This is a genomic window from Cupriavidus sp. FW305-26 (assembly GCF_058787975.1).
Genome location: NZ_JBYTAH010000033.1, coordinates 1 through 54,816 on the forward strand (window position 1 = coordinate 1; position 54,816 = coordinate 54,816).

The 54,816-nt window shown below is 66.9% G+C and carries 52 protein-coding genes and 1 pseudogene (1 of these 53 only partly in view); 26 read left to right on the forward strand and 27 right to left on the reverse strand.

Going from position 1 to position 54,816, the window contains the following annotated elements:
• The 5 genes and pseudogenes from AC3WQZ_RS18430 to AC3WQZ_RS18450 form a co-directional block, all read left to right on the forward strand.
• Positions 1 to 213: pseudogene (locus tag AC3WQZ_RS18430) on the forward strand (NAD(P)(+) transhydrogenase (Re/Si-specific) subunit alpha); the annotation flags it as partial.
• Between the two features lie 57 nt (positions 214 to 270).
• Positions 271 to 633 carry an aspartate 1-decarboxylase gene (panD, locus tag AC3WQZ_RS18435; RefSeq protein WP_010815077.1) on the forward strand — a complete coding sequence of 121 codons (363 nt, stop codon included), beginning with the start codon at positions 271 to 273 and terminating at the stop codon, positions 631 to 633.
• A 242-nt stretch (positions 634 to 875) separates the two neighbouring features.
• Complete coding sequence (locus AC3WQZ_RS18440; RefSeq protein ID WP_010813224.1) at positions 876 to 1,217, forward strand: NAD(P) transhydrogenase subunit alpha part 2; 342 nt, start codon at positions 876 to 878, stop codon at positions 1,215 to 1,217.
• Complete coding sequence (locus tag AC3WQZ_RS18445) at positions 1,217 to 2,689, forward strand: NAD(P)(+) transhydrogenase (Re/Si-specific) subunit beta (protein WP_010813223.1); 1,473 nt, start codon at positions 1,217 to 1,219, stop codon at positions 2,687 to 2,689. The genes AC3WQZ_RS18440 and AC3WQZ_RS18445 overlap by 1 nt, the downstream gene beginning before the upstream one ends.
• 196 nt (positions 2,690 to 2,885) lie before the next feature.
• Entirely contained in the window at positions 2,886 to 3,932 is a 1,047-nt protein-coding gene (locus AC3WQZ_RS18450; RefSeq protein ID WP_010813222.1) for a response regulator, read from the forward strand.
• Positions 3,933 to 3,950: 18 nt separating this feature from the next.
• Here the strand turns inward: AC3WQZ_RS18450 and AC3WQZ_RS18455 are convergent, their stop codons facing one another.
• From AC3WQZ_RS18455 to AC3WQZ_RS18495, 9 genes are all read right to left on the reverse strand, one after another.
• Positions 3,951 to 5,204, reverse strand: a complete 1,254-nt coding sequence (locus tag AC3WQZ_RS18455) for a THUMP domain-containing class I SAM-dependent RNA methyltransferase (RefSeq protein ID WP_010813221.1) — start codon at positions 5,202 to 5,204, stop codon at positions 3,951 to 3,953.
• A gap of 64 nt (positions 5,205 to 5,268) precedes the next feature.
• Positions 5,269 to 5,874, reverse strand: coding sequence for a 2-hydroxychromene-2-carboxylate isomerase (locus AC3WQZ_RS18460; RefSeq protein WP_010813220.1), 606 nt, complete (start codon positions 5,872 to 5,874; stop codon positions 5,269 to 5,271).
• Positions 5,875 to 5,919: 45 nt separating this feature from the next.
• Entirely contained in the window at positions 5,920 to 6,342 is a 423-nt protein-coding gene (locus AC3WQZ_RS18465) for a CopD family protein (RefSeq protein ID WP_010813219.1), read from the reverse strand.
• 50 nt (positions 6,343 to 6,392) lie between these two features.
• Positions 6,393 to 7,673, reverse strand: a complete 1,281-nt coding sequence (locus tag AC3WQZ_RS18470; protein WP_454749658.1) for a glutamate-5-semialdehyde dehydrogenase — start codon at positions 7,671 to 7,673, stop codon at positions 6,393 to 6,395.
• A gap of 88 nt (positions 7,674 to 7,761) precedes the next feature.
• Complete coding sequence (holA, locus tag AC3WQZ_RS18475; protein WP_011616007.1) at positions 7,762 to 8,820, reverse strand: DNA polymerase III subunit delta; 1,059 nt, start codon at positions 8,818 to 8,820, stop codon at positions 7,762 to 7,764.
• A gap of 7 nt (positions 8,821 to 8,827) precedes the next feature.
• Positions 8,828 to 9,343, reverse strand: a complete 516-nt coding sequence (locus AC3WQZ_RS18480; protein WP_010813216.1) for an LPS-assembly lipoprotein LptE — start codon at positions 9,341 to 9,343, stop codon at positions 8,828 to 8,830.
• Positions 9,344 to 9,377: 34 nt separating this feature from the next.
• Complete coding sequence (gene leuS / locus AC3WQZ_RS18485; protein ID WP_010813215.1) at positions 9,378 to 11,999, reverse strand: leucine--tRNA ligase; 2,622 nt, start codon at positions 11,997 to 11,999, stop codon at positions 9,378 to 9,380.
• A gap of 182 nt (positions 12,000 to 12,181) precedes the next feature.
• Positions 12,182 to 12,979 (reverse strand): 4-hydroxy-tetrahydrodipicolinate reductase, encoded by a 798-nt coding sequence (dapB, locus tag AC3WQZ_RS18490; protein WP_011616009.1) that lies wholly within the window; start codon positions 12,977 to 12,979, stop codon positions 12,182 to 12,184.
• 111 nt (positions 12,980 to 13,090) lie between these two features.
• Entirely contained in the window at positions 13,091 to 13,714 is a 624-nt protein-coding gene (locus AC3WQZ_RS18495) for an outer membrane protein assembly factor BamE (protein WP_011616010.1), read from the reverse strand.
• Between the two features lie 245 nt (positions 13,715 to 13,959).
• On the opposite strand from AC3WQZ_RS18495, the gene fur reads away from it, so the two are divergent.
• Complete coding sequence (gene fur / locus AC3WQZ_RS18500; protein ID WP_010813212.1) at positions 13,960 to 14,391, forward strand: ferric iron uptake transcriptional regulator; 432 nt, start codon at positions 13,960 to 13,962, stop codon at positions 14,389 to 14,391.
• Between the two features lie 93 nt (positions 14,392 to 14,484).
• On the opposite strand, the gene AC3WQZ_RS18505 is transcribed toward fur, so the two are convergent.
• The gene (locus AC3WQZ_RS18505; protein WP_011616011.1) at positions 14,485 to 15,480 is read right to left on the reverse strand and encodes a LysR family transcriptional regulator; all 996 of its coding nucleotides are present in this window, start codon (positions 15,478 to 15,480) and stop codon (positions 14,485 to 14,487) included.
• A 296-nt stretch (positions 15,481 to 15,776) separates the two neighbouring features.
• On the opposite strand from AC3WQZ_RS18505, the gene AC3WQZ_RS18510 reads away from it, so the two are divergent.
• Positions 15,777 to 16,388 (forward strand): flavin reductase family protein, encoded by a 612-nt coding sequence (locus AC3WQZ_RS18510; protein ID WP_011616012.1) that lies wholly within the window; start codon positions 15,777 to 15,779, stop codon positions 16,386 to 16,388.
• 69 nt (positions 16,389 to 16,457) lie between these two features.
• Here the strand turns inward: AC3WQZ_RS18510 and gap are convergent, their stop codons facing one another.
• Positions 16,458 to 17,456: a type I glyceraldehyde-3-phosphate dehydrogenase gene (gene gap, locus AC3WQZ_RS18515; protein ID WP_078197839.1), complete on the reverse strand. Its 999-nt coding sequence runs from the start codon at positions 17,454 to 17,456 to the stop codon at positions 16,458 to 16,460.
• Between the two features lie 84 nt (positions 17,457 to 17,540).
• Positions 17,541 to 19,574, reverse strand: coding sequence for a transketolase (tkt, locus tag AC3WQZ_RS18520; RefSeq protein ID WP_011616013.1), 2,034 nt, complete (start codon positions 19,572 to 19,574; stop codon positions 17,541 to 17,543).
• Between the two features lie 320 nt (positions 19,575 to 19,894).
• On the opposite strand from tkt, the gene AC3WQZ_RS18525 reads away from it, so the two are divergent.
• Genes AC3WQZ_RS18525 through AC3WQZ_RS18535 form a run of 3 tightly spaced genes read left to right on the forward strand, consistent with a single transcriptional unit; the run spans position 19,895 to position 21,743 of the window.
• Positions 19,895 to 20,323 carry a VOC family protein gene (locus AC3WQZ_RS18525; protein WP_010813207.1) on the forward strand — a complete coding sequence of 143 codons (429 nt, stop codon included), beginning with the start codon at positions 19,895 to 19,897 and terminating at the stop codon, positions 20,321 to 20,323.
• Positions 20,323 to 21,075, forward strand: coding sequence for a 16S rRNA (uracil(1498)-N(3))-methyltransferase (locus AC3WQZ_RS18530; RefSeq protein WP_058698820.1), 753 nt, complete (start codon positions 20,323 to 20,325; stop codon positions 21,073 to 21,075). The genes AC3WQZ_RS18525 and AC3WQZ_RS18530 overlap by 1 nt, the downstream gene beginning before the upstream one ends.
• Before the next feature lie 59 nt (positions 21,076 to 21,134).
• Positions 21,135 to 21,743, forward strand: a complete 609-nt coding sequence (locus AC3WQZ_RS18535; protein WP_492301011.1) for a YidB family protein — start codon at positions 21,135 to 21,137, stop codon at positions 21,741 to 21,743.
• An 83-nt stretch (positions 21,744 to 21,826) separates the two neighbouring features.
• On the opposite strand, the gene AC3WQZ_RS18540 is transcribed toward AC3WQZ_RS18535, so the two are convergent.
• The 3 genes from AC3WQZ_RS18540 to AC3WQZ_RS18550 form a co-directional block, all read right to left on the reverse strand.
• Complete coding sequence (locus AC3WQZ_RS18540; protein WP_010813204.1) at positions 21,827 to 22,444, reverse strand: barstar family protein; 618 nt, start codon at positions 22,442 to 22,444, stop codon at positions 21,827 to 21,829.
• Positions 22,441 to 22,812: a guanyl-specific ribonuclease gene (locus tag AC3WQZ_RS18545; RefSeq protein ID WP_011616017.1), complete on the reverse strand. Its 372-nt coding sequence runs from the start codon at positions 22,810 to 22,812 to the stop codon at positions 22,441 to 22,443. The genes AC3WQZ_RS18540 and AC3WQZ_RS18545 overlap by 4 nt, the downstream gene beginning before the upstream one ends.
• Positions 22,813 to 23,189: 377 nt before the next feature.
• The gene (locus AC3WQZ_RS18550) at positions 23,190 to 25,514 is read right to left on the reverse strand and encodes an NADP-dependent malic enzyme (protein WP_010813202.1); all 2,325 of its coding nucleotides are present in this window, start codon (positions 25,512 to 25,514) and stop codon (positions 23,190 to 23,192) included.
• 399 nt (positions 25,515 to 25,913) lie between these two features.
• Between AC3WQZ_RS18550 and thiL the strand changes: the two genes are divergently transcribed.
• The 3 genes from thiL to AC3WQZ_RS18565 all read left to right on the forward strand — a co-directional run bounded on the left by thiL (position 25,914) and on the right by AC3WQZ_RS18565 (position 28,139).
• The gene (gene thiL, locus AC3WQZ_RS18555; protein ID WP_492301012.1) at positions 25,914 to 26,894 is read left to right on the forward strand and encodes a thiamine-phosphate kinase; all 981 of its coding nucleotides are present in this window, start codon (positions 25,914 to 25,916) and stop codon (positions 26,892 to 26,894) included.
• 125 nt (positions 26,895 to 27,019) lie between these two features.
• Positions 27,020 to 27,586 carry a phosphatidylglycerophosphatase A family protein gene (locus AC3WQZ_RS18560; protein ID WP_492301014.1) on the forward strand — a complete coding sequence of 189 codons (567 nt, stop codon included), beginning with the start codon at positions 27,020 to 27,022 and terminating at the stop codon, positions 27,584 to 27,586.
• 55 nt (positions 27,587 to 27,641) lie between these two features.
• Complete coding sequence (locus AC3WQZ_RS18565) at positions 27,642 to 28,139, forward strand: CinA family protein (protein WP_010813199.1); 498 nt, start codon at positions 27,642 to 27,644, stop codon at positions 28,137 to 28,139.
• Positions 28,140 to 28,216: 77 nt separating this feature from the next.
• Here the strand turns inward: AC3WQZ_RS18565 and pyrF are convergent, their stop codons facing one another.
• On the reverse strand, positions 28,217 to 29,035 hold the full coding sequence (gene pyrF, locus AC3WQZ_RS18570) for an orotidine-5'-phosphate decarboxylase (RefSeq protein WP_010813198.1): 819 nt from the start codon (positions 29,033 to 29,035) through the stop codon (positions 28,217 to 28,219).
• 186 nt (positions 29,036 to 29,221) lie between these two features.
• On the opposite strand from pyrF, the gene AC3WQZ_RS18575 reads away from it, so the two are divergent.
• Positions 29,222 to 30,121 (forward strand): DMT family transporter, encoded by a 900-nt coding sequence (locus tag AC3WQZ_RS18575; protein ID WP_011616020.1) that lies wholly within the window; start codon positions 29,222 to 29,224, stop codon positions 30,119 to 30,121.
• Positions 30,122 to 30,695: 574 nt separating this feature from the next.
• Positions 30,696 to 31,661: a magnesium/cobalt transporter CorA gene (corA, locus tag AC3WQZ_RS18580; RefSeq protein WP_010813196.1), complete on the forward strand. Its 966-nt coding sequence runs from the start codon at positions 30,696 to 30,698 to the stop codon at positions 31,659 to 31,661.
• Positions 31,662 to 31,722: 61 nt separating this feature from the next.
• Here corA and mtgA read toward each other — a convergent pair whose 3' ends face one another.
• The 8 genes from mtgA to mpl form a co-directional block, all read right to left on the reverse strand.
• On the reverse strand, positions 31,723 to 32,373 hold the full coding sequence (mtgA, locus tag AC3WQZ_RS18585; protein ID WP_051398538.1) for a monofunctional biosynthetic peptidoglycan transglycosylase: 651 nt from the start codon (positions 32,371 to 32,373) through the stop codon (positions 31,723 to 31,725).
• Between the two features lie 137 nt (positions 32,374 to 32,510).
• Positions 32,511 to 33,398 (reverse strand): shikimate dehydrogenase, encoded by an 888-nt coding sequence (gene aroE, locus AC3WQZ_RS18590; RefSeq protein ID WP_010813194.1) that lies wholly within the window; start codon positions 33,396 to 33,398, stop codon positions 32,511 to 32,513.
• Positions 33,398 to 34,330, reverse strand: a complete 933-nt coding sequence (locus AC3WQZ_RS18595) for an energy transducer TonB family protein (RefSeq protein ID WP_010813193.1) — start codon at positions 34,328 to 34,330, stop codon at positions 33,398 to 33,400. The genes aroE and AC3WQZ_RS18595 overlap by 1 nt, the downstream gene beginning before the upstream one ends.
• A 130-nt stretch (positions 34,331 to 34,460) precedes the next feature.
• Positions 34,461 to 36,563 carry a ribonuclease catalytic domain-containing protein gene (locus tag AC3WQZ_RS18600; RefSeq protein WP_010813192.1) on the reverse strand — a complete coding sequence of 701 codons (2,103 nt, stop codon included), beginning with the start codon at positions 36,561 to 36,563 and terminating at the stop codon, positions 34,461 to 34,463.
• Between the two features lie 252 nt (positions 36,564 to 36,815).
• Positions 36,816 to 37,556: a 3-oxoacyl-ACP reductase FabG gene (gene fabG, locus AC3WQZ_RS18605; RefSeq protein WP_010813191.1), complete on the reverse strand. Its 741-nt coding sequence runs from the start codon at positions 37,554 to 37,556 to the stop codon at positions 36,816 to 36,818.
• Positions 37,553 to 38,215 (reverse strand): chorismate--pyruvate lyase family protein, encoded by a 663-nt coding sequence (locus AC3WQZ_RS18610; protein ID WP_010813190.1) that lies wholly within the window; start codon positions 38,213 to 38,215, stop codon positions 37,553 to 37,555. The genes fabG and AC3WQZ_RS18610 overlap by 4 nt, the downstream gene beginning before the upstream one ends.
• Positions 38,212 to 38,823 carry a YqiA/YcfP family alpha/beta fold hydrolase gene (locus AC3WQZ_RS18615; protein WP_010813189.1) on the reverse strand — a complete coding sequence of 204 codons (612 nt, stop codon included), beginning with the start codon at positions 38,821 to 38,823 and terminating at the stop codon, positions 38,212 to 38,214. The genes AC3WQZ_RS18610 and AC3WQZ_RS18615 overlap by 4 nt, the downstream gene beginning before the upstream one ends.
• Before the next feature lie 18 nt (positions 38,824 to 38,841).
• A complete protein-coding gene (gene mpl / locus AC3WQZ_RS18620) occupies positions 38,842 to 40,227 on the reverse strand; it encodes a UDP-N-acetylmuramate:L-alanyl-gamma-D-glutamyl-meso-diaminopimelate ligase (protein ID WP_010813188.1) in 1,386 nt (461 codons plus the stop codon).
• 202 nt (positions 40,228 to 40,429) lie between these two features.
• Between mpl and AC3WQZ_RS18625 the strand changes: the two genes are divergently transcribed.
• The 10 genes from AC3WQZ_RS18625 (at position 40,430) to AC3WQZ_RS18670 (ending at position 49,277) form a co-directional block, all read left to right on the forward strand.
• On the forward strand, positions 40,430 to 41,119 hold the full coding sequence (locus AC3WQZ_RS18625) for a hypothetical protein (RefSeq protein ID WP_011616023.1): 690 nt from the start codon (positions 40,430 to 40,432) through the stop codon (positions 41,117 to 41,119).
• 34 nt (positions 41,120 to 41,153) lie between these two features.
• Entirely contained in the window at positions 41,154 to 41,702 is a 549-nt protein-coding gene (locus AC3WQZ_RS18630) for a TlpA family protein disulfide reductase (RefSeq protein ID WP_010813186.1), read from the forward strand.
• A 196-nt stretch (positions 41,703 to 41,898) separates the two neighbouring features.
• A complete protein-coding gene (aroQ, locus tag AC3WQZ_RS18635) occupies positions 41,899 to 42,396 on the forward strand; it encodes a type II 3-dehydroquinate dehydratase (protein WP_011616025.1) in 498 nt (165 codons plus the stop codon).
• Between the two features lie 167 nt (positions 42,397 to 42,563).
• Positions 42,564 to 43,031, forward strand: coding sequence for an acetyl-CoA carboxylase biotin carboxyl carrier protein (gene accB, locus AC3WQZ_RS18640; protein WP_010813184.1), 468 nt, complete (start codon positions 42,564 to 42,566; stop codon positions 43,029 to 43,031).
• Between the two features lie 246 nt (positions 43,032 to 43,277).
• Positions 43,278 to 44,630 (forward strand): acetyl-CoA carboxylase biotin carboxylase subunit, encoded by a 1,353-nt coding sequence (accC, locus tag AC3WQZ_RS18645; protein WP_058698818.1) that lies wholly within the window; start codon positions 43,278 to 43,280, stop codon positions 44,628 to 44,630.
• 48 nt (positions 44,631 to 44,678) lie between these two features.
• Positions 44,679 to 45,581: a 50S ribosomal protein L11 methyltransferase gene (gene prmA / locus AC3WQZ_RS18650; RefSeq protein ID WP_010813182.1), complete on the forward strand. Its 903-nt coding sequence runs from the start codon at positions 44,679 to 44,681 to the stop codon at positions 45,579 to 45,581.
• 9 nt (positions 45,582 to 45,590) lie between these two features.
• Positions 45,591 to 47,081 (forward strand): DUF3426 domain-containing protein, encoded by a 1,491-nt coding sequence (locus tag AC3WQZ_RS18655; RefSeq protein WP_058698817.1) that lies wholly within the window; start codon positions 45,591 to 45,593, stop codon positions 47,079 to 47,081.
• 99 nt (positions 47,082 to 47,180) lie between these two features.
• Positions 47,181 to 47,681: a thiol peroxidase gene (gene tpx, locus AC3WQZ_RS18660; RefSeq protein ID WP_010813180.1), complete on the forward strand. Its 501-nt coding sequence runs from the start codon at positions 47,181 to 47,183 to the stop codon at positions 47,679 to 47,681.
• Positions 47,682 to 47,824: 143 nt separating this feature from the next.
• On the forward strand, positions 47,825 to 48,772 hold the full coding sequence (locus AC3WQZ_RS18665) for a carbohydrate kinase family protein (protein ID WP_010813179.1): 948 nt from the start codon (positions 47,825 to 47,827) through the stop codon (positions 48,770 to 48,772).
• Between the two features lie 37 nt (positions 48,773 to 48,809).
• Positions 48,810 to 49,277: an outer membrane lipoprotein gene (locus tag AC3WQZ_RS18670; protein WP_492301017.1), complete on the forward strand. Its 468-nt coding sequence runs from the start codon at positions 48,810 to 48,812 to the stop codon at positions 49,275 to 49,277.
• A 284-nt stretch (positions 49,278 to 49,561) separates the two neighbouring features.
• On the opposite strand, the gene AC3WQZ_RS18675 is transcribed toward AC3WQZ_RS18670, so the two are convergent.
• On the reverse strand, positions 49,562 to 50,131 hold the full coding sequence (locus tag AC3WQZ_RS18675; RefSeq protein WP_454749664.1) for a histone H1-like DNA-binding protein: 570 nt from the start codon (positions 50,129 to 50,131) through the stop codon (positions 49,562 to 49,564).
• A 1,527-nt stretch (positions 50,132 to 51,658) separates the two neighbouring features.
• Between AC3WQZ_RS18675 and AC3WQZ_RS18680 the strand changes: the two genes are divergently transcribed.
• A complete protein-coding gene (locus AC3WQZ_RS18680; RefSeq protein ID WP_010813175.1) occupies positions 51,659 to 52,123 on the forward strand; it encodes a DUF2147 domain-containing protein in 465 nt (154 codons plus the stop codon).
• A gap of 135 nt (positions 52,124 to 52,258) precedes the next feature.
• Here the strand turns inward: AC3WQZ_RS18680 and AC3WQZ_RS18685 are convergent, their stop codons facing one another.
• Together AC3WQZ_RS18685 and AC3WQZ_RS18690 are read right to left on the reverse strand one after the other, a co-directional pair.
• Positions 52,259 to 54,382: a TonB-dependent receptor gene (locus AC3WQZ_RS18685; RefSeq protein WP_492298215.1), complete on the reverse strand. Its 2,124-nt coding sequence runs from the start codon at positions 54,380 to 54,382 to the stop codon at positions 52,259 to 52,261.
• Between the two features lie 192 nt (positions 54,383 to 54,574).
• Positions 54,575 to 54,816 carry the end of a LysR family transcriptional regulator gene (locus AC3WQZ_RS18690; protein WP_010813173.1) on the reverse strand. 631 nt of this gene lie beyond the right edge of the window, so the window shows 242 of its 873 coding nt (coding positions 632-873); its start codon lies beyond the right edge, outside the window — the gene reads right to left on this strand; its stop codon occupies positions 54,575 to 54,577.

The following is a 54,816-nucleotide window of genomic DNA, read 5'->3' on the forward strand; positions in this document are numbered from 1 at the left end:
GTGGTCAACCACAACGGCGTCATCATCATCGGCCACACCAACCTGGCCAGCATGGTCGCGGCCGACGCCTCGGCGCTCTATGCCCGCAACGTGCTGGACTTCCTCAAGCTGGTCGTCGACAAGGACGGCCAGTTCACGCTGAACCTTGAAGACGACATCGTCTCGGCCTGCCTGATGTGCAGGGACGGCAAGGTCGTGCGAGAGGCGGCGTAATTTCCACGGGCGCCATGCGCCCACTGCTTTTGCATCAAATATAAGGACGTATCACCCATGCAACGCATCATGCTCCGCGCCAAGCTCCACCGCGTCACCGTGACGCAGGCGGACCTCAACTACGAGGGTTCGTGCGGCATCGACCAGGACCTGCTGGACGCTGCCGACATGAAGGAGTTCGAGAAGATCGAGCTGTACAACGTGAACAACGGCGAGCGCTTCTCCACCTACATCATCAAGGGCGAGCGCGGCAGCGGCGAGATCTCGCTGAACGGCGCCGCGGCCCGCCGCGCGCACCTGGGCGACCAGCTGATCATCTGCACCTACGCGCCGATGAGCGACGAGGAAATCGCCGCCTACAAGCCCAAGGTCATCCTGGTGAACGAGAAGAACGGCATCAAGGAAATCAAGAAGTTCTGAGGGTTTGCTCCCCTCTCCCGCCTGCGGGAGAGGGGCAGGGGGAGAGGGCAGGCGCTGGCATACCGCCGGCCTGACTTCGTGGGCAAGCCCGCCCTCTCCCCAACCCTCTCCCGCAAGCGGGAGAGGGGGCACGCAATGGGTCGATCTGAGCCACTGGACCTTGACGTGCCCTGACCGCAATGCAGCAATAAGAATTCAGTAAAACGCCGCATCCCGGATTCAAAGCAACGGAGGAGAAGTCGATGGAGATGGTGAACCACACGGTGATCAACCTGATCATCTTCGTGCTGGCGATCTACGTGGGTTACCACGTGGTCTGGACGGTAACGCCAGCCCTGCATACGCCCCTGATGGCGGTGACCAATGCGATCTCGGCGATCATCATCGTCGGCGCCATGCTCGCCGCGGGCCTGACCGAAGGCGGGGTCGGGCGCGTGATGGGCACGCTGGCGGTGGCGTTGGCCGCGGTCAATGTGTTCGGCGGCTTCCTGGTCACCCAGCGCATGCTGGAGATGTTCAAGAAGAAGGAACCGAAGGCCAAGGCGCCTGAGTCCAAGCCGGCGCTGGCCAGGGAGGGTGCGTGATGACCGGTCTTGTCAGCATGAACCTTGTCACCCTGCTCTACCTGGTGGCCTCGGTCTGCTTTATCCAGGCGCTCAAGGGCCTGTCGCACCCGGCCTCGGCGCGCAAGGGCAATGCCTTCGGCATGATCGGCATGGCCATTGCCGTGGTGACCACGCTGGTCCTGATCATCAAGCTGAAGAATGAATTCCTCGCGGCGGGCACGGCCCAGTCGTCGGTGGGCACGGGCCTGGCGCTGATCTTCGCCGCGCTCGTGGTCGGCGGCGGCATCGGCGCCTACGTGGCGAAGAAGGTGCAGATGACCAAGATGCCCGAGCTGGTCGCGGCGATGCACTCGCTGATCGGCCTGGCCGCGGTCTTCATCGCCGTGGCGGCGGTGGCCGAGCCGGCGGCGTTCGGCATCAGCCCGGCAGGCTCGCACCTGATCCCGCTGGGCAACCGTATCGAGCTCTTCATCGGCTGCTTCGTCGGCGCGATTACGTTCTCCGGCTCGGTGATCGCCTTCGGCAAGCTGGCCGGGCGCTACAAGTTCCGCCTGTTCCAGGGCGCGCCGGTGGTGTTTGCCGGCCAGCACTGGCTGAACCTGCTGCTGGCGGTGGCAATGGTGGGCTTCGGCGTCATCTTCTTCCTGTCGCAGGACTGGCTGCCGTTCCTGATCATGCTGGCGATCGCCTTCGTGCTGGGCGTGCTGATCATCATCCCGATCGGCGGCGCCGACATGCCGGTGGTGGTGTCGATGCTGAACTCGTACTCGGGCTGGGCAGCGGCGGGCATCGGCTTCTCGCTGAACAACCCGATGCTGATCATCGCGGGCTCGCTGGTGGGCTCCTCCGGTGCGATCCTGTCGTACATCATGTGCAAGGCGATGAACCGGTCGTTCTTCAACGTGCTGCTGGGCGGTTTCGGCGGCGCGACCGCGGCGGCGGCAACCGGCGACCAGCAGCAGCGCCCGGTCAAGTCGGGTTCCGCCGACGATGCCGCGTTCCTGATGGGCAACGCCGAGACCGTGATCATCGTGCCGGGCTATGGCCTGGCCGTGGCGCGCGCCCAACACGCGCTCAAGGAACTGACCGAGAAGCTGGCCGAAAAGGGCGTGACCGTGAAGTACGCGATCCACCCGGTGGCAGGCCGCATGCCGGGCCATATGAACGTGCTGCTGGCCGAGGCCGAGGTGCCGTACGACCAGGTCTTCGAGATGGAAGACATCAACAGCGAGTTCGGCCAGGCCGACGTGGTGCTGGTGCTGGGCGCCAACGACGTGGTCAACCCGGCGGCCAAGAACGACCCCCAGTCGCCGATTGCCGGGATGCCGATCCTGGAGGCCTACAAGGCCAAGACCATCATCGTCAACAAGCGCTCCATGGCCGCCGGCTACGCCGGGCTGGACAACGAGCTGTTCTACATGGACAAGACCATGATGGTGTTCGGCGACGCCAAGAAGGTGGTCGAGGATATGTTCAAGGCGGTCGACTAAGGCCGTCCGCGCGCCGCGCGCAGGCCCGGGCCATCCCGGCCCTGCCGCGGGCGCCTCCCGCCGCCGGCCCTGGCTGCAAGGCGTGCCTTGCAAGGCAGCCGTGGCGCGCTATACTGGCCTGCGAATGCGCACACTGGCTTGCCGCTTGCGCCACGCCCGTGCCGAACCACTGCGCCGAACCCCTGCCCGCCGCTCCATGACCTTCAACCCGCACGACAGGAACCTGTCGGTCTTCCATCACCCGGTCCTGACCGTCCTGGTCGATGACAGCAAGTCGTTCATCGACAGCCTGGCGTTCCAGATGGATGCCTCGCGCGCGGTGATCACCTTCACCGACCCGCGTGAAGCGCTGCAATGGATCCGCGAGGCCTATGCCACCCGCTTCCCGGGCTTCCTGCCGGTGCGCGTGACGCACGACGACCTCACCTTCCTGACCGAGCGGCGCACCGTGCAGCTCGACATCGACCGCATCTACCGCCAGATCCACGATTTCAAGCGCTTCCTGCAGCCGGGCGTGGTGGTGGTCGACTATTCGATGCCGCAGATGGACGGGCTGGAATTCTGCCAGGCGCTGCAGGACCTGCCCTGCAAGACCATCCTGCTGACCGGCACCGCCGACGAGAGCATCGCCGTGCAGGGCTTCAACCACGGGCTGATCGACCGCTACGTGAAGAAGCATGAAAGCAATATGGTCGAGCGGCTGGACCAGGAAATCGAGGCCATGCAGCAGGCGTACTTTGCCACGCTGTCGCGCACGCTGCGCGAGCTGCTGACGCGGCATTCCTTTTCGTTCCTGTCCGATCCGGCCATCACCGAGCGCGTGCGCCAGCTGATCGCGCGCTATGGCTTTGTCGAGTACTACCTGTACCCCAACCCGGCCGGCATCCTGCTGCTGACCGCGCAGGGCCACGCCACGCTGATGGTGATCGAGACCCGCGCCGGGCTGATGAGCCAGGTGGAATCGGCCGAGGCCTACGATGCCCCGGCGGCACTGATCGAAGGCCTGCGCGAAGGCCGGCTGGTGCCGTTCTTCTGGCCCGGCAACGGCATGTACACGCCGGCGTGCGTGGACTGGGAACAATACTGCCTGCCGGCCGAGCGCTGCGAAGGCAATGAAGAATTCATTTACGCGCTGTTCGACCTGCCGCGCCACCTGCTGCAGGAGCCGGTGGTCAGCCTGCAGGGCTTCCTGGCGGACTTCAGCCGCAATCCCGACGCACTGACGGGGCGCAAGCGCCCCTGACCCGGCGGCCCGGCGCCGTCAGTCAGCCTGCGGCGCCCGGTTGGCGCCGCGCACCATGTCGAAGCGGAACAGCCGGCATTCGATATTGCCGTTGTAGAGCGGCGTGCGGCGCGACTCCTTGAGCCGCAGCCGGCGCGGGAAGCCCATGTCGCCGGTAAACACCCACGCCTGCCAGCCCGCGAAATGCTGCTTGAGCGTGGTGGCGAAGGCACTGGCGAACTGGTTGGCGGCGGCCTCCTCCACCTCGTCGCGCGGCATCTCTTCCTCTGGCAGGCGGCGCTGGCCGCGCACCGCGATGCGCTCGCCGTACGGGGGATTCATCAACAGCAAACCCGGCTCATCAAAAGGCGGCTGCACGAAGCGCGCATCCACCTGCTTGGTGCGCGCCTCGCCCGGCAGGCCGGCACGCTCCCAGTTGGCGCGCGTGATCGCCAGCATGTCGGTGGAGATGTCCGAACCCACCACCTGCAGCTCATCGGCCGAGGCCAGCATGCGGGCGCGCTGCGCGTCCGACTTCAGCTTCTGCCAGGCCTTGGTGTCCATGCCCTTGAGCCATTCGAAGGCAAAGCTGCGGCTGCCGCCCGGCGCGATACCCAGCGCCACCTGCGCGGCCTCGATCAGGAAGGTGCCGCTGCCGCACATCGGGTCGTAGAAGGGCCGGAAGGTCTGGCCCGGCACCCAGCCCGCCAGGCGCAGGATGCCGGCGGCCAGGTTTTCCTTCAGCGGCGCCTCGCCCTTCTCGGTGCGCCAGCCGCGCTTGAACAGGGGCTCGCCGGTGGTGTCGAGGTACAGCGTGCAGTCACGCTCGGTCAGGTGGGCATAGATGCGCACATCCGGGCTGGCGGTATCGACGCTCGGGCGCGCGCCCACACGCTCGCGCAGGGCATCGCAGACCCCGTCCTTGACCCGCAGCGCGGTGAAATTCAGGCTGCGCAGCGGCGACTTGTGCGAGGTGATGTCCACGCGCAGCGATTCATCGGGCGAAAACCACTGCTCCCAGCGCACGCCGCGTGCCAGCGTATAGATGTCGTCTTCATGCCGGTAGCCGCGCGCGGCCACGCGCATCAGCACCCGGCTGGCAATGCGCGAATGCAGGTTGACCGCATAGGCGGCGGCCATCTCGCCCGAGAAATTGACGCCGCCCGGCACCTCCTGGTGCACCGTGAACGGCGCCAGCGCGGCCATGCCCGGCATCGCGGCGATCTCGCGCAGTTCTTCGGCGAGCGCGCTCTCCAGGCCGCGCGGGCAAGGGGCAAAGAAGGCTTGGGTCATGTGTTGGGTTTCCTGCAAACAAAAACGTCCGCCGTAGCGGACGGGGATCTATCCGAAGCTTAGCTCAAGCCGCCGCCAGGGCGCGCTCAAGGAAATCCAGCCGGTCCTGGCCCCAGAAGGGCTGGCCGTCATGGACGTACCACGGCGCGCCGAACACGCCGGCCGAAATCGCGTCCTGGGTGTTCTGCGCATAGGCCGCCTGCACCGACTGCGCCTCGCTGGCCCTGAGCAGGCTGGCGCCGTCCAGGCCGGCCTCGTCGGCAATCTGCGCCAGCGTGGCGGCATCGGCGATATTGCGCTGCTGCGCCCACACTGCCGCGCCGATGGCGCCGGTCAGCTGCATCGCGCGGGCGGTGCCGTGCGCCAGCTGCGCCGCGATGATCAGCTTGCTGGCCGCGTCGCCCGATACCGGGAAGAACGTCGGCTGCAGATGCAGCGGCAGGCCCAGGAAGTCGCTCCAGCGCGCCAGCTCCACCAGGCGGTAGGCCTGGCGCTGGGGCGGGCGCTGCGACAGCGGCAGCCCGCCGGAGACGGAAAACACCTTGCCCAGGTCGCACGGCTTCAGGTTCACCTGCGCGCCATGGCGCTCGGCGATGGCGGCAAAGCGCGCATGGCCCAGGTAGACGTACGGCGACTGCGGCGTCAGGTAATAGTCAACCAGCTTGCTCATTTCGGTTCCGCTACAGGATTGGCAACAACAGACCGGGCGCCAGGCTCAGAACGGCTTGACGACCACCAGGATCACCACCGCCAGCAGCACCAGCACCGGCAGCTCATTGAACCAGCGATAAAACTTGTGCGAGCGCGTATTGCGCCCCGCCTCGAACTTGCGCAGCAACACGCCGCAGCCATGGTGGTAGCCGATCAGCACCAGCACCAGCGCCAGCTTGGCGTGCATCCAGCCCTGCCCCGCGCCGCGGCCGATGCCGTAGCCCAGGTACAGCCACAGACCGAACACCACCGCCGGCACCGCCAGCATGGTCATAAAGCGGAACAGCTTGCGCGCCATCAGCAACAGGCGCTGCGTGCTGGCGGCGTCGGTTTCCAGCGCCAGGTTGACGAAGATGCGCGGCAGGTAGAACAGGCCGGCGAACCACGAGACCACGAAGACGATATGCAGCGCTTTGACCCAGAGCATCGGCAGAGAGACGTTCGAGAACGATTGTTATTGTTGTTGGCGCGCGAGCGTCAGGTGCGGATCTCGCCGTGCCCGAATACCACGTACTTCAGCGAGGTCAGCCCTTCCAGCCCGACCGGGCCGCGTGCATGCAGCTTGTCGTTGGAGATGCCGATCTCCGCGCCCAGGCCATACTCGAAGCCATCGGCAAAGCGGGTCGAGGCATTGATCATCACGCTGGCCGAATCGACCTCGCGGATAAAGCGCATGCCCGCCGAGTAGTTCTCGGTGATGATCGAATCGGTATGGTGCGAACCGTATTCGTTGATATGGGCGATGGCGTCGTCGAGTCCGGCCACGGTCTTGATGGCGAGGATCGGCGCCAGGTATTCCAGGCGCCAGTCTTCCTCGGCGGCATCGACCAGGCCGGTAAAGCCGGCGGCTTCCAGCGTGGCGCGGGTGGCCGGACACACGCGCAGCTCGACGCCCTTCTCCTGGTAGATGCGGCACAGCGGCGGCAGCGCGGCGGCGGCGATGTCCTGCGACACCAGCAGCGTCTCCATGGTGTTGCACGGCGCATAGCGCTGCGTCTTGGCGTTGTCGCAGACGCGCACAGCCTTGTCCAGGTCGGCATCGGCGTCGATATAGACGTGGCAGATGCCGTCCAGGTGCTTGATCATCGGCACGCGCGCTTCTTCCATCAGCCGCGCGATCAGGCTCTTGCCGCCGCGCGGCACGATCACGTCGACGTATTCGGTCATGGTGATCAGCCGGCCCACGGCGGCGCGGTCAGTGGTCTCGATCACCTGCACCGCCTCGGACGGCAGGCCGGCCGCGGACAGGCCCTCGGCCACCAGCGCCGCCAGCGCGGTGTTGGATTCGATTGCTTCGGAGCCGCCGCGCAGGATGGTGGCGTTGCCCGACTTCAGGCACAGCGCCGCGGCGTCGATGGTCACGTTCGGGCGCGACTCGTAGATGATGCCGATCACGCCCAGCGGCACGCGCATCTGGCCGACCTGGATGCCGGTCGGGCGGAACTTCATGTTCGAGATCTCGCCGATCGGGTCGGCCAGCGCGGCGATCTGCTCCAGGCCCGCGGCCATGGTGGCGATGGCCTTGTCCGACAGCGTCAGGCGGTCGATGAAGGCGGCGTCCTGGCCGTTGGCGCGGGCGCGTTCAACGTCACGCGCGTTGACCGCCTTGAGCTTGTCGGCATCGCGGCGGATGGCCGCGGCGATGGTCAGCAGCGCGCGGTTCTTGTCGGCCGTGGAGGCACGCGCCATGGCGCGCGACGCGGCGCGGGCCTGGCGGCCGACGCGGTCCATGTATTGGTTGAGGTCGAGCTCGTTCATGTCAGTGGCCCTGGGGTGGTGGCCGTCAGTGTGTTTTCCGTCCCCCCGCCGCACGCGGCGGGGGAAGCAAACCTGTGGAGTTGCGCGTTCAGCGCGCGATCATCAGGGCAAGCTGCTGCAGCCCGTCCCATGGTTCCGCCGGCAGCGGGCTGCCGCCCGGTGGCGGCAGGTCCGACAGGCCCTTGACCTGGCGGTCCAGCCGCGCCGCCAGCGCCAGCGCCGCTTCCAGCCTTGGCTGCGCCAGGCGCTGCGCGGCCTGCGGCACCAGCCGCTCGCGCGGGCCCCAGACGCGCAGCTCGCGCATCAGCACACCCGCCGGCTTGCCGGCCGCCAGCCCTTGCCGGACCTTGGATAATACGCGAATTTCCTCGGTCAGCGCCCACAGCACCAGCACCGTGGCCTCGCCCTCGCCGCGCAGCCCTTCGAGCATGCGCACCAGCCGCGGCACGTCGCCAGAGAGCATCGATTCAGACAGCTTGAACACGTCATAGCGGGCCACATTCAGCACCGCATCGTGCACCTGGTCGAAGGTGAGCTCGCCGGGCGGGTACAGCAGCCCCAGCTTCTGGATTTCCTGGTGCGCCGCCAGCAGGTTGCCCTCGACCTTGTCGGCGATGAACTGCAGCGCACGCCGGCCCGGCTCGCCGCCCTCGACACGCTGCTGCTGCAGCGACAGCCGCTCGCCGACCCAGGCCGGCAGCCGGGTGCGGTCCACGGAGTCGACCTTGATCGACACGCCGGCGCCTTCCAGCGCCTGGAACCAGGCCGACTTGGACGCGGCAAAATCCAGCCGCGGCAGCGTCACCAGCAGCACCACGTCGGGCGACGGCTGGGCGGCCACGGCGCGCAGCGCCTCGCCGCCGTCCTTGCCGGGCTTGCCCGACGGGATGCGGAGTTCAACGATCTTGCGGTCGCCAAAGAGCGACATCGACTGCTGCGCCTCGACCAGCTGGCCCCAGTGGAAGCCGCGCTCGGCCACCAGCACGTCGCGCTCGGAGAAGCCGGCTTCGCGCGCCGCGGCGCGCAGGCGGTCGACGGCTTCCAGCACCAGCAGGTGTTCGTCGCCATGTACCACGTACAGCGGTGCCAGGCCCTTGGCCTTGGCCTGCCTCAGGTGCGCGTCGAGCCCGTCGAGCTTGAGCTGCATGCCGTGATCAGATGGCCTTGACGGCGGCCAGCCGGCGCATCAGCTGCTGCACGATATCGCGCTGCATGTCGCGGTACAGCTGCTGCTCTTCGTAGTCCTTGGCCAGCGTGTTGGCTTCGTTGTAGGTCAGGTCGCGGGTCAGCACCAGCTGCGACGGCGCGATCAGTTCATTGCCGGCGGGGTCGCGCAGGCGGAAGGTGAAACGCTGCGTCAGGCGGTATTCACGCACCACGCCCTCGGTCGTGATCGACAGGATCGACTTGGTGCGGGTGTCCTGCAGCACGTCCAGCAGGGCGTCGGCCTCTTTCTGGTCGGCTACCACCTGGGTGTCGGAACCGCCGCGGATGGCGCGGCGCAGGTCCGCGCCCATCAGCGAATTGGCCGGAATCCCGATATAGAGCCGCTTGAAGGCGAAATCCGCGTTGCCGCGCATGTGGAAGCCGCAACCGGCCAGCAGGCCCGTTGCCGGCACTGCCAGCATTGCCGCGAGCACCTTGCGGCGCCCCATGTTCAGTCGCTTCATTCTTGGCGATTCCTTGTCAGGTTCCGGGGCCAGCTTACAACACCACGTTGACCAGGCGGCCGGGTACCACCACGATCTTCTTCGGCGCCTTGCCCTCGGCAAACTTGGCCACGGTCTCGCTGGCGGCGGCGGTTGCCTCGATCGCGGCGCGGTCGGCTTCGGCGGGCACGGTGATGCTGCCGCGCACCTTGCCGTTGATCTGCAGCACCAGTTCGATCTCGCTGCGCACCAGCGCGGCTTCATCGACCTGCGGCCACGGCGCGTCGAGCAGGTCGCCGGCTTCGGCGGCGTAGCCCAGCTGGTCCCACAGGCCGTGGGTGACGTGCGGCACCACCGGGTACAGCACGCGCAGCAGGATGCCGAAGCACTCGCGGCGCGCGGCCGGCGAAGCGGTCTTGGCGTCGTCCAGCGCGTTCAGCATCTTCATCGTGGCGGACACCACGGTGTTGTACTGGATGCGCTGGTAGTCGTAGTTGGCCTGCTTGAGCACGCCGTGGATCTCGCGGCGCAGGTCGGCGTCATCGGCAGTCGGCTTGCCGCCGGCGCCGTCGCGGATGGCCGCGGCATTGGCATAGCCGTAGTTCCACACGCGGCGCAGGAAGCGCGAGGCGCCCTCGACGCCCGAGCCGCTCCACTCAAGCTGCTGCTCCGGCGGCGCGGCGAACATCACGAACAGGCGCGCGGTGTCGGCGCCGTACTGGTCGATCAGCGCCTGCGGATCGATGCCGTTGTTCTTGGACTTCGACATCTTCTCGACGCCGCCGATCACCACCGGCTGGCCGTCGGCGATCAGCGTGGCGCCTACCGGACGGCCGCGCTCGTCGGTGCGCAGGTCGACCTCGGCCGGGTTGTACCAGTGCTTCTTGCCCGACGCGTCTTCACGGTAGTAGGTCTCGTTGAGCACCATGCCCTGCGTCAGCAGGTTGGTGAAGGGCTCGTCGAACTTGACCAGGCCCAGGTCGCGCATGACCTTGGTCCAGAAGCGTGCGTACAGCAGGTGCAGGATCGCGTGCTCGATGCCGCCGATGTACTGGTCCATCGGCATCCAGTAATCGTTGCGCGCATCGACCATGGTGGCCGCATCCGGGCAGGTATAGCGCATGTAGTACCAGCACGAGTCGATGAAGGTATCCATCGTGTCGGTCTCGCGGCGCGCCGGCTTGCCGCACGACGGGCAGGTGCACTGCAGGAAGCGCGCATCCTTGGCCAGCGGGTTGCCGGTGCCGTCCGGCACCAGGTCTTCGGGCAGCACCACCGGCAGGTCTTTCTCAGGGACCGGCACCACGCCGCAGCTGTCGCAGTGGATCAGCGGGATCGGCGTGCCCCAGTAGCGCTGGCGCGAGATGCCCCAGTCGCGCAGGCGCCAGGTCACCTTCTTCTCACCCAGGCCCTTGGCGCCCAGGTCGGCGGCAATGGCTTCGACCGCGGCCTGGTAGCCGAGGCCATCGTACTTGCCGCTGTGGATGCAGGTGCCCTGCTCCTTGTCGCCGTACCATTCCTGCCAGGCTTCGGTCGAGTACGGCTGGCCCTTCACGTCAATGACTTGCCTGATCGGCAGCTTGTACTTGAGCGCGAAGGCGAAGTCGCGCTCGTCGTGCGCGGGCACGCCCATCACGGCGCCGTCGCCGTAGCTCATCAGCACGTAGTTGCCGACCCACACGTCGACCTTCTCGCCGGTCAGCGGGTGCACCACTTGCAGGCCGGTCGGCATGCCCTTCTTCTCCATGGTCGCCATGTCGGCTTCCATGACCGAGCCGTGCTTGCATTCGTCGATAAAGGCAGCCAGTTCGGGGTTGTTCAGCGCGGCATGGGTGGCCAGCGGGTGCTCGGCGGCGACCGCGCAGAAGGTCACGCCCATGATGGTGTCGGCGCGCGTGGTGAACACGTACAGCTTGCCGTCATTGATCGGCTTGCCGTCCTCGCCGGGGATGTCGTGCGGGAACGCAAAGCGCACGCCCACGCTCTTGCCGATCCAGTTCTGCTGCATCACCTTGACGCGCTCGGGCCAGCCCAGCTGGTCCAGGTCGCCCAGCAGTTCCTCCGCATACTCGGTGATGCGCAGGTAGTACATCGGGATCTCGCGCTTTTCCACCACCGCGCCGGAGCGCCAGCCGCGGCCGTCGATGACCTGCTCGTTGGCCAGCACGGTCTGGTCGACCGGATCCCAGTTGACAGTGCCGGTCTTGCGGTAGGCGATGCCCTTTTCCAGCATCTTCAGGAACAGCCACTGGTTCCAGCGGTAGTAGTCCGGGCTGCAGGTGGCGACCTCGCGCGACCAGTCGATCGCCAGGCCCATCGACTGCATCTGCTTCTTCATGTAAGCGATGTTGTCGTAGGTCCAGGCCGCCGGCGCCACGCCGTTGTTCAGCGCGGCGTTCTCGGCCGGCATGCCGAAGGCGTCCCAGCCCATCGGCATCAGCACGTTGTTGCCGTTCATGCGCAGGTAGCGCGCCATCACGTCGTTGATGGTGTAGTTCCGCACGTGGCCCATGTGCAGCTTGCCCGACGGATACGGCAGCATCGAGCAGGCGTAGAACTTGGGCTTTTCCTTGCCGTCGGCCCCGGCCGCATGCTCCGACACGCGATAGGCGTCGATGGCTTGCCAGTGCTGCTGGGCGGCTTGTTCAACGGCGGAAGGAAGGTATTTGTCTTGCATGGTCGGGACAGCAGTCAGGACAACGTTTGCGCGGCAACTGGCCTGCCGGCATCCGGGGGAATCGTTGGAATGAGAGCAGCGGGCGCGCCGCTTGCGCGGCGCCCGCCGGGCGTGCAATGCGAAAGAAGATGATTATAACCGTGGCGGCAGGCCAGTTTCGGCCCTGCGCGCCCCGCGGCGCCTTACTTCAGGCCCAGCACGTCCTGCATGTCGAACAGGCCGTTGGGCTTGTCGGCGAGGAAACGGGCGGCGCGCACGGCACCGTCGGCATACGACTGGCGGCTGGAAGACTTGTGGCTGATCTCGATGCGCTCGCCGATGCCGGCGAACATCACGGTGTGGTCGCCGACGATATCGCCGCCGCGCACGGTGGCAAAACCGATCGAGTTGGGATTGCGCTCGCCGGTGTGGCCTTCGCGGGCATAGACGGCACAGGTCTTGAGGTCGCGGCCAAGCGCATCGGCAATCACTTCACCCATCTTCAGCGCGGTGCCCGACGGGGCATCGACCTTAAAGCGGTGATGCGCCTCGATCACTTCGATATCATAGCCAGTCGACAGCAGCCTGGCGGCCACTTCCAGCAGCTTGAAGGTGGCGTTGACACCGACGCTGAAGTTGGCGGCGAAGACGATCCCGATCGACCTGGCGGCCTCGGCCAACGCGGCCTTGCCGGCCTCGTCGAAGCCAGTGGTGCCGATCACCATCTTCACGCCCAGCTTCTTCGCCGCGGCCACGTGGGCCAGCGTGCCTTCGGGACGGGTGAAATCGATCAGGCAGTCCGCGCCGGCCAGCACCGCTTCCACATCGGAACTGATCGCCACACCGGTCTGCCGGCCCAGCAGCAGGCCCGCATCCTGGCCCAGCGCCGGCGAGCCCGGCACGTCGAGCGCGCCCGCGAGGCTCACGCCCTCGGTGTTCAGCACTTGTTCGATCAGCATGCGGCCCATGCGGCCCGATGCGCCTGCAATGGCGATGTTCATGGTGTCTGGCTCAGCGGAATATGCGCAATGCGCGGAAAGTGATCGAGCCGGCCATGCCTGACCGGCCCGGAAAACTGGTGGCGCGCCGCTGCCGGCGCGCCGTGCGGCCGATCAGTTGGCGGCCGGTTTGGGGGCCTGGGCCGGCGCCGCTGCCTCGGTGGGAGCGGCCGGCGATGCCGCAGGGGCGGGTGCCGCCTCCGGCTGCTGCGCCTGCCGCGGCACAAAGTTCTCCACCGTGGTCTGCGCTTCGGCCGGGGCGGCCGCGGCGGCTGTCGCGCCGGTGGAGATCTTGCCCGGCGTCTGGTCCTTCAGCGCCTTTTTCATGCCGTCGATCTCGGCAATCAGCTCATACTCGGACGGCAGTTCATCGCCACTGAACTTGACCAGCCGGTCGCCTTCGAAAAACACCGTGAAGCGGCGCTGCTGCACCACCGGGGTATTGCCGCGGCGGAACGAGAACACATAGTCCCAGCGGTTGGCGTGGAACACGTCATTCAGCAGCGGCGTGCCGAGCAGGAACTTGACCTGGTCGCGCGTCATGCCTTCGCGCAGTTGCGATACGGCCTCGCGCGAGACGAAATTGCCCTGCACGATGTTGATCCGGTACGGCGTGATGGCGTTGGCTACCTTGCGCGAGGTGGAATCGTAGGCTGAGCAGGCGCCGGCCAGCAGGGCCGCGGCCAGCAGGGGGACAACCAGCGTCGGGCGCATGGCGGACGAACGGATAGAACGCATGTATCTCGCTTCCGGGAGGGAAAGAAAAGTACCGCGGCACGGTACCGCAAAGCGGGCACAAAAACGGCGCAATATGCGCCGATTGCACCACACACGCCTGTTGCGCCTGCCGCGACAACCACATGGGACGGCAACCGTGCCGGGCGCGTGACGTCGACCTGGGACATCACTACCGCGAGCGACTTTTGCTGCCAAAACCCTTATGATTCAACTATCCAGTCATTGTACTCTAGGGAGTCACCCACATGCCGAGTCCGGCGGACCTCAAGAACATCGGCCTGAAGGCGACCGTGCCCAGGCTGAAGATTCTTGAAATTTTTCAGACCAGTGAGCAGCGGCACCTGAGCGCGGAAGACGTCTACCGTATCCTGCTGAACGAGCATATGGACATCGGCCTGGCCACCGTCTACCGCGTGCTGACCCAGTTCGAGCAGGCGGGCCTGCTCTCGCGCAACAACTTTGAATCCGGCAAGGCGATTTTCGAACTCAACGAAGGCAAGCACCATGACCACCTGGTGTGCCTCGACTGCGGCCGCGTCGAGGAGTTCTTCGACTCTGAAATCGAGCACCGCCAGCAAAGCATCGCGCGCGAGCGCGGCTTTACGCTGCAGGAACATGCACTGTCGCTGTACGGCAATTGCACCAAAACAGACTGTCCCCACAGACCCAAACGATAAGCCTGCACGCTCCACCGCGGAGCGCAGACGGGCAACAAAAAACCGGCGCCAGGCGCCGGTTTTTTGTTTGGGCTGCTCGCCGCAGGATGCTGCTCAGGGTGCCTGCAGGTCTTGCAGGTCCTGTTCGGTGACCACCCGTGCCGGGCGTGCCGGCGGCAGTCCGACAAACTCGCCCACCACCTGGCGGAACAGGTTGCGCGCCCACACCAGCATCGGATGGGTGTTGCGGCTGCGGTGCCAGAACATGTTCAGGCCGAGCATGGTGTTCAGTTCCGACGGCAGCGGGAAGGCCTTCAGGCCATAGGTCTCGCAGGCCATGTCCTTGGTCAGCGCATTGACGGTGAAGATCATGTCGGTCTGCGAGGCCAGTTCGGCCTGGGCACGCCATGAATGTACCGTCAGCGTCGCATTGCGCTTGAGCCCGCGCTGCTGCAGCGCGTAGTCGAGCGGAATCAGCGACGGCGCCGGGCGGCCGGAGCCGCCGGAATGCGCCATGAAGATATGGCCGCAATCCAGGTATTGCTCCAGCGAGCAGTGGTTCTTGAGCACCGGATGGCTCTTGCGCGCGCAAACCCACAGGTTCAGCGACGTCACCATTTCCTCGACGATTTCCGGGTGGCGTGTCGGGAACGGCGAAAAGGCCAGGTCAAGTTCATTGGCGCGCATCGAGGCGACGTCCGTTTCCCACGAATGGGATTCGACCAGCTTGATATGCAGGTCCGGCGCCAGCTGCTTGATACGCAGCACAAAACGGTTGAATACCGTGTCGCCCAGTTCAGCAGCGAAGCCGATGCTCAGCGTGCCGGTGGCAATGGCCGGATCAAAATTGTCGGCATCGCCCTCGTTGATCGACGACCACAAGTCCAGCATGTCGCGGATCTTCGGGCCCAGTTCCAGCGCACGCGGCGTTGGCGTCAGGCCATGCGGGACGCGGATGAAGAGCGGATCGTCAAAGATTTCACGCAGCCTGCCCAGCGAGTGCGATACGGCCGGTGCGGTCATATGCATCTTTTCCGCTACATAAGTGGCATTTCGCTTGCTCAGTAGTTCGGTGAAGATCACTAAAAGCTTCGTGTCTACGTTCACCATGATCAGGCCTCGGTCAGATTATTCTTAGCTAGATGGCCCCACCACTTGCACTGGCTGCACATCAGATTTCAACGGCGTCTTAATAGTGTAAGAGGAAAAAACAAGCTCGGAAAGCAAATTCGGCATTTCTGAAATGGCCGTCTACGCCATATTTCTGAAAAATTGCGCTCTTTTTCCACAATTGACCGCATATGTGAACATTTCCCGCGCCGCAACATGCACTCGTACATCCGGGTATAGTGGGTCCGCCGTTCCCATTTTTATCATTCTTTTCTGACGGCTCGATCCCGGCCATCATGCCTGAACATTTCCGCCTGCCCGTATCACTCCCGAAAGCCTACCGCTTGCTGAACCACGGCCCCACTGTGCTGGTCAGCGCCGCCGCCGGCGGCAAGCGCAATATCATGGCCGCCGCCTGGGCCATGCCGCTCGACTTCGCCCCGCCCAAGGTGGCAGTGGTGCTGGACAAGAGCACCTGGACCCGGCACCTGCTGGAAGACAGCGGCGAGTTCGTGTTGCAGGTCCCCACCGTCAGCCAGGTCGACCTGACCGAGGCACTGGGCTCCAGCTCGGGCCTGGCGCTGATGGAGCAGGAAGGCACCGACAAGTTCGACGCCTACGGCCTTGGCACCTTTGCCGGCACGGCGGTGGGCGCGCCGCTGCTGGAGGGCTGCGCGGCCTGGCTGGAATGCCGGCTGCTGCCGGAGCCGGCCACGCAGCAGACCTACGACCTGTTCCTTGGCGAAGTCGTGGCCGCTCATGCGGACTCGCGCGTGTTCAGCAACGGGCGCTGGCATTTCGACGGCCATGATGCGCTGCGCACCATCCACCATGTGGCTGGCGGCCATTTCCTGGTGGACGGCGACGCAATCGACGCGCGCCCACTGGCGCCCCGCCCGGCTGGCTGAATATCACAGCGCCGGAAAATGAAAAACGCGCCCGAAGGCGCGTTTTCCTTTACTGCGGAAGCTGCCGGATTACTTGGCCGCGACGCGGACCATTTCCAGCACCTTGTTCGAGTAGCCCCACTCGTTGTCGTACCAGCTCACGACCTTGATGAAGGTGCCGTCCAGCGCGATGCCGGCTTCGGCGTCGAAGATCGAGGTGCGGGCATCGCCGCGGAAGTCGGTGGCGACGACCTTGTCTTCGGTGTAGCCCAGCACACCCTTGAGCGCGCCCTGGCTCTGGGCCTTCATCTCGGCGCAGATTTCTTCGTACGTCGCCGACTTTTCCAGCTCGACGGTCAGGTCGACCACGGACACGTCCGAGGTCGGCACGCGGAACGACATGCCGGTCAGCTTCTTGTTCAGCTGCGGAATCACCACGCCCACGGCCTTGGCGGCGCCGGTCGACGACGGGATGATGTTTTCCAGGATGCCGCGGCCGCCGCGCCAGTCCTTGTTGGACGGGCCGTCAACGGTCTTCTGGGTGGCGGTGGCAGCGTGCACGGTGGTCATCAGGCCGCGCTTGATGCCCCACTTGTCGTTCAGCACCTTGGCCACCGGTGCCAGGCAGTTGGTGGTGCAGCTGGCGTTGGAGATGATCGCCTCGCCCTTGTACGACTCGTGGTTCACGCCGTACACGAACATCGGGGTGTCGTCCTTGGACGGGGCCGACATGATCACCTTCCTGGCGCCCGCGTCGAGGTGCTTCTGCGCGCCTTCCTTGGTCAGGAAGATGCCGGTCGATTCGACCACCACATCGGCGCCGATCTCGCCCCACTTCAGTTCGGCCGGATCCTTGACCGCGGTCAGGCGAATCTTCTTGCCGTTGACGACCAGGGTGTTGCCGTCGACCGACACTTCGCCGTCGAAGCGGCCATGCACCGAGTCGTACTTCAGCATGTATGCCAGGTAGTCGGGCTCCAGCAGGTCGTTGATGCCAACGACTTCGATGTCCTTGAAGTTGGCGACTGCGGCGCGGAACACCATGCGTCCGATGCGGCCGAAGCCGTTGATGCCGATCTTGATGGTCATGACTGTCTCTCCTGAGGATCGATTGAAACCGGTGGGCGCCGCACGGGCCGCGCGGCGCACCACGCGGCTCCAGCGCCCGGATGCTTAGATAAGGGTGTCCTTTACCGTTCGGACAACGTTGTCGACGGTAAAGCCGAAGTGCTTGAACAGCACGCCGGCCGGGGCCGACTCACCGAAGGTGTCAATGCCCACCACCGCCTGGACCTGGTACTTCCACCAGAAGTCCGTCACGCCCGCCTCGACCGCCACGCGCGGCACGCCGGCCGGCAGCACGCTGGCCTTGTAGGCGGTGTCCTGCTTGTCGAACACGGTGGTCGCGGGAATCGACACCACGCGCACGTGCACGCCTTCGGCGGCCAGTGCATCGGCGGCGCCGACGGCCAGGCCGACTTCCGAGCCGGTAGCCAGAATCACGGCGTCCGGACGGTTGGTCTTCGGGTTCACGCTGTCGCGCAGCACGTAGCCGCCGCGCGCGATATTGGCGCGCGTGACGTCGTCGCGGCGCTGGAACGGCAGGTTCTGGCGGCTGAAGATCAGGCAGCTCGGGCCGTTCTCGCGGCGGATCGCCTCGGCCCAGGCCACGGCGGTCTCGGTGGTGTCGGCGGTGCGCCAGACATCCATGTTCGGGATCAGGCGCAGGCTGGCAACGTGCTCGATCGACTGGTGGGTCGGGCCGTCTTCGCCCAGGCCGATCGAGTCATGGGTGAACACGAACAGCGAGCGGATCTTCATCAGCGCCGCCATGCGCAGCGCATTGCGGCTGTAGTCCGAGAAGGTCAGGAAGGTGGCGCCGTAGGGGATGTAGCCGCCGTGCAGCGTGATGCCGTTCATGACGGCGCTCATGCCGAACTCGCGCACGCCGTAGTTGATATGGTTGCCCCAGGCATCCACGCGCACGGCCTGGCTGCCCGACCAGTTGGTCAGGTTCGAGCCGGTCAGGTCGGCCGAACCGCCGAGGAACTCGGGCAGCACCGGGCCGAAGGCCTCGATGGTGTTCTGGCTGGCCTTGCGGGTGGCGATGGTCTCGGCCTTTTCCTCGCACTTGGCGATAAAGGCCTCAACTGCGGCGTCGAACGAACCCGGCAGTTCGCCCTTCATGCGGCGGCGGAACTCTCCGGCCTCATACGGGTGGCGCTCGGCGTAGGCATCGAACAGCGCGTTCCAGGCACGCTCCAGCGCCTGGCCGTTGGCCTTGGCGTCCCAGGCGTCGTAAACCTCGGCCGGCACTTCGAACGGGGCGTGGGCCCAGCCCAGCGCCTCGCGCGTGGCCAGCACTTCGGCGCCGCCCAGCGGGGCGCCGTGCACGTCGTGGCCGCCTTCCTTGTTCGGGGCGCCCTTGCCGATCTTGGTGCGGCAGCAGATCAGGGTCGGCTTGTCGCTGGCCTTGGCCTGCGAGATCGCCATGTCGACGGCGGTAACGTCATGGCCGTCGATGCCGCGGATCACGTTCCAGCCGTAGGCCTCGAACCGCTTCGGGGTATCGTCATTGAACCAGTGCACCACGTCGCCGTCGATCGAGATGCCGTTGTCGTCCCACAGTGCGATCAGCTTGTTCAGCTTCAGCGTGCCGGCCAGCGAGCAGGCCTCGTGGCTGATGCCTTCCATCAGGCAGCCGTCGCCCAGGAACACATAGGTGTGGTGGTTGACGATGTCGTAGCCGGGGCGGTTGAATTCTTCACCCAGCAGGCGTTCGGCCAGCGCCATGCCGACTGCGTTGGTGATGCCCTGGCCGAGCGGGCCGGTGGTGGTTTCCACGCCCGGGGTGATGCCGTATTCCGGGTGGCCGGCGGTCTTGCTGTGCAGCTGGCGGAAATTCTTCAGCTCTTCCACCGGCAGTTCATAGCCGGTCAGGTGCAAGAGCGAATAGATCAGCATCGAGCCGTGGCCGTTGGACAGCACGAAGCGGTCGCGGTCGGCCCACTGGGGGTTGCCCGGGTTGTGCTTCAGGTGCCGGCCCCACAGCGCCACGGCGATGTCTGCCATGCCCATCGGTGCACCGGGGTGGCCGGAATTGGCCTGCTGGACGGCGTCCATGGCAAGCACGCGGATGGCGTCGGCCATCAGCTTGGCGGGCTGGGAAGCAAAAGGGCTTGTGGCGGGATGGGCAAGGGCGGACATGCGGGCGGTCTTGGACGTGAGCGGGCGTGAGCCTGACGGTGACGGCAGGAAAACCGCAATTTTAGCAGAAGCTAGGGGGTTTTCCGGACTCCCGGACAGCCCCCGCGGCGCAGTCCGCGCGATCACCGCAGGCCGCCTGGCACGGCCCCGCCCCCGGCACCGGAACTATCCGGCCCCTCACATGCCTGATGCTTCACCCCGACAGCGCCAGCTTCACCGCTGCGCCGCACTTCGACAGCGTAGCGCGGCACGCGTAAGATGCACTCTCGCACCGCGCGGCACGCCAGCCGCGCCGGGTTTCCCGCACTCAGGAGACGATCATGACCAGACCGGCCAACACCCCCTGGCTCACCCCCTACCTGACCGTCGCCAACGGGCGCGCCGCACTGGACTTCTACAGCCGCGCCTTCGGCTTCACGGCCGGCAACGTGGTCGACGAAAACGGCGTGCCGACCCACGCCGAGATGCACTACCAGGGCCAACTGGTGGTGATGTTCGCGCCCGAGGGCGCCTGGGGCAGCACCGCGCGCACGCCGCGCTCGCTGGGCGTCGAGTGCCCGCAGACCTTCTATGTCTATTGCGACGATGTCGACGCCATGCACCAGCGCGCGGTCGACGCCGGCGCGGTCAGCCTGATGGCGCCGGCCGACCAGTTCTGGGGCGACCGCTACTGCATGGTTGAAGATCCCGACGGCTACCGCTGGGGCTTCGGCAAGCCGCTGGAACAGGCAGCAGGCCAGGCAAGCTGATGGCACCACGCTTCTTCGTCGGCGGCACGGACACCGTCCTGGCCGCCGAATCCGATTTTCCGCTGCCTGAGCCGGTGGTGCGCCACGTGCAGGTGCTGCGCCTGGTGCCGGGCGACGCCATGACGCTGTTCGACGGCCGCGGCGGCAGCCACGCGGCCACGCTGGTCGAGCTGGGCAAGCGCCACGCGCTGGCGCGCATCGGCGCGCATGACGCGGCCGAAGCCGAGCCGCCCTTCCGTGTCACGCTGGCCCAGGGCCTGGCCGGCGGCGACAAGATGGACTGGCTGATCGAAAAGGCGGTCGAACTGGGCGTCACGGCAATCCAGCCGCTGCAGGCCAGCCGCTCGGTGGTGCGCCTGTCGGGCGAGCGCGCGCACAAGCGCCACGCGCACTGGCAGGCGCTGGTGCAGGCCGCCTGCGAGCAATGCGGCCGCAATCGCTTGCCGGAGGTTGCGCCGGTCGCTAACTTTGAGACATGGCTGGCGCAGTCCGCGGCTGGCGGTGCCAGGCTGCTGGTATCGCCGCGCGCCACGCATTCGCTGCCAGCGTTCATCGCCGAACAGCGCGAAAGCTTGCTGGCCGGCGGCGTTACGCTGCTGATCGGCCCCGAAGGCGGCCTGGCGCCCGACGAAGAGCAGGCGGCAAGACAGGCGGGTTTCACCGGCGTGTCGCTCGGCCCCCGCATCCTGCGCACTGAAACCGCCGGGCTGGCATGCCTGGCAACCCTTAACGCCTTGCTTGGCGGATTCTGACGGCGGCGGCCATCCGGTCATCGCGTCAACCTTGCAACCCTGACTGAAAGGAGTCGACCATGGGACTACTCGATAGCGTGCTGGGCGGTGTGCTCGGACAACTCGGCGGCGCGCGTGGCGAGGCAGGCAGTACCGGAGGGCTCGACCCCAAGCTGATGATGGCGCTTGGCCTGCTGGCAACGCTGGCCATGCGTAGCCGCGGACAAGCAGACGATGCGGCGCCTGTCGATGACGGCCTGGGCGGACTGGGCAGCCTCGGCGGGCTGCTGGGCGGCATGCTCGGCGGCGGCGGTGCCGGCGCAGCGCCCGGCGGCGCCACCGGCGGCCTGGACCTTGGCTCGCTGCTGGGCGGACTGCTTGGCGGCCAGGGTGGCGCCCCGGCCAACAGCCAGGCACTGGGCGCGGCCGCCGGCGGCATCGGCGCGCTGCAGCAGATCCTGGCGCAGGCCGGGCTGGGCGAACAGGTGAACTCGTGGATCGGCAGCGGCGCCAACCAGCCGGTCACGCCATCGGCGCTGAGCAGCGCGCTGGGCGACACCGGCACGCTCGAATCGCTGGCACAGACCACCGGCATGTCGCAGGATGACGTGGCCGCGCAACTGAGCGAAGGATTGCCGGAACTGATCGACCGCCTCACGCCGCATGGGCATCTGCCGGCGCAGGAATAGGACCAGCACCTCGCCGGAAAGCAAAAAGCCCGCAATTGCGGGCTTTTTGCTTGATTCGCCTTGCAAGGGCTCAGGCAGTGCTCTCAGGCGAACGAATAAAACACCCGGAACTGCACCTTGCGCTCGCCCCAGAACTCGGCGGCGTCGCGGAATACGTCGAGCAGCACCTCGCGCCCTTCCTTGTCGAACTTCTGCGCGATCGGCAAGCCTTCCAGCACGATCACAAAGCCCGGCTGCGGGCCTGCCTTGTAGATCATGTCGGTCAGGCAGTCAGCCAGCGCGTCGAAGTTCTTGCCGAAGTGCTTCGGGAAGGTGAACGACGTGGCGATGGTTTCCAGGACCTCAGCCTTGCTCGCGCAATGGGCGCAATTGGCATAGAGGAAATGCTGCCCGAGATCGGCGGCCGCCTGGGCCAGCTCAGGCACGCGGAAGGCGCGGATCGACTGGACGATGTTCGGACGCACCGTCTTGAACAGGTTCATGGCCCCCTCGCTGGTGCCGTCGTTCCAACCGGGACCGGCGGGCATGGCCACGGGCGCGGTCGCGGGCGGGAGTTTTTGCATGAGCTCCTGGCTCGGCATCATCAGCACGTTGTCGTATAGGTTCTGGGCCTGCTGCTGAGCCCGCTGCCAGCCATCTCCGGCGCCGCGCTCTTCGCGGGCGGCAAGGGCGTCGCCCAATCCGAAAATGTCAGTCATCATTTGAGTATCCGTTTGAAGCTGTTGTAGTGATCTTCCGTGTAGTAACAATCGTTGGCAGCGCGTTGTTCTCCGCCGCAGACGATCCGCTTGGCTCCCCGGTTCCGGCTCCTGGCGCTCTTGACCGTGTATTCGCGGTAATACCCGCGTTCACGTTGAGGCAGGATGCGTTCGTAGTTGCCGAATCTCGATCCGTCCTTGTCATACAGGAACGGGCCGCCGGCTTCGATGCGCTCCAGGGTCTGCCGTGCATCGTTGGGCAACTGCTGCACTGCAATGGTTCCCATCCCTTCGGTCTGCACCTGCCGCGCCAGCGTCGGCTGCGCCAGGGCCAGCACCAGCGCCGCGCCGGTCATGGACCGGGCCAGCATGCGCGATGCGTGCCGCATCAGAGAAACTTGGAAACCCACGTTGCTTGTCTTGGTTGAACCGGAAATCGAGCCTGCCGCTGGTTGGGTAGACGATCTGTCCGGGCCACCCTGGCCAGCGCCCTGCGCCACCCGTAGAGGAGCGCGATGGATGCCGGCCGCACCGGGGCGCTCATGGCGAGCGCCTGTATCAAAGGCGTAAGGTTACGCGCATGCACGCAATTAATCAATCCCGGCCCGGCGGCAGCGGTAATTCTTCAATTGTTTCAATATGTTAAGCGTATGTGTGCGCATACTAACCATGCACATATGGACGTAAAAAAAGCCGGGCGAACCCGGCTTTTCGTCACATTGGCCGGCTACCGGCCATACCAAGCGGTTTAGCGCTTGGCAGAGGCATCCACCACGACCAGCGAGGTCATGTTGACGATGCGGCGCACCGTGGCCGACGGCGTCAGGATGTGCACCGGCGCCTTCACGCCCAGCAGGATCGGCCCGATCGCGACGTTGTTGCCCGCGGCAACCTTGAGCAGGTTGTACGAGATATTGGCCGCGTCGATGTTCGGGCACACCAGCAGGTTGGCTTCGCCCTTGAGCGCGCCATCCGGCACCAGCTGGTCGCGCAGCTTCTGGTCGAGCGCGCTGTCGCCGTGCATTTCGCCGTCGATCTCCAGGTCCGGGGCGCGATCGCGCAGGATGGCGAGGGTTTCGCGCATCTTGCGGGCCGAAGGCGCTTCGGACGAACCGAAGTTCGAGTGCGACAGCAGCGCGACCTTGGGCTCGATGCCGAAGCGCTTCAGTTCCTCGGCGGCCATCAGCGTGATCTGGGCCAGCTCTTCGGCGCTCGGGTCGACGTTGACGTGCGTATCCACCAGGAAGATCTGGCGGCCCGGCAGCACCAGGCCATTCATCGCCGCGTAGACCTTGTTGGTGCCGCCCAGCACCTGGTCGATATAGCGCAGGTGCGCCGCGGTGTTGCTGACGGTGCCGCAGATCATGCCGTCGGCCTCGCCCTTGCTCACCAGCATCGCGCCGATCAGCGTGGTGCGGCGGCGCATTTCCAGCTTGGCGTACTCGGGCGTGATGCCCTCGCGCGCCATCATGCGGTAATAGGCGTCGGAATAGTCGCGGAAACGCTCATCGTGCTCGGGGTTGACCACGGTGAAGTCCACGCCGGCGCGCAGGCGCAGGCCGAAGCGCTCGATGCGGTGCTGCAGCACGGCCGGGCGGCCGATCAGGATCGGGTTGGCCAGCTTTTCGTCGACGATCACCTGCACCGCGCGCAGCACGCGCTCTTGCTCGCCTTCGGCGAAGACGATGCGCTTCTTATCCATCTCGACCTTGCGCGCGGCGGCGTAGATCGGCTTCATCAGCGTGCCCGAGTGGTACACGAACTGCTGCAGCTGCAGGCGGTAGGCGTCCATGTCCTCGATCGGACGGGCGGCCACGCCGGACTTCATCGCGGCCTCGGCCACGGCCGGCGCCACCTTGACGATCAGGCGCGGGTCGAACGGCTTCGGAATCAGGTACTCGGGGCCGAACGACAGGTCCTGGATGCCATAGGCAGTGGCGACGATGTCGCTCTGCTCCTGGCGCGCCAGTTCGGCCAGGGCATTGGCCGCGGCGATTTCCATCTCGCGCGTGATGGTGGTGGCGCCGCAATCCAGCGCCCCGCGGAAGATGAACGGGAAGCACAGGACGTTGTTGACCTGGTTCGGGTAGTCGGTGCGTCCGGTGGCCATCACGGCGTCAGGGCGCACTTCCTTGACCAGCTCCGGCGCGATTTCCGGGTTGGGGTTGGCCAGTGCCAGCACCAGCGGCTTGTCGGCCATGCGCTGGACCATGTCCTGCTTGAGCACGCCCGCGGCGGACAGGCCCAGGAAGATGTCGGCACCGTCGATCACTTCGGCCAGCTTGCGCTTGTCGGTCTTTTGCGAGAAGCGCGCCTTTTCCGGGTCCATCAGCTCGGTACGACCCTCATAGACCACGCCGGCCAGGTCCGTCACCCAGATGTTCTCGATCGGCAGGCCGATGTCGACCAGCAGGTCCAGGCAGGCCAGCGCGGCCGCGCCGGCGCCCGAGGCCACCAGCTTGACCTTCTTGATGTCCTTGCCGACCACCTTCAGGCCGTTGATGATGGCCGCGGACACCACGATGGCGGTGCCGTGCTGGTCATCGTGGAAGACGGGGATCTTCATCTTCTCGCGCAGCTTGCGCTCGACGTAGAAGCACTCCGGTGCCTTGATGTCTTCGAGGTTGATGCCGCCGAAGGTGGGCTCCAGCGCGGCGATGATCTGGACCAGCTTTTCCGGGTCCTTCTCATCGACTTCGATATCGAACACGTCGATACCGGCAAACTTCTTGAACAGGCCAGCCTTGCCTTCCATCACCGGCTTGGAAGCCGCGGCGCCAATGTCGCCCAGGCCCAGCACGGCGGTGCCGTTGGTGATCACCGCGACAAGGTTGCCGCGGGCGGTGTAGCGGAAGGAATTGGCCGGATCGGAAACGATCTCTTCACAAGCGGCGGCCACGCCCGGCGAATAGGCCAGGGCCAGGTCGCGCTGGTTCGACAGCGGCTTGGTCGGCGTGACCGAGATCTTGCCGGGGGTGGGAAACTCGTGGTACTCGAGCGCCGCTTTGCGCAGCGCCTCACGCTGCTGCTGTTTCAGATCGTCTTGGGACGGGGACTGCTGAGGGCTGGTCATCGGCGCATCTTCCAATCGGTGGAGCCGTCATTGACGAGGCGGGGGATGATCGGCGGACCGGCTCCACGTGTCCGCCCTTCTCTTCCTTTGGAACCCAGCATTTTATATAGTGAAATACTATTTCACAATAAGCCTTTTACTTGGGGCACCTTTGCGATTCGGTACAATATGCCCCATCCCCCCGGGCAATACCAGCAAGCGTAGCGCCTGCCGGCAGAAGCGGCGTACCGCGCGATGGTCATGGCTGTCGTGCGCGGCAGTATCTTGCTGAAATGCCGGACGCGCCCCATCCTGACGCGCTGCGCACGCGCCGCGGGATTGCCCCGGATCGCCATTCATCTTCGCGCAACGCGCAGCCCCCGATCCGTCCCACCCGGCGGGCGAATCTTCCTGACGACGATGTCCCACGCCCAGCCAGCCCCGCTTTCCGAGTTCGACCTGATCCGCCGCTTTTTCACGCGGCCGGTGCGCAAGGCCGCGCTCGGCGTGGGCGATGACTGCGCGCTGATCGAGGGCCACCCCGGCCACCACCTGGCCATCAGCACCGACATGCTGGTGAGCGGCCGGCATTTCTTCCCGGACGTGGCGCCGCGCTCACTCGGCCACAAGGCCCTGGCCGTGAACCTGTCCGACCTGGCCGCCATGGGCGCCGAGCCGCGCGCCTTCACCCTGGCACTGGCCCTGCCCGAGGCCGACCCCGCCTGGCTGGCCGAACTGGCCGACGGCATGCTGGCGCTGGCCGACGCCCACGGCTGCGAACTGGTCGGCGGTGACACCACGCGCGGCCCGCTGACGCTTTCGCTGACGGTATTCGGCGACGTGCCGCTGCGTGCCGCGCTGCGCCGCGACGCCGCCCGGCCCGGCGACGATATCTGGATTTCCGGCACGCTTGGCGACGCCCGCCTGGCGCTGGGCGACTGCCGCGGCGAATGGCTGCTGCCTGAGCCCGAGTTCAGCCAGGTGCGCCCGCGCATGGACACGCCCACACCGCGCGTGGCGCTGGGCATGGCTCTGCGCGGCGTGGCGCATGCCGCACTCGACATTTCCGACGGCCTGGTCGGCGACCTCGGCCATATCCTGGAACGCTCGCAGGTCGGCGCGCTGGTCGACGTCGATGCGCTGCCGCGCTCGGCAGTGCTGGCCAGCCAGCCCGATGCCATCCAGCGCGAATGCGTGCTGGCCGGTGGCGACGACTACGAATTGTGCTTCACCGCGCCCGCCGGCAGCCGCGACGCCATTGCGGCGATTAGCGAACGCCTGGCGCTGCCGCTCGCACGTGTCGGCGCGATCACGCCCGAGCCCGGCCTGCGGCTGGTCGACAGTACCGGCAACCCGACCCGGTACCAAGGCGCCAGCTTCGACCACTTCGCTGCCCCCTGACACCGGGTCGCGGGCATGTCATGATGCCGGCATCGGCGCGCTGCGCGGGCACGGGAGTCCCGCAAGCATGGCAGCGCAAGCCGGCCATAACCATAAGCAGTATCTGCACACACGAGCCAATTTTGATGTCCACCTTGCCTCCCGGGGCCGCGCCGCGCGACCCCGCCCTGACCCTGGAAGCCGGCCAGACCGTCAAGGTCACGCGCCCGAGCGCGCGCTTCATGCTGGCCCATCCGGCCCACCTGATCGCCTTCGGCTTCGGCTCGGGCCTGTCGCCCGTTGCGCCGGGCACGGTCGGCACGCTCTACGCGTGGCTGTCCTTCGTAGTGATTTCGCTGTGGATCGAGCCCACCACCTGGCTGCGGATCATCGCCGGCGGCTTCCTGGTCGGCCTGTGGGCGTGCGCGCGCACCGCGCGCGACATGGGCGTGCACGACCATGGCAGCATGGTCTGGGACGAGATCGTCGCCTTCTGGCTGGTACTGGCCTTTGTCATGCCGACCGGCTTCTGGGGGCAGTTCGCCGCCTTCCTGTGGTTCCGGCTGTTCGATATCACCAAGCCGGCGCCGATCGGCCACTATGACCGCACGCTCAAGGGCCCGGGCCTGCGCGGCGGCTTTGGCGTGATGTTCGACGACATCTTCGCGGCCTTCTACACGCTGCTGGTGTTTGCGCTGTGGCGCTCGTTCTGAGCCCGTATCGCCAGCCATTGCAAGCTGATTCCCCTCAAAACTACCTGTATCCACCATGTCTGTCAGCCGCCTGCTCGACCAGCTCGCCATCCAGGCCGGCGTCGCCCTTGCCGACAAATCCCTGATGCTGGCCACTGCCGAATCCTGCACCGGCGGGCTGGTGGCTGCCGCCATTACCGATGTATCCGGCTCGTCCGGCTGGTTCGAGCGCGGCTTCGTCACCTATTCCAATGAGGCCAAGTCCACCATGCTGGGCGTGCCGGCCAAGCTGATCCGCGACCACGGCGCGGTCAGCGAGGAAGTGGCGCGCGCCATGGCCGAAGGCGCGCTGCTGAACAGCCGCGCCCAGGTGGCGCTGTCGATCACCGGCGTGGCCGGGCCCAACGGCGGCACCCCGGAAAAGCCGGTGGGCATGGTCTGCTTCGGCTGGAGCAACCGCATCACCACCCATACCGAGACCCAGCGCTTTCGCGGCGACCGCGGCCAGATCCGCCGGCAGGCGGCCGAGCATGCCATGCGGGGACTGCTGGAGCTGATCCGGAACGAGGCCTGAGGCCGGCGCCCGGCAACCTCCGCCCAATAAAAAACCGCGCCGTTTCTGGCGCGGTTTTTTATTGTCTACGCCCGGTTTCAGCCGTGGCGATAGCGATTGATGGTCTCCCGCGTCTGCAGCGCGACATTGCGCGCCGCCGCCGCAAAATCCTTCTCGCGGCTGGCGTAGAGGATGGCGCGCGACGAGTTGATCATCATGCCGGTGCCGTCCGCGGTGCGCCCCGCCTTGACCGTGGCCTCGATGTCGCCACCCTGGGCGCCGATGCCCGGGATCAGCAGCGGCATGTCGCCGACGATCTGGCGCACCCGCGCGATCTCGTTGGGGAAGGTTGCGCCGACCACCAGGCCCATCTGGCCGGTGGTGTTCCAGCGCTCGCGCGCGGCCTCGGCCACCAGCTGGTACAGCGGCTTGCCGTCAACCTGCAGGAACTGCACGTCCGAGCCGCCCGGGTTGGAGGTGCGGCACAACACGATCACGCCGCGATCCGGATAGGCCAGGTACGGCTGCATCGAATCGAAGCCCATGTACGGGCTGACCGTGACCGCGTCGGCATGGTAGCGCTCGAAGGCCTCCAGCGCGTAGTGCTCGGCGGTCGAGCCGATGTCGCCGCGCTTGGCGTCCAGGATCACCGGGATACCGGGGTGGGCATCGTGGATATAGTGGATCAGCTGCTCGAGCTGGTCTTCGGCGCGCTGCGAGTGGAAGTACGCAATCTGCGGCTTGAAGGCGCAGACCAGGTCGGCGGTGGCGTCAACGATCTCGCGGCAGAACGAAAAGATGGCGCCGCCCGCCCCGGTCAGGGACAGCGGCAGCTTCTGCGGGTCAGGATCGAGCCCGACGCACAGGAGGGAATCGTTGCGCTGCCAGGCGGCAGCAAGCTGCTCGGTGAAAGTCATGGGTACTCGGAATATCCTGGTGGCGCCGGCGCCCCATTGGCCCGGCCGGCGCGGTTGGCCACAGCGGCGTGAAAACCTTTCATCCCTGCAGCATATGTCGCTTCCGGCAATTTTACCCGCTACGTGCTATGGTTTTGCGCTTCCTCTCAAAACAAAGCGCGGCATGACGCACAGCCGCGTCCCGTCATGTCTCTCGATCGCCGCGGTATCTTCCTGCTTGTCGTGCTCACGCTTGCCTGGGGCATCAACTGGCCCATCATGAAGGTAGGCGTAGCGCACTTTCCGGCACTGGGCTTCCGCCTGCTGTGCATGGCGGGCGGGCTGGTGGCGCTGGGGCTGGCGTTGCGGCTGCGCGGCGATTCCCTGGCCCTGCCGCGGCGCGAATGGGGCACGGTGGTCCGCCTGGCCATTCCCAACATGGTGGTCTGGCACCTGTTTGCGATCTGCGCGGTCAAGATGCTGTCCTCGGGCCGGGCCGCCATCCTGGGCTACACCATGCCGATCTGGGCAGTGGTCTGGGGCCTGGTGTTCTTCCGCGAGCGCATCGGCGCCTGGGCCTGGCTGGGCATCGGCTGCGCGCTGGCCGGCACGGTGCTGCTGCTTTCCGGCGAGCTCGCCGCGCTGACCGGCAGCCCGGCCGGCACGCTGCTGATGCTGCTGGCCGCGGCCGGCTGGGGCTTCGGCACCCAATTGATAAAACGCACCCCGACCGACGTGCCCATCGGCGCCATGACGTTCTGGATGCTGGCCGTGACCCTGCCCTTCCTGGCGGTCGGCTCGCTGCTGCTGGAAGACGGCTGGCGCATGCCCACCGCCGTCGAATGGGGCGCCATCGCCTACAACGCGGTGGTGGTCTTCGCCTTCTGCCACCTGGTCTGGTTCGGGCTGGCGCGCAGCCTGCCGCCGGTGGTGTCGAGCCTGTCGATCATGTTCATTCCGGTGGTCGGCGTGTTCTCGGGCATGTGGATGCTGGGCGAGCAGCCGCACTGGCAGGACTACGCCGCGATCGTGCTGATGTTCCTGGCGCTGTCCTCGGTGATGCTGGCGCCGCTGCTTTGGCGCCGGTTGCAGGGCGCGCCGGGCTGATCGCCGGGTGGGCGCGCCGCCGGTCGTGAGCGGGCAACAGCGGGCCGCGTGCGCGGAGATTTCACTTAACAAGCCACCCTACGTTGGGCTACACTCGCGGCCATCACAATCCCGGAGAAATTACGTGGGCAGTAGCATCGGGTGTTCGAGTTGCCGCAGCAGCGCTGCGACCTCTGCGAATGCCATGTCACTGCGGGCTGCGTAACGACGACCCGCCCGGAGCACCCGGCTCCGCGCCTCGTCGGCCTCGCCCGCAGCAGAACACTGCGGGCGAGTGTCTTTCCGTGCCACCGGCGGCGCCATCCATGCGCGCCGCATCGCGTGCGGATCTTCCCTCTCCCGGCTAGCCAGCCAACCCAGGCAAACGCCATCGCCTTGTACCGCCGTGCCGAACGGCAGCCGCGGTACAGCGCGATCACGCTTGCCCGTGGCCCGGCCCTGGCAGGGCGCCTTCCGGCGTCTCGCCAGGCCATGCAGGGCATGACGGACTACCTGGGAATGCGGCGAGCCGCCTGCGCTTGTCTTCGCGCTTGTCTTTGTTTTTCGTCGCAATCAGCAATAAGGAATCCCGGGGATGATCAACCTGTTCGTCCTGCAGAAAGGCCGGCTTGCCCAGGAGCAGGTCGACGAGCGCAATGAGCTGCTGCAGCACAAGCCGATCTGGATCGATGTCGTCAATCCCGACGACGAGGAACTGAACTGGATCAAGGAAGCCTATGGCGTCGCCCTTCCCGAACTGGAAGACCTGGGCGACCTGGAAGCGTCCGCGCGATATTTCGAGGGCGAGGACGAGAATATCCATATCCGCACCGACTTCCTGCTGGACGAGGAAGAGGCCTTGTCGCGCAACGTGCGCGTGGCTTTCGTGCTGACGCGCGACGTGCTGTTCTCCATCCACGACGAAGACCTGCCGGTGTTCCGGCTGGTGCGGCTGCGCGCACGCATGCGCCCGGGCTCGGTGCGCAATGCCAAGGACGTGCTGATGGACCTGTACGCGACCGACGCCGAGTATTCCGCCGACTCGATCGAGGAAATCTACGAGCGGCTCGAAGAAGCGAGCCGCCGCGTGCTGGCCGAGAACGTGACCGATGCCGCCGCGGCCGACGTGCTGGAAACCATCGCCCGCGAGGAAGACTTGAACGGGCGCATCCGCCGCAACGTGATGGACACGCGCCGCGCGGTGTCCTTCCTGATGCGCAGCCAGCTGCTGTCGGCCGAGCAGCAGGACGAGGCCCGCCAGATCCTGCGCGACATCGACTCGATCGAGAACCACACCGCGTTCCTGTTCGACAAGATCAACTTCCTGATGGACGCGACCGTCGGTTTCATCAACATCAACCAGAACAAGATCATCAAACTGTTCTCGGTGGTGTCGGTGGCGCTGATGCCGCCCACGCTGATCGCCAGCATCTACGGCATGAACTTCAAGTTCATGCCGGAGCTGGACTGGGGCGCGGGCTATCCGTGGGCGATTGCGCTGATGGCGGTGTCGGCGGCGATTCCGCTGGTGTATTTCCGCAGGAAGGGGTGGCTGAGCTGAGGCGCTGAATCTGCCGCTGCCTTGCTCCCTTCTCCCACAAGTGGGAGAGGGGAGCAAGCCCTCAGTCGGGCAGCGTGGCTGCCCCCATCCGCCGCGCGATGATTCCCGCCTTGGCGCGGAAATTCACGCGCACGTTGGCGCAGTATTCCTTCTTGTCGAAGCACTTGGGCGCCGGCAGCGCCGCGGCCAGGCGCGCGGACTGGCCCACGCTGAGCTTGTCGGCGCTGGTGCGGAAGTAGTGCTGCGCCGCGGCCTGCGCGCCGAACACGCCCTCGCCCCACTCCACCGAATTCAGGTAGATCTCGTAGATGCGCTGCTTGTCCAGCCAGAACTCGAGCATCCACGTGATGGCCAGCTCCTGGCCCTTGCGCAGGTAGTGCTGCTCGGACGACAGGAACAGGTTCTTGGCCAGCTGCTGCGTGATGGTGGAACCGCCGCGCACGATGCGCCCGCGCTTCTTGTTGCGCTCCCAGGCATCGAGCATGGCATCCAGCTCATAGCCCGGATGGTTGACGAAGTCGGCGTCCTCGCTGGCGATCACCGCGCGCTTGAGGTTGCGCGAGATGCGGTCGTACGGCACCCATTGCCGGTCGATGCCGCAGTTCCAGACGTTGATGCCGCACAGGCGCCAGCGCTCGGCGCGCATGAACGTGGTCGTCGTAGGATTGATGTATTGCCAGCTTGCGATCTGCATGAAGAAGTACAGCTGCATCGCCACCACGCCCGCCGCCACGCAGCCCAGCAGGTAGCCGAGCCAGCGGACCGGGTTGAACACCGTGCGTGCGGGGGCTGCGCCGCGGCTGGCGCTGGCTGCGCGGTTGCGGTTGGCCACGGCTGGCGGCGCCCCGGTCAGCCCTTGCGTTCGGCCTGCAGCGCGGCGCGCAGCTCGGCCAGCACAGGGGCGGTGCGGGGGCGCACGCCGCGCCAGATGTAGAACGCTTCAGCCGCCTGTTCGACCAGCATGCCCAGGCCGTCGCTGGTGCGCGCGCCACAGCGCGCGGCGAACTGCAGGAACACCGTGGGCTCGGCGCCGTACATCATGTCGTAGGCCAGCACGCCTTCGCCCAGCAGGAACTCGGGTACCGGCGGCACTTCGCCATGCAGGCTGCTGGACGACGCGTTGATCACCACGTCGACGGCTTCGTCCTCGGACAGCCCGTCGAGCGCATCGAGCCCGCCGCCCCACAGCTCCACGCCGTACTGGTCGGCGGCTTCGACAAACTCTTCCAGCATGTCGCTCGCGCGCGACGCGGTGCGGTTGGCCACCACGATGCGCGACGGCCGGCATTCGATCAGCGGCAGCATCGCGCCCATGGCGGCGCCGCCGGCGCCCAGCAGCAGCACGCGCTTGCCTTCGATCAGCGTGTCGAGGTTGTCCTGGATATCGCGCACCAGGCCGATGCCGTCGGTGTTGTCGCCGTGGATCAGGCCCTCTTCGATCCACAGCGTGTTGACCGCGCCGGCGGCCTCGGCGCGCTCGGTCAGGCGGTCGGCCAGGTCATAGGCCTCCAGCTTGAACGGCACCGTCACGTTGCAGCCGTAGCCGCCCTCGGCAAAGAACTGGCGCACGGCATCGGCAAACCCGTCCAGCGGCGCCTCCAGGCGGTCGTACTGCACGGCTTCGCCGGTCTGGCGCGCAAAGGCGGCGTGGATCGCCGGCGAACGGCTGTGCGCAACCGGGTTGCCGATCACCACATAGCGGTCGGAAGTGGCTTGGGAAGAATCAGTGGATGTCATCAGCGTGCCTGCAAGCGGGTTTCCAGCCCGCTGCGCGAAAACTTGAAAGTGGAAATGACTTCGAGGATGTCCTGGCGCGACGCCATCTCGGCGGTAAAGGGGCCGAACGGCGCGGCCGCGCGCACGATCGCCACGGCCTGGCGGTCCAGCGCGGGATCGCCCGAGCTCTTGACCACGTCGATGGCGTCGACGTTGTAGCCGTCGCGGTTGTAGCCGAGCTTGCCGAGCCGGTTGACGTTGATCACCAGGATCAGCTGGCCGTACAGCGGCTTGCCGTTGCGTTGCGGGAAGTCAGTGGTGCCGCGCGCCTCGATCTTGTGGCGCAGGCGGTCGTAGTATTGCGCGTAGTCGACCGCCTGGGCACTGGTGGCGGTCAGCTGGAAGCGCTTGGGTCGCTTGGCGTAGTGGTCCAGGTTGCGGCCGATCTCGGCCTCCAGCCTGGCCATCTCGTCGGTCGAGGTGCGCTCGTCCTGGCCGCGCTGCGGGGTGTCCTGGCGCTTCTCGCCGGGCTTGAGCGGCTGGTTGCGCACCGACGGCGCGGCCTCGCGCGACTGGGTCAGCAGGCGTTGCTGCTCCTGTTCCAGCTGCTCGACGCGGCGCTGCACCTGGCGCACCAGGTCGCCTTCCTGCGTCTGGGTCTGCGCGGGCAGCGGCGTGGTGGCGCGCTGCAGGTCATGGTCGCCGCCGCCGTCCAGGTTGGCTTGCGCCAGCGCGGTCGGGTTGCGCGGCTTCTGCGCCGACTTGGCATTGACCAGCACCACGTCCAGCGCGGCATCGCTGCGCTTGATCTCGAACACCTCGGGCGCGGCCACCCGCACCATCAGCAGCAGCACGTGCACGGCCACGGAAATGGCCAGCGCCTTGGCCAGCGTACTGCTGTTGTGCCACCTGGCATGCCACCAGTGGCGGGGAGCGGCGAGTGTGGCGTTCACGATGGATGGAGGGTGGCTGAAGGGTGGGCGGCGGCCCGAACCGGTCCGGGCCGGCGGCCTGGCAAGACCGGGGCCGCGGACCCCGGATCAGACAGGCATTGTAAGTGAGCGCCGCCGATTTCCGAAGGCTTCAGCCGACCGCCGGGGTGCCGGTGTCGCGCTCGCCCGACGCCGCGCCGGCATCGTCGTCGCCCGCTTCGGCCGGGGCTTCGTCCGAGACCCCGGCGGCCTGCTCGGCCGCTTCCTCGGCGGCCGCGTCGGCAGCGGCTTCGGCGGACAGCTCCGCGGCTTCCTCGTCGCTTTCCAGCTCTTCCTCGGGCACTTCGCCTTCACCGGCGAAGATCTCCAGCACCCGGCACGACACTTCCAGCGTGATCTCGTCGGTCTCGCCGATCTCCAGCAGCACCTGCGTGCCGCGCTGCGCCTGCACCAGTTCGGGCACGCGCGTGACCAGCGGGATCTCGGTAAAGCGCACCGCGCCTTCCTTGAGCACCGAGGCCACCATGCGCTCGCGCTTTTCCTGCTTGAGCCAGCGCAGGCACCAGTAGCGCTCCATGGTCGACTGGTGGTCGGCGTAGGCGGCGTAAGTGCCTTCGAAGTCCGCCACCGCGGCCAGCAGGTCGGCGTCCTTGGGCTTGAACGGCGCCACCAGCTTGGCGGTTACGCCGTGCTGGGCCACCGCCAGGATCTGCCACTGGTTGACCAGGTCGACATAGCGGCGCAGCGGCGAGGTGCTCCAAGCGTACTGCGCCACGCCCAGGCCCTCGTGCGGTGCCGGGTAGGTCTGCATGCGGGTGCGGTGCATGCCCCACGCCTTCTGCGTGCGGTAGATGCCCGGCACGCCGTTGTCGGCCAGCAGCTTGCCCCAGGTGCTGTTGGCCAGGATCATCAGCTCGGCAACGATCTTGTCCAGCGGCGAGCCGCGCTTGCGCTGTTCGATGCGCACGCGCTGGCTGCCGTCGGCCTGGTCGTCCAGGTAGAAATTGAAGTCGGCGCGGTTGTGGGTCTCGGGGCGCAGGCCGCTGGCCAGGCGCGCCTTCTGGCGCTCGTCGTACAGGTAGCCGGCAAAGTGCCACAGCTGCGTCAGCGCGTCGCGGAACGGGTAGTCGCCGGTGCCCGCGGCAAGCGCAGCCTCGGTGATGACATCGTCGAGCAGGTTGTGGCGCAGGTTGGCGGCGATCGGCACCATCTCGGCGCGGGTCTCGCTGCCGGTGATCAGCCACACGGTCGGGTCCACCGTCACATACAGCGACAGCGCCGGGCACGTGCGCCCTTCCTGCAGCGTGTAGCGCTCCACCACGGCGTCGGGCAGCATGGTGATCTTGTCGCCCGGGAAATAGACCGTGGACAGCCGCTGGCGCGCGACCGCATCGAGCGGTTCGCTGCGGCGAATGCCCAGCGCGGGCGCGGCGATATGGATGCCGATGCGCAGCTTGCCGTCGGGCAGCCTGGTCACGGACAGCGCATCGTCGATCTCGGTGGTGGTGACGTCGTCGATCGAGAATGCCTCCACGTCGGCCACCGGCAGGTCGGCGGGCGGCTCGGGCACGTCGGTTTCCGGAAAGCCCGTGCCCTTGGGGAAGCACTCGGCCAGGAACTTGGCCTCATGCAGCGCGCGCGCACTGGCGACGCCGCCGGCGGCCACCATCAGCCGCATCGGGGTCATGCCCAGCGCGGTGCAGGCGGCGTCCATGGCCTTGTATTCCAGGCTGTTCTTGTCCGGCTTGAACAGCAGCTGCAGCACCTTGTTGCGGAAGGTCTCAGGCAGCGTCAGCGCCTTGAGCTGCTCTTCGTACTCGGCCTGCACCAGCGCCTGCTGGCGCTTGCGCTCGAGCGCGGCCAGCGCCGCCTTGAGCTGGTCTTCGGGCGCGCGCTGGTAGCGGCCGCGCCCCTTGCGGCGGAAGTACACCGGGTTGCCGTGCAGCGCCATCGCCAGCGCCGCCTGCTGCACCGGGCCGGGCTCGGCGCCGTAGTACTCGGCGGCCAGCTCGGTGAAGCCGAATTCAGCCTCGGGCGCGCATTCCCACAGGAAGTCCAGGTCGATCTCGGCCATCATGTCGCCGGTCTGGCGCACCAGCTCGATTGCCGACGGCTGCGCGAACTGCAGCAGCACGTCGCGCGACTTGACCTTGGTACGCTTGCCGGCTGGCAGCTCCACCTGGTAAGCCTCGCCCTGCTGGTTCAGCACGGTGCCGGCGCGGATTTCGCCGCCTTCTTCGAACAGCAACTGCATCGATCGGTACTTTCAGAAATGCGCGGAACCGCGTCTGGCCGCCAAGAGGCAGCGCCGGGGCGGGTCCTGTGGGAGAAATGGTGCAACCGGGCGCAAATGCGTGCGAACGGAAGCGAGTGCGGCGCGCGGCGTGCAAATCGCTGGCCGCGGGCCACGCCGTATCGATACGGCCTGAGACGTGGAATGATACCGCACCCCGCTCCGGCGCCTGCGGGGGCCGGCGCCCCGGCGGGGTGCGTGCACCCACGCAGTTCAGAGCGACATGCCGCCGCTGGCCTCGATCGCCACGCCGTTGACGTAGCTGGCGTCGTCGCTGGCCAGGAAGGCGTAGATGCTGGCGATCTCGGCCGGCTCGGCCAGGCGGCGCAGCCAGCACGACGATTTCATGCCGTCCAGCACCTTTTCCGGCACGGTCTGCAGGATCTCGGTATTGACGAAGCCCGGGCACACCGCGTTCACGCGCACGCCCTTGGGGCCCAGCTCGCGCGCCCAGGTCTTGGTAAAGCCGATCACGCCGAACTTGCTGGCGGCGTAGTTGGTCTGGCCGAAGTTGCCGTACAGGCCGACCACGCTGGAAGCGTTCAGGATCACGCCCTTGCCCTGCTCGCTCATCAGGCCGGCCACGGCCTGCGCGCAGTTGAACACGCCCTTCAGGTTGACGTCGATGACGGCATCGAACTGGGCCTCGGTCATCTTGCCCAGGCGTGCATCCTTGGTGATGCCGGCGTTATTGACGAGGATGTCGACGCGTTCGTGCGCGGCCAGCACGGCGGCCACCATGGCATCGACTTCGTCGCGCCGGGTCACGTCGACGCGGTAGGCCGACACGGTGGCGCCGGTGGCGGCCAGCTTGTCGGCGGCCTCGCGCACGCGCGCTTCCTGCACGTCGCACAGGACGACAATGGCGCCGTCGGCGGCAAAGCGCTGCGCGGTGGCAAACCCGATGCCGGCGGCGGCACCGGTGATGATGGCAACCCGACCCTGCAGTTTCATCTCGTGGTCTCTTTCTTGGTTTCGGTAGTGTGTGTAGAGGGGCTTCGGTCTGTAGTCCGCAAATACCTGGGATGCGGAATCGCCTCGGTCCCCGGGGATGGCCGCGACAGCAGGTCCGGCAGGAACACTTCTGTCACGAGCATGACGCCGTCGCCGCGCCGGAACACCGAGCGCCGCGCCGGCAGCATGGGCAGTGGCGCCATGGCCGGCAGCACACGCTGCAAGGCCTGGCGCAGCGGATGGTGCGGCAGCAGCCGCGCAAACTGGAACGGCTCGCGCGCCACCGCCGGGTCGACAAACAGCCGGCCGCCCAGCGGGCGCTCGCCCAGCCCGCGCAGGAACGGCCAGTCGCGGCGCGCATGGCGCTGGCGCACCACAGTATGGGCAAATATGGCGGGAATATCGTCGCAGATCAGCAGCACCTCGCGCGTCAGCGCGGGGGTGCGGTCGTGCTGGCCCAGCACCTGCCATTCATCGGCGAGCGGGCGCTGCGGGCGCTGCAGCAGGCGCGCCACGCGAAAGCGCTCCGATGCTGCCACCAGGCGCGCGGTCAGCGAGCCGTCGTCACCGGTCACCCAGCGCCGCAGGTTGGGCGTGATGGCTGCATCAAAGGCCAGGTGCGGGCTCCAGCTGCAGCGGCGCGCGGACTGCGCGCTCATGCCGGGCCTGTGCCCGCCGGCACCTTGCCGGGGCCATAGCCGCAGAAGGCGAGCACATCGTCGACGTAGTCGGCAAATTCGCTGATGCCGTGGTCGCTGCCCTCGATCACGCGGATGTTTGCGCCCGGGCAGGCCGCGACCATCTCACGGTAGTCCAGCACTTCGTCGCCGGTGGCGGCGAGCAGGTAATAGCGTCCGGGATCGGTAATGGTGTCCACGCGCAGGTCCAGCAATTCCTGCAGATGGCGGCGCTCGACCGTGACCGAGCCGCCGCCGTGCCACAGCGGCTGCTCGCCCAGGTACGCTTCCAGGTCGGTCCAGGGATGGATGGCCGGATTGAGCAGCACGGTCCTGCAGCCATGGCGCTCGCCCAGCCAGCGGGCATAGAAGCCACCCAGCGACGAGCCGACGATGGCGATCTCCTGGTCGCCGCCGGCCTGCGCGGCGCGGATCGCGGCCTGCGCCTGGGCAATGGCCATTTCGGGCGAGACATTGAGCGCGGGGCAGGCGTAGTAGCGGCCCACGCCCCACTCGCGCATGCGCTCCTGCACCAGCCGGGCCTTGAACGACTGGGGCGAGGAGCGGAATCCGTGCAGGTACAGCAGCATGGTGGTCCTTCCCGCCGGTCAGCTTGCGGCGCCCTGGCCCAGGGCGTCCAGCAGCTTCTGGTGCACGCCGCCGAAGCCGCCGTTGCTCATCACCAGCACGTGGTCGCCCGGCTGCGCCGCGGCACGCACGGCCTGCACCAGCGTGCCCAGGTCCTGGAAGGCGGCGGCCTTGTCGCCCAGCGGCGCCAGCGATCCGGCCAGGTCCCAGCCCAGCGCGTCCTTGCCGGCCGGGGCGCCGTAGCCGAACACCAGGTCGGCCTGCTCCAGGCTGGCCGGCAGTTGCGCCTTCATCACGCCCAGCTTCATGGTGTTGGAGCGCGGCTCCAGCACCGCCAGGATGCGGGCATCGCCGACGCGGCGGCGCAGCCCGTCCAGCGTGGTCTGGATCGCGGTCGGATGGTGGGCGAAATCGTCATAGACGGTCACGCCGCCCGCCACGCCGCGCACTTCCATGCGGCGCTTGACGTTGGCAAAGCGGGACAGCGATTCGATCGCCTGCGCGGCCGGCACGCCCACATGGCGCGCGGCGGCGATCGCGGCCAGCGCATTCATGCGGTTGTGGGTGCCCTGCAGGTCCCACACCACGGTGCCCTGAACGGCGTCGCCAAACCAGACGTCGAAAGCATCCTTGCCGGGCGCCGCAGTGGCGGCGGCATCGCTCTCGCGCCAGTCGCCCACGCCAAACTGCTCGACTTCGCTCCAGCAGCCGCGCTCCAGCACGCGTGCCAGGCTTTCCTCCACGCCGTTGACGACGATCCGGCCCTGGCCGGGCACGGTGCGCACCAGGTGGTGGAACTGGGTCTCGATCGCCGCCAGATCCGGGAAGATGTCGGCGTGATCGTATTCCAGGTTGTTCAGGATCGCGGTGCGCGGGCGGTAGTGGACAAACTTGCTGCGCTTGTCGAAGAAGGCGGTGTCGTACTCGTCGGCCTCGATCACGAAAAAGTCCGATTCGGTCACGCGCGCCGAGATGCCGAAGTTCTGCGGCACCCCGCCCACCAGGAAGCCGGGGTTGTAGCCGGCATCCTCCAGGATCCAGGCCAGCATCGACGTGGTGGTGGTCTTGCCATGCGTGCCGGCCACCGCCAGCACCCACTTGCGCGCCAGCACGTGCTCGCCCAGCCATTGCGGACCCGACACATAGGGCAGGTTGCGGTCGAGGATGGCCTCCATCAGCGGATTGCCGCGCGAGACCACGTTGCCGATCACGAACAGGTCCGGCTCCAGCGACAGTTGCGCGGGGTCGAAGCCTTCGATCAGCTCGATCCCCTGGGCCTCGAGCTGGGTGCTCATCGGCGGGTAGACATTGGCATCGCAGCCGGTGACGCGGTGGCCGGCCTCTTTGGCCAGCACCGCCAGGCCGCCCATGAAGGTGCCGCAGATGCCAAGGATATGAATATGCATGGGTTCCCGGAAAGACTTGAAGCCCGCAGGCGTGGGGATTCGGCACCCGGCGTGGCGCGGCGGCACGGCGGCTGTTTCAGGCCGTGTCTTGCGGTGCGGTGGCCGGGCAGGAAGCCTCCGATTGTACCCGAGCGCCCGCGGCCTTCGCTGCACTGCGGCAGCGCGCGCACCGGTTGCGCGGGAGCGTCCGGTATCATGGGGCATGACCCGACGCACCACCCCCGACCCCACCCGCCTGCGCGAGGAAATCGCCCAGGCTGCCGCCCGGATGATCGCCGAGGACGGTGCCGACTACGCCACCGCCAAGCGCAAGGCCACCCGCCAGGTGCTGGGCGAGCAGCGCGTGCCCGGCGAATGGCTGCCCGACAACGAACAGGTCGAAGCCGAAGTGCGCGCCTACCAGGCGCTGTTCCACGCCGACAGCCAGCCCCGCGTGCTGGCACTGCTGCGCCGGCTGGCGGTGCTGGCCATGGAAGACCTGGCGCCGTTCCGGCCTTACCTGGTCGGCGCCGTGCTCAACGGCACCGCCACCGAGCACTCCGATATCTATCTGCAGTGCTTCTGCGACAGCGCCAAGGACGCGGCACTGTACCTGATCAACGCCGGCGTGGACTTCGAGACCAGCGAGAGCCGGCATTTCGGCGGCCGCGGCGAGGTCGAGACCCTCAGCTTCCTGTGGAAGGGCCAGTGGCCCGACCGCCGCGAGGCGCGGCTCCTCGCCGGCGAGGTGCGCGCGGAACTGGGTGCCCCAGTCGGCATTCATATTGCACTGTATGATGCCGTCGACGAACGCGGCGCCGTGCGTGCCGACGCCTCGGGGCGCCCGGCCCGCGCCGACCTGCAGGCGGTACGGGCGCTGGTGGACGCGCCCGGCGATGCCGACCCGGCCTGACGGCCCGCCCCACTTCACTGGTCCAAGCCATCCCATGACTGAAACCGTTTCCTCGCCCGCCCGCCGCTCCCGCCTCTGGCTGTGGATCGCCGTGGCCGTGGTTGCCTGCGCGGCTGGCGCACTGGCCGGCCATTTCGTGTTCTCGCCCAAGCCCGCCAGCGACCAGGCGGTGGAAACCTTCTTCCAGACACGCCTGCCCGACGCCGCCGGCGCCGACCTGGACCTGGGCAAGCTGCGCGGCAAGACCGTGGTGATCAACTTCTGGGCGCCCTGGTGCGGGCCGTGTGTCGAGGAAATGCCGGAGCTGACCGCGCTGCATGAGGAATACAAGGACCGCCAGGTGGAGTTTGTCGGCATCGGCATCGATTCAGCCGCCAATATCCAGCAGTTCACCACCAAGGTCCCGGTGGCCTACCCGCTCGCCGTGGCCGGTTTTGCCGGCACCGAGCTGTCGCGCAACTTCGGCAACAGCGCCGGCGGCCTGCCCTACACGGTGGTGATCAACCCGGACGGATCGGTCAAGTACCGCAAGATGGGACGGGTGACGGCCGAGGAACTGCGGGCAGTGCTGCCACGAGCCTGAGCTATTCTTCCGCCAAATTCGCTGAATTTCGTTTTTCTTCAGCGATTTGTTTCCCCGGGGCGCCAAAACGGCCGGAAAGTGCTTAAAGGGCCGCCAAAGCGCCGCGCAAGGTCGCCAAGCCTTGTATCGCGCGCTAGACAAATCCCTCTAAGCTACGGTAATCTCCGCGCAATTTCGTTGATCTGGTCGAGCCGCCGTGACTGCAACCCGCTCTATCCGTCGCTCAGCCCGCTACCGCAAGGTGCTGGTCCTGCATGGGCCGAACCTGAACCTGCTGGGCACGCGCGAGCCGGAAACCTACGGGCACACGACGCTTGCCGACATCGACGCGGCCCTGGCCGAACGCGCGGCAAAAGCCGGCGTTTCGCTGGATACGTTCCAGTCCAACCATGAGGGGGCACTGGTCGACCGCATCCACGCCGCACGCGCGGAAGGGGTCGAGTTCATCATCATCAACCCGGCTGCCTACACGCATACCAGCGTGGCACTGCGCGATGCCCTGGCCGGCGTGGCGATCCCGTTCGTCGAGGTGCACCTGTCCAACGTGCACCGGCGCGAAAGCTTTCGCCACCACTCCTATTTCTCCGACGTGGCGGTCGGAGTGATCTGCGGGCTTGGCTGGCAGGGTTACCTGCTGGCGCTGGACTATGTGCTGGGCCAGGAGCAGCCGCCACCCGAGAGTTCGGGGAGCTGAACTCCCAAGATTTTTTCAACAACCTGCGCGCGCCGCCCGGCGGCCTGCGCCCGTTGGCGTGCCTCGGCACGGCGGGCGCGGATTTCCGGTGGCCGGCAACACGATTCTTCCGCCGCGGCCCGTCCCGGGCAGCGCGGCCGGATAACCCGATTCAGGAGGATAAAAAGATGGACCTGCGCAAGCTGAAGACGCTTATCGACCTGGTGGCCGAATCCGGCATCTCCGAGCTGGAAGTCACCGAAGGCGACGGCAAGGTACGCATCGTCAAGCAACCGCCGCAAATCGTCGCCGCGCCGATGGCCATGCCGCAGATGCAGGCGCTGCCGCCCGCCGCGGCCGCCGCACCGGCCGCCGGTGCCGTGGCTCCGGCTGCAGAGCCCGCCGCCGCCCAGCTGCCCGCCGGCCACGTGGTGACCTCGCCGATGGTGGGCACGTTCTACCGCGCGCCGTCGCCGGGTGCCGCGCCGTTCGTCAACGTCGGCGACTCGGTCAAGGAAGGCCAGACCGTCTGCATCATCGAAGCCATGAAGCTGCTCAACGAAATCGAGTGCGACAAGGCCGGCGTCATCAAGGAAATCCTGGTCGAGAACGGCCAGGCCGTCGAATACGGCCAGCCGCTGTTCGTGATCGGCTGATCCTGACCGGCATGCCACGCCGCACGCTGCCACCGGCCACGCAAGTGGCCCCCGCAGCAGCGCCCGCGCGGCATGCCATGGCGTTGTTTGGCGCCAGGGACGTTGTGGGCTTCGCGGCCCGTTCCGTGCAGTTCCATGCAGTTCCGCGCAGTATGGCGGCCGCGGCGGCGACAGCCCCCGGGCCGCGCGCCCGGCGTGCCATTGCGGCGCGCAGCGGGACCGCTACTGTTCTCGCAGAGAGAGACCATGTTTGAAAAAATTCTGATCGCGAACCGCGGCGAAATCGCTCTTCGCATCCAGCGCGCCTGCCGCGAACTGGGCATCAAGACAGTCGTGGTGTACTCCGAGGCCGACAAAGAGGCCAAGTATGTACGCCTGGCAGACGAAGCCGTCTGCATCGGCCCGGCCCCGTCGCCGCTGTCGTACCTGAACATGCCGGCCATCATCTCGGCCGCCGAAGTGACCGACGCGCAGGCCATCCACCCCGGCTACGGCTTCCTGTCCGAGAACGCCGATTTTGCCGAGCGCGTGGAGAAATCCGGCTTTGTCTTTATCGGCCCGACCGCCGACAGCATCCGCCTGATGGGCGACAAGGTGTCGGCCAAGCAAGCCATGATCAAGGCCGGCGTGCCGTGCGTGCCCGGCTCGGACGGCGCCCTGCCCGACGACCCCAAGGAAATCCTGGCCACCGCGCGCCGCGTGGGCTACCCGGTGATCATCAAGGCCGCCGGCGGCGGCGGTGGCCGCGGCATGCGCGTGGTGCACACCGAAGCCGCGCTGATCAACGCCGTCAACATGACGCGTGAAGAAGCCGGCCGCGCCTTCGGCAATCCCGAGGTCTACATGGAGAAGTTCCTCGAGAACCCGCGCCATGTGGAAATCCAGATCCTCGCCGACCAGCACCGCCAGGCGATCTGGCTGGGCGAGCGCGACTGCTCGATGCAGCGCCGCCACCAGAAGGTGATCGAGGAAGCTCCCGCACCGCACATTCCGCGCCGCCTGATCGAGCGCATCGGCGACCGCTGCGCCGAGGCCTGCAAGAAGATGGGCTACCGCGGCGCCGGCACGTTCGAGTTCCTGTACGAGAACAACGAGTTCTACTTCATCGAGATGAACACGCGCGTGCAGGTCGAGCACCCGGTCACCGAGATGATCACCGGCATCGACATCGTCCAGGAGCAGATCCGCATCGCCTTCGGCGAGAAGCTGCGCTTGCGCCAGAAGGACGTGCAGTTCCGTGGCCACGCGCTCGAATGCCGCGTGAACGCCGAGGATCCGTTCAAGTTCACGCCGTCGCCGGGCCGCATCACCGCCTGGCACATGCCCGGCGGCCCGGGTGTGCGGGTCGACTCGCACGCGTATGATGGTTACTTCGTCCCGCCCAACTACGATTCGATGATCGGCAAGATCATCACTTACGGCGCCACGCGCGAGCAGGCCATTGCCCGCATGCGCATCGCGCTGTCGGAAATGGTGGTGGACGGGATCCAGACCAACGTGCCGCTGCACCGCGAGCTGATGATGGACGCCAACTTCGTTGAAGGCGGCACCAGCATCCACTATCTCGAGCATCGCCTGGCGGAGCGCGCGAAGGCCTGACGCAACGCAACGTTATCCGCAATACACAAGCAGCAAGCAAGGAAGCCCGTGGCATTTCAGGAATGTGTGATCGAAGTGGCGCAGGACCAGGCCGAAGCCTGGTCTGATGCCCTGTTCGACCTCGGCGCGCTGTCGGTCTCGGTGGAAGACGCCGATGCCGACACGCCCGACGAGCAGCCGCTCTTTGGCGAGCCCGGGCTGGAACCGAAGCAACTCGCGTGGAACCGCTCGCGCGTGGTGGCGCTGTTCGGCGACGATGCCGATCCGGCCGTGGTGGTGGCGGCAGCCGCCAACCAGCTCGGCATCGACCCGGTGCCGGCCTACCAGCTGCGCGCGGTCGAGGACCAGGACTGGGTGCGGCTGACGCAATCCCAGTTCGAGCCGATCCGCATCGGCGAGCGCATCTGGGTGGTGCCGTCGTGGCACGATGCACCCGAGCCCGATGCCGTGGTGCTGGAACTGGACCCCGGCCTGGCCTTTGGCACCGGCAGCCATCCCACCACGCGGCTGTGCATGCAGTGGCTGGAGCAGAACCTGAAGCCGGGCGAAACCGTGCTCGACTACGGCTGCGGCTCCGGCATCCTGGCCATCGTGGCACGCAAGCTGGGCGCCGGCGATACCGTCGGCATCGACATCGATCCCAACGCGGTGGAAGCGTCGCGCTACAACGCCGAGCGCAACCGCGTGGAAGCCTCGTTCGCGCTGCCCGAATCGGTGTCCGAGGCCAGCTACGACCTGGTGGTCGCCAACATCCTGTCCAATCCGCTCAAGCTGATGGCCGCCATGCTGAGCGCGCGCGTGCGCGCCGGCGGACGGCTGGTGCTGTCCGGCGTGCTGGAACGCCAGGCGGATGAAGTCGCCGCGGCCTACGCGCCCTGGCTGCCGCTGACGGTGTGGCGCAGCGAGGAAGGCTGGGTGTGCCTGCATGGCACCCGCGGCGCCCAACCCTGATTCACACCGATGGCCGCCGTCAAGCTAGTCACGCGCTGCCCGGCCTGCCGTACCGCCTTCCGGCTGGTCGCCGACCAGTTGCGCCTGCGCCAGGGCCTGGTGCGCTGCGGCCAGTGCGAAACGGTGTTCGACGCGCGCGAGCACCTGATTGAGATTCCGCTGCCGGCCGGCGCTGCATCATCGGCGTCATCGGCGCCATCGGCGGCTGCTTCGCCGGCCACCCCTCCCGCCCCCTCGGCGGCGCCCGCATCGGCTAAAGCCGCGCCTGCGCCGCAGCCTGCCTTCACCCCGACCATCGACCCCGGCTATGACGTGCCGGCGCTGGATGCGCCGACGATGCTGATGTCGTCGCCGGAGGACATGGCCATGCCGGCACCCGCCGGCATGGAAGACGTAGAGATCGAGCAGGCGCTGCGCGAAGCCAACGAAGCCGTCGCCCATCGCGATGCGCGCGAGGCGGAACGCCAGGCTGCCGGCCCGGAGGCGGCCGGGCCCGCCCCCGTCACGGCACCGGAACCCGCCGAGGATGCGCCGGCACAGCCGGCACAAGCGGCGTCCGCGTCCGCCTGGCCGGCACTCGATCACGGCGCGCTCGATACCCCGGCCGCACCGCCCCCCTCCCCGGCCGCTGCGGCGGCACCGGCAGCACCGCAACCGGCTGATGCTGACGCCAAGCCCGTGCCAGTGGCACCCGCTGCCAACATCCCCAGCGCAAGCGAGTTCCTGCGCGCGGCGTCTGCCGATGCCGGGTCCGAGCCGACCGCATGGCCGGATGAGGCATCGGCCCGCCTTGCCACCTCGCCTGCCGCGCCCACCTCACCCACCGTTGGCGACGACGACAACGCCCCCGACACCGGACAGCCGTCCAGCGTCACCGGCGGCGCCGTCGCGCGCGAGCAGACCACGCGCCGCTGGGCACGCACCGAAGCACCGGCCGGCCCGGTCTTCGCCCCCGACTTCCTGCGCCACGCGCGTGAGCGCGAGCGCGAGCGCGAACGGCAGCCCCGCAAGCCCGTGACGGTGCCCCGCTCCGCCTGGCGCGTGGCCGCCGTGGTGCTTGCCATCGCCGCTGCCGTGCAAGTGGTCTACCTGGCACGCAGCCAGCTGGCCGGCCAGTTCCCGATGCTGCGCCCGGCACTCGAGGCCGCCTGCGCGCCGCTGGGCTGCGACGTGCCGCCATGGCGCGACATCGATGCGCTGCGCATCGAGACCTCGCAGCTGCAGCGCCAGGATGAAGACGGCGACACCTACCTGCTGTCGGTCACGCTGCGCAACCTGGGCCGCGCCAGCACCGCCCTGCCCGCGATCGAGCTGGTGATGACCGACCTGCAGGACCAGCTGCTGCTGCGCCGCGTGCTGCAACCCGCGGAGTACCTGGAGCCGTCGCAAAAGGCCTTTGCCGCGCAGGGTCTTCGCGCGGGCATGGAGCTGCCGGTTCGGGTACGATTCCGGACGCAGCAGGCGCCGGCCAACTATCGCGTGCTGATTTTTTACCCCTGAATCCCTGGCCCGCCGCCGGACCGGATCCGAGTCCGGCGGCAGGCCGCGCCCCCCGCTCCGGACACGAACCGGAAATCCATCAGACAACAAGGAGTAGACATGAGCAACGTCACCCTCGGCGGCAACGCCATCGAAGTCGCAGGCAAGTTCCCGCAAGCCGGCGACAAGGCCCCCGCCTTCTCGCTGGTCGGCAAGGACCTGAAGGACGTCACGCTGGCTGACTTCGCCGGCAAGCGCAAGGTGCTGAACATCGTCCCGAGCCTGGACACCCCGGTGTGCCAGGCCTCCGCGCGCAAGTTCAATGAAGCCGCCAGCGGCCTCGCCAACACCGTGGTGCTGACGATCTCGGCCGACCTGCCGTTCGCCATGGGCCGCTTCTGCACCGCTGAAGGCCTGGCCAACGTGGTGCCGCTGTCGACCATGCGCGGCGCCGAGTTCAAGGGCAACTACGGCGTGGACATCAAGTCCGGCCCGCTGGCCGGCGTGACCGCACGTGCCGTGGTGGTGCTCGACGAGAACGACACCGTCAAGTACAGCCAGCTGGTGCCGGAAATCAAGACCGAGCCGGACTACGACGCAGCCCTGGCCGCGCTGAAGTAAATCAGCGGCACGCCCGGGAACCCGCGGGTTCCCGGGCGGCAGCGGCCGCCCGCATCCCGGGGCGGCCGCTTTTTGTTTTCTGCCCGACCGATACTGCCCGCAAGGGCTCCATTCCACCAATCACCCCAACACCTGGAGAGAGCATGGCCAGCCTGATCTGCGGCTCCGTCGCCTACGACACCATCATGACGTTCGATGGACGCTTCCGTGAACACATCCTGCCGGACCAGATCCACATGCTGAACGTCTCGTTCCTGGTGCCCGGCATGCGCCGCGAGTTCGGCGGCTGCGCCGGCAACATCGCCTACACGCTGAAGATGCTGGGCGGCGATCCCGTGGTGATGGCCACCGTCGGCGCCGATGCCGAACCCTATCTGGACTACCTGCGCAAGCTGGAGATCCCCACCGGCCACATCCGCGTGCTGCCGGAGACCTTCACGGCGCAGGCCATGATCACCACTGACCTGGACAACAACCAGATCACCGCCTTCCACCCTGGCGCAATGAGCCAGTCGCAGCTGAACCACGTCAAGGATGCGCTGGGCGGCGCCAGCGCGCCGGGCCTGGGCATCGTCGCGCCCGACAGCCGCGAGGGCATGCTGCACCACGCGCGCCAGTTCGCCGAGGCCGGCGTGCCGTTCATCTTTGATCTGGGTCAGGCCATGCCCCTGTTCAACGGGGAAGACCTGCGCGAGTTCGTTGAACTCGCCAGTTACGTGACAGTCAATGACTACGAGGCGCAGGTCCTGCTGTCCCGCACCGCCTGGACCAGCGCCGAGGTTGCCGCCAAGGTTCGTGCCTTCATCGTCACGCACGGCGAGCGCGGCGCCAGCATCTTTGCCGATGGTCGCCAGTACGCGATTCCGGCGGTTGCGGCCGAGCGCATCGTGGACCCGACCGGGTGTGGCGATGCCTTCCGTGGCGGCCTGCTCTACGGCATTGAAAACGGATTAGACTGGGAAACGACTGGCCGCCTGGCATCGCTGATGGGTTCGGTCAAGATCGCGCAACAGGGTCCGCAGAATCACTGGTTGTCGCGCGAGGAAATCGGCAACCGGTTCCAGTCTGCATTCGGGTACCGCTACGCCTGACCTGCGGCCAGCGCGTGGCTTCTTCTCGGGAAACGACATGAACAACAAGCTACGTGGCGGTGCCGTTGCCGTCCTTGCCGTCACCGCCCTGGTTGCCGGCTGCGCTACCCAATCCAGCTCCAACAGCGTCTATGGCACGGGCCAGGCGCAGCGTGAACAGACCGTGCGCTACGGCGTGGTCGAAGGCATCCGCGAGGTCACCATCCAGGGTGGCCAGAGCGGTGCCGGCACGCTCGCGGGCGGTGCCATCGGCGGCATTGCCGCAGGCAGCACCATCGGCGGCGGCAACGGCGCGGTGGCGGCCGGGATCCTTGGTGCGGTGCTCGGCGGCATTGCCGGCAGCGCGGCCGAGAACAAGATCAACCAGCGCCGCGGGCTGGAAATCACCGTGCGCCTGGACAACGGCGAGATGCGCGCGATCACGCAGGAGGCCGACGAAGCCTTCCGCCCTGGCGAACGCGTACGGCTGCTGTCCTCGGGCGGCGTGACCCGGGTCACGCACTGAGCCCTCGCGGCCCCGCAGGGCCGCGCCAGGGCGCAGCAGAACGCGCCGCACCTGCAAGGGTCGCGGCGCTTTTTTTCGGCTTTGCAATTCCGTAACATTGCGGCGGACCGCTCCGCGCGCGGGCGCGCGCCCATGAAAAAACCCGCCGGGCGGATGCCATCGGCGGGTCGGCAAGACCTGGTGTCTTGCGGACCGGATACGCAGTATCCGGTCATGCGGGCACGCGCTGCGTGCCGGTGCGGTTCCTTGCGGAACGTGTAAGGTCCACTCCGTGGCGGAGCAGCTTACGGACGGTTGCCCGTCGGGAACGGCCAGGCAGCAGCCGGGTTCAGCGCGGTCTTGGCAGCCGAAGCGGGAGCAACGGCAGGGGCCGCGGCAGGCTTGGCGGCAGCCTTCTTGGCAGCCGGCTTCTTGGCAGCAGCCTTCTTGGCAGCCGGCTTCTTGGCGGCAGCCTTCTTGGCCGGCGCAGCCTTCTTGGCAGCAACCTTCTTCACTGCAGCCTTCTTGGCCGGAGCCTTCTTGGCGACAGCCTTCTTGGCCACGACCTTCTTGGCGGCTACCTTCTTCACCGCGGCCTTCTTGGCCGGAGCCTTCTTGGCTGCAACCTTCTTGGTCGCGACCTTCTTGGCGGCTACCTTCTTCACCGCGGCCTTCTTGGCCGGGGCCTTCTTGGCGGCGGCCTTCTTGGCCGGCGCCTTCTTGGCTGCGACCTTCTTCACAGCGGCCTTCTTGGCCGGTGCCTTCTTGGCGGCCGGTGCTGCCTTCTTGGCGGCTACCTTCTTCACAGCAGCCTTCTTGGCGGCCGGCTTGGCGGCCTTCTTAGCCGCCGGCTTTTTCTTTGCAGCAGTTGCCATGGATAACTCCTTCACTAGAGAGTGAATATCGAATGACCTAAGTTGGCGACCCGACCGACCCGAGGCGCACTACAGCAGCGCGGCCCCAGTCGAGCGAGCGATTCATCGGCGTGCGGCCCGACCACTGCTGCACGCTAATGAATTTGGTTGCAGGCGCACCGCCCCTGGCGGTGACTTGGCGGCCGGAGCGAGCCCGCAAGCGGGTCTCGGGCACGTGCCGCGCCCTGGAATATTCGATCAGCCCGCACCGCCCGTTGAGCCGGCGCACGGCCAGAAATGAGGAGATATCGGACAGCTGGCCTGCGGTGCGGGCTTGGCCTCGCGCACGGCAGACGGCATTCATTCGGTGGTAGCGGGTCCAACCCGTTAATGGACCAAGGGAGACTGCACGCGTTTTAAGAAGCCGGTCCGGCCTGGTCTGCGTCAAAGTTCTCGTGCTCCTCAGCTACTACCTTCGTCACTGCATCGAAGCGCGCATCGCGCTCGTCGTTCCATCTTGCTTCCTGCTTCTCTGCAATGAAGTGAGACTCTTGTCAAGGCGAATCATAATTCGTTTGCACGATGATGTTAAGAAAAAAGTGCAAAAAAACTTGCCTGCATGTATCGCTCGAACTAGTTCTCACGCGCAGGGTCACGAAGACGTTGCCGATAGCATCGCAACGCGTCGCTCGCACGCTGGTGCCGACGCTCGTTTCGTACGCTCGCACATGCAGCGCGACACCCCATCGCACGCACCGCGCATCGCAGCTTTTACACGCCGCGACAAACCCTGACGACCAGCATCGCAACGCGCGCCTGACGACTGCGCAATGCCGCTGCGCGCGTCATCGCGTTTTCCGAAAAGCCGCATGGACAAAGGCTTTGCGGGCGATGCACCGATACGCGTGCGGCAGCCTTCGACTGGCGCGGACACGTTCCTGATCGCGCGCGCGCCGCGCTGCGCGACACACGCCCTGCATGCTTTACACAGTCGGCAGCGCACGCACGCGCCGTTATGCGACCAGGCCTCGGCCATGCTCGCTTCGCGCTTCGCGCGACACCGTCGCACGCACCATCCAAGAGTGATGCGTGCACGCAACGGTTTGCATCGACGCAACAGCGCGAAGGCATCGCGAGGTCATCAAAGCGTTGCGATCGAGCCAAGCCGCGACGCTCGCGAAGCATCGCGGCAACACTTCGGCAGACGCTTCGATCAAGCCATCGGCATGCGTGTTCGATCCGCGCGCTTGCCGAGCGATCCGGATCGCGCGCGCCGTGCCTCGCGTGTTCGCGCTCTCACCCTCGCGACTCTGCGCGCCACTCGCCTCGCCCTGCCGGCAGCGCGTCGTACGTCCGCTTAGAGGATTGCTTCAGCGCCCGCCCGCCGGCGCCTTTTGCTGCATCACAATAACCCGCAAACGGCGGCTGCATGCGGCTTTCCGGGTAGCAGGCAATGGCCGCGGAAAGGCGCGCGCCGCGCCGCGCCGGATTGCGGCGCGCCCCCGGCGCCAGTAGATTGGCGTGGCTACGAACCTCAAAGGAGACATCATGCGCATCCATTCCCCCCTTGCTTCGACCCTGCGCGCCGCCGTGATCGCCGCAACCCTGCTCGGCAGCGCCGCGGCGATGGCGCAGGCCACGCCCAGCGGCATGTGGAAGACCATCGACGACAACACCGGCAAGCCGCGCGGGCTGGTGGAGATCACCGAGAAGAACGGCGTCTTCAGCGGACGCCTGGTCAAGACCTTCGTCGAGAGCGACGGCAAGCCGCGCGTGTGCGACAAGTGCACCGACGCACGCAAGGACCAGCCCGTCATCGGCATGACCATCCTCTCCGGCCTGCGCAAGACCGGCGACAACGAGTGGAGCGGCGGCGAGATCCTCGATCCGGAGAACGGCAAGGTCTACAAGAGCAAGATGTCGCTGGCCGAGGACGGCAACAAGCTCAACGTACGCGGCTTCATCGGCATCAGCCTGATCGGCCGCACCCAGACCTGGGAACGCGACCACTGACCCTGCCGGCACGGCGCGGGACTCAGGGTTTCTCCGGGGCATGCCGTTGCGTGTCCCCGCCGAACGAGAAACGGCAGTCGAAAAAAAACCGGGCGGTTCATCACCGCCCGGTTTTTTTGTCCACGATGCTGCGCTTTACATCCGGTAGCGCAGGGTGGCCATCACGCTGCGCGGGGCACCCGGCATGTTCAGGTTGGGGCTGGTGCCATGCGCGGACACGATGTAGCCCTTGTCGAACAGGTTGTACAGGTTCAGCTGTGCCTCGAAGGCGCCGCGGCGGTACCAGGCCATCGCATCGGCGGTGACATAGCCGGGCAGCGTCACGGTGTTCAGCGGGTCGGCATAGCGCGCGCCCACCAGGTTCAGGCCGGCGCCAACGCCGAAGCCGTGGCCCAGGTCCTTGGTCAGCCACGCGTTGCCGGAGTGGCGCGGCGTGATGGTGGCGCGCTTGCCCTGCAGCGCGGCGGTGGACTTGGTGACGGTGGCATCCAGGTAGGCGTAGCCGGCCAGCATGCGCCAGCCGCCGCCGAGTTCAGCCGCGCCGGAGATCTCGATGCCGTCGGTGCGCTGTTCGCCGATCGGCAGCAGCGCCGTGTTGGTGGCGTTGGCGATCTTGATATTGCTGCGCTCCAGCCTGAACACCGAGATCGTCGTGCTCGCCTTGCCGTTCAGCCAGTCGTACTTTGCGCCCACCTCGGTGTTGTTGGTGGTCTCCGGTGCCAGGTCGGCATTGTTGGCCGCCAGCGCGAAAGCCTCGCCGGAGGGCTGGAACGACTTGCTCCAGGACACGTAGTACGACTGCGACTTCGACGGCTGCCACACCAGACCGGCGCGCGGGCTCCAGGCGGTGTCGGTGCGCGACAGGTTGCGCTGGCCGGCGATGCGGGTCTGCGTCTCCTGCTGGAAGTTGTCGTAGCGCACGCCCAGCAGCGCCTTCCACTGCTCGCTGAAGGTGATCATGTCCTGGGTGTAGAACGCCAGGGTATTGAACACGCCAAGGTTCGACGTGCCCGGCGTGCCGGGTGCCTGGCGCGGCAGCGCCACCAACACCGGGTTGAACAGGTCGAAAGCGATCGGCAGGCCGTTGGCGCCGACCACCGGCTTGGTGTTGTTGACCTGGTCCTTGTTCTGCTGGCCGATCTCCATGCCGTACAGGATCTCGTGCTTCATGCCCAGGAAGGTGGCCTTCTGGGTCAGGTCGGTCTGGTTGAACCAGCCATGTTCCTCGCGGCGGACATTGCCGTGGTTCATGGTGAGGGTGCGCGCCGCCTCGTTCACCGTGTTGGTCAGCGTGTTGTTGCGGTCCAGCGAGTAGTGGTAGTAGCGCGTGGCGTTGCGGATCGACCAGTTCTCATTGAAGCGATGGTTGACCGTGGCGGTGCCGGAGAACACGCGCGACTGCGAGTAGTCGGCATCGCGCGCATTGGCCGCGCCGTAGTAGCGCGAGGCCGGCACGTCCACCGGACGGCCCTTGTAGGCCGGGATGCCAAAGTCGGTCACGCGGCGGTCTTCCAGGTAGTCTGCCTGGAACAGCACGGTGGTTTCGGGAGCGATGCGCAGCTCCAGCGACGGCGCGATCGCCGAGCGGTCCAGGAACTGCTGCGAGCGGTAGCTATTGGCCTTCTCCACCGCGCCGGTCACGCGGAAGGCGGCGGCGCCGTCGGCAAACACGCGGCCCACGTCGGCTTCGGCACGGCGGTCGGCCCACATGCCGTAGCTGAGCGCGAAGTCGGTGACGTCGATGCCCGGCTTCTTGGTCACGCGGTTGATCAGGCCGCCCGACGAGCCGCGCCCGTACAGCACCGCCGCCGGTCCCTTGATGACTTCGACGCGGTCGACATTGGACATGTCGCGGAAGTACAGCGCATCGTCGCGGATGCCGTCGACGAACTGGTCGGCGATGGCGGAAAAGCCGCGGATCGACACCTGGTCGCGCTGGCCGTCGCCGTGCGAGAACGACACGCCCGGCACGTTCTTCAGCGCATCCTGCATCGAAGTGGCGTGCTGGTCGCGCATGACATCGGCGGTGACCACGTTGACGGTCTGCGGGATGTCGCGCAGCGGCGCCTCGGTCTTGGTCGCGCTGACCGCATTGGGCGGGTTATAGCCGGTGCCAAGCTCGCGGCTGACATCGGCCCTGACCGTGACCTCAGGCAACTGCGCCGAAGCGCCTGGCGCGGCCTGGGCCCACGTCAGCACCGGTTGAAATACGAAGCTCCCCGCCACCGCGGCACAGATCGGGTGAAGTTTTATTCTCATTTCCCTGTAATCGGCTGTAATAGTTTTGAAAACGCGGGCGCATTATCGATTACAGGATTGTCAGGGTCAACGAGATTGCGAATTATTCCTATTCGCGATCAATATATGTTGCTTTCGACACAAGTAGCGGTTGCCACAGTCCGTCTTGTGATCCATTCCCCGACTTGAGGTGTCGTACTGAATGCCCGTCTCTTAGCCCAGCTGCCCGGCAAGCGCATCGCGCGCCTCGGCTACAAACGCTGACTCCCCGCGCCGCGCGGGCAGCAGGAAGAACTCCGCCTCAGGCAGCCGCGGCAGCCCCAGCCGTGCAATGGTGGCGGCGTCCAGCGGCGCCACGCCGGGGCCAATCGCCGAGGCGTTCAGGCACGACATCCCAAGCCCCGCCGCCAGTGCCAGATGCAGCCCCGCCACGCCTGACGCGGAGTGTGCAATCT

What these genes read in the sequence shown, in the direction of transcription:
- AC3WQZ_RS18460 (WP_010813220.1), bottom strand. Translation starts at nt 5,874, where the DNA reads ATGAGCAAGCTGGTTGACTATTACCTGACGCCGCAGTCGCCGTACGTC.
- panD (WP_010815077.1), top strand. Translation starts at nt 271, where the DNA reads ATGCAACGCATCATGCTCCGCGCCAAGCTCCACCGCGTCACCGTGACG.
- AC3WQZ_RS18440 (WP_010813224.1), top strand. Translation starts at nt 876, where the DNA reads ATGGAGATGGTGAACCACACGGTGATCAACCTGATCATCTTCGTGCTG.
- AC3WQZ_RS18540 (WP_010813204.1), bottom strand. Translation starts at nt 22,444, where the DNA reads ATGATGACTGACATTTTCGGATTGGGCGACGCCCTTGCCGCCCGCGAA.
- fur (WP_010813212.1), top strand. Translation starts at nt 13,960, where the DNA reads ATGCCGAGTCCGGCGGACCTCAAGAACATCGGCCTGAAGGCGACCGTG.
- AC3WQZ_RS18450 (WP_010813222.1), top strand. Translation starts at nt 2,886, where the DNA reads ATGACCTTCAACCCGCACGACAGGAACCTGTCGGTCTTCCATCACCCG.
- AC3WQZ_RS18530 (WP_058698820.1), top strand. Translation starts at nt 20,323, where the DNA reads ATGGCACCACGCTTCTTCGTCGGCGGCACGGACACCGTCCTGGCCGCC.
- AC3WQZ_RS18495 (WP_011616010.1), bottom strand. Translation starts at nt 13,714, where the DNA reads ATGCGTTCTATCCGTTCGTCCGCCATGCGCCCGACGCTGGTTGTCCCC.
- AC3WQZ_RS18630 (WP_010813186.1), top strand. Translation starts at nt 41,154, where the DNA reads ATGACTGAAACCGTTTCCTCGCCCGCCCGCCGCTCCCGCCTCTGGCTG.
- tkt (WP_011616013.1), bottom strand. Translation starts at nt 19,574, where the DNA reads ATGTCCGCCCTTGCCCATCCCGCCACAAGCCCTTTTGCTTCCCAGCCC.
- AC3WQZ_RS18560 (WP_492301014.1), top strand. Translation starts at nt 27,020, where the DNA reads ATGTCCACCTTGCCTCCCGGGGCCGCGCCGCGCGACCCCGCCCTGACC.
- AC3WQZ_RS18480 (WP_010813216.1), bottom strand. Translation starts at nt 9,343, where the DNA reads ATGAAGCGACTGAACATGGGGCGCCGCAAGGTGCTCGCGGCAATGCTG.
- AC3WQZ_RS18535 (WP_492301011.1), top strand. Translation starts at nt 21,135, where the DNA reads ATGGGACTACTCGATAGCGTGCTGGGCGGTGTGCTCGGACAACTCGGC.
- thiL (WP_492301012.1), top strand. Translation starts at nt 25,914, where the DNA reads ATGTCCCACGCCCAGCCAGCCCCGCTTTCCGAGTTCGACCTGATCCGC.
- AC3WQZ_RS18545 (WP_011616017.1), bottom strand. Translation starts at nt 22,812, where the DNA reads ATGCTGGCCCGGTCCATGACCGGCGCGGCGCTGGTGCTGGCCCTGGCG.
- fabG (WP_010813191.1), bottom strand. Translation starts at nt 37,556, where the DNA reads ATGAAACTGCAGGGTCGGGTTGCCATCATCACCGGTGCCGCCGCCGGC.
- aroE (WP_010813194.1), bottom strand. Translation starts at nt 33,398, where the DNA reads ATGACATCCACTGATTCTTCCCAAGCCACTTCCGACCGCTATGTGGTG.
- AC3WQZ_RS18610 (WP_010813190.1), bottom strand. Translation starts at nt 38,215, where the DNA reads ATGAGCGCGCAGTCCGCGCGCCGCTGCAGCTGGAGCCCGCACCTGGCC.
- AC3WQZ_RS18600 (WP_010813192.1), bottom strand. Translation starts at nt 36,563, where the DNA reads ATGCAGTTGCTGTTCGAAGAAGGCGGCGAAATCCGCGCCGGCACCGTG.
- AC3WQZ_RS18470 (WP_454749658.1), bottom strand. Translation starts at nt 7,673, where the DNA reads ATGAACGAGCTCGACCTCAACCAATACATGGACCGCGTCGGCCGCCAG.
- corA (WP_010813196.1), top strand. Translation starts at nt 30,696, where the DNA reads ATGATCAACCTGTTCGTCCTGCAGAAAGGCCGGCTTGCCCAGGAGCAG.
- mpl (WP_010813188.1), bottom strand. Translation starts at nt 40,227, where the DNA reads ATGCATATTCATATCCTTGGCATCTGCGGCACCTTCATGGGCGGCCTG.
- AC3WQZ_RS18550 (WP_010813202.1), bottom strand. Translation starts at nt 25,514, where the DNA reads ATGACCAGCCCTCAGCAGTCCCCGTCCCAAGACGATCTGAAACAGCAG.
- AC3WQZ_RS18565 (WP_010813199.1), top strand. Translation starts at nt 27,642, where the DNA reads ATGTCTGTCAGCCGCCTGCTCGACCAGCTCGCCATCCAGGCCGGCGTC.
- AC3WQZ_RS18675 (WP_454749664.1), bottom strand. Translation starts at nt 50,131, where the DNA reads ATGGCAACTGCTGCAAAGAAAAAGCCGGCGGCTAAGAAGGCCGCCAAG.
- AC3WQZ_RS18655 (WP_058698817.1), top strand. Translation starts at nt 45,591, where the DNA reads ATGGCCGCCGTCAAGCTAGTCACGCGCTGCCCGGCCTGCCGTACCGCC.
- AC3WQZ_RS18575 (WP_011616020.1), top strand. Translation starts at nt 29,222, where the DNA reads ATGTCTCTCGATCGCCGCGGTATCTTCCTGCTTGTCGTGCTCACGCTT.
- AC3WQZ_RS18670 (WP_492301017.1), top strand. Translation starts at nt 48,810, where the DNA reads ATGAACAACAAGCTACGTGGCGGTGCCGTTGCCGTCCTTGCCGTCACC.
- accB (WP_010813184.1), top strand. Translation starts at nt 42,564, where the DNA reads ATGGACCTGCGCAAGCTGAAGACGCTTATCGACCTGGTGGCCGAATCC.
- AC3WQZ_RS18445 (WP_010813223.1), top strand. Translation starts at nt 1,217, where the DNA reads ATGACCGGTCTTGTCAGCATGAACCTTGTCACCCTGCTCTACCTGGTG.
- leuS (WP_010813215.1), bottom strand. Translation starts at nt 11,999, where the DNA reads ATGCAAGACAAATACCTTCCTTCCGCCGTTGAACAAGCCGCCCAGCAG.
- dapB (WP_011616009.1), bottom strand. Translation starts at nt 12,979, where the DNA reads ATGAACATCGCCATTGCAGGCGCATCGGGCCGCATGGGCCGCATGCTG.
- holA (WP_011616007.1), bottom strand. Translation starts at nt 8,820, where the DNA reads ATGCAGCTCAAGCTCGACGGGCTCGACGCGCACCTGAGGCAGGCCAAG.
- mtgA (WP_051398538.1), bottom strand. Translation starts at nt 32,373, where the DNA reads ATGCAGCTGTACTTCTTCATGCAGATCGCAAGCTGGCAATACATCAAT.
- pyrF (WP_010813198.1), bottom strand. Translation starts at nt 29,035, where the DNA reads ATGACTTTCACCGAGCAGCTTGCTGCCGCCTGGCAGCGCAACGATTCC.
- AC3WQZ_RS18665 (WP_010813179.1), top strand. Translation starts at nt 47,825, where the DNA reads ATGGCCAGCCTGATCTGCGGCTCCGTCGCCTACGACACCATCATGACG.
- tpx (WP_010813180.1), top strand. Translation starts at nt 47,181, where the DNA reads ATGAGCAACGTCACCCTCGGCGGCAACGCCATCGAAGTCGCAGGCAAG.
- AC3WQZ_RS18615 (WP_010813189.1), bottom strand. Translation starts at nt 38,823, where the DNA reads ATGCTGCTGTACCTGCACGGATTCCGCTCCTCGCCCCAGTCGTTCAAG.
- AC3WQZ_RS18525 (WP_010813207.1), top strand. Translation starts at nt 19,895, where the DNA reads ATGACCAGACCGGCCAACACCCCCTGGCTCACCCCCTACCTGACCGTC.
- AC3WQZ_RS18685 (WP_492298215.1), bottom strand. Translation starts at nt 54,382, where the DNA reads ATGAGAATAAAACTTCACCCGATCTGTGCCGCGGTGGCGGGGAGCTTC.
- AC3WQZ_RS18510 (WP_011616012.1), top strand. Translation starts at nt 15,777, where the DNA reads ATGCCTGAACATTTCCGCCTGCCCGTATCACTCCCGAAAGCCTACCGC.
- AC3WQZ_RS18505 (WP_011616011.1), bottom strand. Translation starts at nt 15,480, where the DNA reads ATGGTGAACGTAGACACGAAGCTTTTAGTGATCTTCACCGAACTACTG.
- AC3WQZ_RS18465 (WP_010813219.1), bottom strand. Translation starts at nt 6,342, where the DNA reads ATGCTCTGGGTCAAAGCGCTGCATATCGTCTTCGTGGTCTCGTGGTTC.
- AC3WQZ_RS18625 (WP_011616023.1), top strand. Translation starts at nt 40,430, where the DNA reads ATGACCCGACGCACCACCCCCGACCCCACCCGCCTGCGCGAGGAAATC.
- AC3WQZ_RS18680 (WP_010813175.1), top strand. Translation starts at nt 51,659, where the DNA reads ATGCGCATCCATTCCCCCCTTGCTTCGACCCTGCGCGCCGCCGTGATC.
- accC (WP_058698818.1), top strand. Translation starts at nt 43,278, where the DNA reads ATGTTTGAAAAAATTCTGATCGCGAACCGCGGCGAAATCGCTCTTCGC.
- AC3WQZ_RS18455 (WP_010813221.1), bottom strand. Translation starts at nt 5,204, where the DNA reads ATGACCCAAGCCTTCTTTGCCCCTTGCCCGCGCGGCCTGGAGAGCGCG.
- gap (WP_078197839.1), bottom strand. Translation starts at nt 17,456, where the DNA reads ATGACCATCAAGATCGGCATCAACGGCTTCGGCCGCATCGGACGCATG.